This is a genomic window from Polaromonas sp. P1_F8, from assembly GCF_056405635.1.
In genome coordinates this window covers 619,140-675,643 of the sequence record NZ_JBFUBS010000001.1, presented here as the reverse complement: position 1 = coordinate 675,643, position 56,504 = coordinate 619,140, and the positions used below count along the sequence as shown (strand labels likewise).

Annotated in this window: 51 protein-coding genes and 1 pseudogene (2 of these 52 cut by a window edge); 27 read left to right on the top strand and 25 right to left on the bottom strand. The window is 62.1% G+C overall.

Annotation, left to right across the window (positions count from 1 at the left end):
- The 3 genes from carB to AC1D1J_RS03260 all read left to right on the top strand — a co-directional run.
- Positions 1-1,714, top strand: partial view of a carbamoyl-phosphate synthase large subunit gene (gene carB / locus AC1D1J_RS03270; RefSeq protein WP_477685610.1) — the 3' portion only. 1,517 nt of this gene lie to the left of the window's left edge; only the last 1,714 of its 3,231 coding nucleotides appear in the window; its start codon lies off the left edge, out of view; its stop codon occupies positions 1,712-1,714.
- A gap of 133 nt (positions 1,715-1,847) precedes the next feature.
- Positions 1,848-2,324, top strand: a complete 477-nt coding sequence (greA, locus tag AC1D1J_RS03265) for a transcription elongation factor GreA (RefSeq protein WP_477649842.1) — start codon at positions 1,848-1,850, stop codon at positions 2,322-2,324.
- A gap of 9 nt (positions 2,325-2,333) precedes the next feature.
- A complete protein-coding gene (locus AC1D1J_RS03260; protein ID WP_477693882.1) occupies positions 2,334-2,789 on the top strand; it encodes a DUF4149 domain-containing protein in 456 nt (151 codons plus the stop codon).
- Here AC1D1J_RS03260 and folD read toward each other — a convergent pair.
- The 3 genes from folD to AC1D1J_RS03245 form a co-directional block, all read right to left on the bottom strand.
- Positions 2,786-3,631, bottom strand: a complete 846-nt coding sequence (folD, locus tag AC1D1J_RS03255; RefSeq protein ID WP_477693881.1) for a bifunctional methylenetetrahydrofolate dehydrogenase/methenyltetrahydrofolate cyclohydrolase FolD — start codon at positions 3,629-3,631, stop codon at positions 2,786-2,788. The genes AC1D1J_RS03260 and folD overlap by 4 nt on opposite strands.
- Positions 3,632-3,714: 83 nt before the next feature.
- Positions 3,715-4,341, bottom strand: coding sequence for a response regulator transcription factor (locus AC1D1J_RS03250; protein WP_348047552.1), 627 nt, complete (start codon positions 4,339-4,341; stop codon positions 3,715-3,717).
- A 50-nt stretch (positions 4,342-4,391) separates the two neighbouring features.
- Entirely contained in the window at positions 4,392-6,959 is a 2,568-nt protein-coding gene (locus AC1D1J_RS03245; RefSeq protein ID WP_477693880.1) for a PAS domain S-box protein, read from the bottom strand.
- 353 nt (positions 6,960-7,312) lie between these two features.
- Here AC1D1J_RS03245 and aceE point away from each other — a divergent pair, with 353 nt between their 5' ends.
- The 5 genes from aceE (at position 7,313) to AC1D1J_RS03220 (ending at position 16,199) form a co-directional block, all read left to right on the top strand.
- Positions 7,313-10,036, top strand: a complete 2,724-nt coding sequence (gene aceE, locus AC1D1J_RS03240) for a pyruvate dehydrogenase (acetyl-transferring), homodimeric type (protein WP_477693879.1) — start codon at positions 7,313-7,315, stop codon at positions 10,034-10,036.
- 44 nt (positions 10,037-10,080) lie between these two features.
- Complete coding sequence (aceF, locus tag AC1D1J_RS03235; RefSeq protein WP_477693878.1) at positions 10,081-11,748, top strand: dihydrolipoyllysine-residue acetyltransferase; 1,668 nt, start codon at positions 10,081-10,083, stop codon at positions 11,746-11,748.
- Between the two features lie 13 nt (positions 11,749-11,761).
- Positions 11,762-12,352 (top strand): MFS transporter, encoded by a 591-nt coding sequence (locus AC1D1J_RS03230; protein WP_477693877.1) that lies wholly within the window; start codon positions 11,762-11,764, stop codon positions 12,350-12,352.
- Positions 12,349-14,217 (top strand): dihydrolipoyl dehydrogenase, encoded by a 1,869-nt coding sequence (gene lpdA, locus AC1D1J_RS03225; protein ID WP_477693876.1) that lies wholly within the window; start codon positions 12,349-12,351, stop codon positions 14,215-14,217. The genes AC1D1J_RS03230 and lpdA overlap by 4 nt, the downstream gene beginning before the upstream one ends.
- Positions 14,218-14,924: 707 nt before the next feature.
- Positions 14,925-16,199, top strand: coding sequence for a reverse transcriptase family protein (locus AC1D1J_RS03220; protein ID WP_477693875.1), 1,275 nt, complete (start codon positions 14,925-14,927; stop codon positions 16,197-16,199).
- 63 nt (positions 16,200-16,262) lie between these two features.
- On the opposite strand, the gene AC1D1J_RS03215 is transcribed toward AC1D1J_RS03220, so the two are convergent.
- From AC1D1J_RS03215 to AC1D1J_RS03160, 12 genes are all read right to left on the bottom strand, one after another.
- Entirely contained in the window at positions 16,263-17,057 is a 795-nt protein-coding gene (locus AC1D1J_RS03215) for a bestrophin-like domain (protein WP_477685620.1), read from the bottom strand.
- Between the two features lie 361 nt (positions 17,058-17,418).
- A complete protein-coding gene (locus AC1D1J_RS03210) occupies positions 17,419-18,330 on the bottom strand; it encodes a polysaccharide deacetylase family protein (RefSeq protein ID WP_477693874.1) in 912 nt (303 codons plus the stop codon).
- A gap of 7 nt (positions 18,331-18,337) precedes the next feature.
- Positions 18,338-18,703 carry a nuclear transport factor 2 family protein gene (locus AC1D1J_RS03205; protein WP_477685860.1) on the bottom strand — a complete coding sequence of 122 codons (366 nt, stop codon included), beginning with the start codon at positions 18,701-18,703 and terminating at the stop codon, positions 18,338-18,340.
- Between the two features lie 110 nt (positions 18,704-18,813).
- Positions 18,814-19,794: a Bug family tripartite tricarboxylate transporter substrate binding protein gene (locus AC1D1J_RS03200; protein ID WP_477685622.1), complete on the bottom strand. Its 981-nt coding sequence runs from the start codon at positions 19,792-19,794 to the stop codon at positions 18,814-18,816.
- A 337-nt stretch (positions 19,795-20,131) separates the two neighbouring features.
- Positions 20,132-20,908: a sulfur oxidation c-type cytochrome SoxA gene (soxA, locus tag AC1D1J_RS03195; protein WP_477693873.1), complete on the bottom strand. Its 777-nt coding sequence runs from the start codon at positions 20,906-20,908 to the stop codon at positions 20,132-20,134.
- Positions 20,905-21,228, bottom strand: coding sequence for a thiosulfate oxidation carrier complex protein SoxZ (gene soxZ, locus AC1D1J_RS03190; RefSeq protein ID WP_477685624.1), 324 nt, complete (start codon positions 21,226-21,228; stop codon positions 20,905-20,907). The genes soxA and soxZ overlap by 4 nt, the downstream gene beginning before the upstream one ends.
- Positions 21,228-21,701 (bottom strand): SoxY-related AACIE arm protein, encoded by a 474-nt coding sequence (locus tag AC1D1J_RS03185; protein ID WP_477685625.1) that lies wholly within the window; start codon positions 21,699-21,701, stop codon positions 21,228-21,230. Before AC1D1J_RS03185 ends, soxZ begins: the two co-directional genes overlap by 1 nt.
- 4 nt (positions 21,702-21,705) lie before the next feature.
- A complete protein-coding gene (gene soxX / locus AC1D1J_RS03180; RefSeq protein WP_477685626.1) occupies positions 21,706-22,152 on the bottom strand; it encodes a sulfur oxidation c-type cytochrome SoxX in 447 nt (148 codons plus the stop codon).
- Entirely contained in the window at positions 22,149-24,356 is a 2,208-nt protein-coding gene (locus AC1D1J_RS03175; RefSeq protein WP_477685627.1) for a xanthine dehydrogenase family protein molybdopterin-binding subunit, read from the bottom strand. The genes soxX and AC1D1J_RS03175 overlap by 4 nt, the downstream gene beginning before the upstream one ends.
- The gene (locus AC1D1J_RS03170; RefSeq protein ID WP_457280590.1) at positions 24,353-24,856 is read right to left on the bottom strand and encodes a (2Fe-2S)-binding protein; all 504 of its coding nucleotides are present in this window, start codon (positions 24,854-24,856) and stop codon (positions 24,353-24,355) included. The genes AC1D1J_RS03175 and AC1D1J_RS03170 overlap by 4 nt, the downstream gene beginning before the upstream one ends.
- A gap of 169 nt (positions 24,857-25,025) precedes the next feature.
- A complete protein-coding gene (locus AC1D1J_RS03165; protein ID WP_477693872.1) occupies positions 25,026-26,150 on the bottom strand; it encodes a winged helix DNA-binding domain-containing protein in 1,125 nt (374 codons plus the stop codon).
- Between the two features lie 2 nt (positions 26,151-26,152).
- Entirely contained in the window at positions 26,153-27,064 is a 912-nt protein-coding gene (locus AC1D1J_RS03160; RefSeq protein ID WP_477693871.1) for a glycosyltransferase family protein, read from the bottom strand.
- A gap of 532 nt (positions 27,065-27,596) precedes the next feature.
- Here AC1D1J_RS03160 and AC1D1J_RS03155 point away from each other — a divergent pair.
- Both AC1D1J_RS03155 and AC1D1J_RS03150 read left to right on the top strand, forming a co-directional pair.
- Complete coding sequence (locus AC1D1J_RS03155) at positions 27,597-29,300, top strand: ShlB/FhaC/HecB family hemolysin secretion/activation protein (RefSeq protein ID WP_477693870.1); 1,704 nt, start codon at positions 27,597-27,599, stop codon at positions 29,298-29,300.
- A gap of 110 nt (positions 29,301-29,410) precedes the next feature.
- Positions 29,411-34,423 carry a beta strand repeat-containing protein gene (locus AC1D1J_RS03150; RefSeq protein ID WP_477693869.1) on the top strand — a complete coding sequence of 1,671 codons (5,013 nt, stop codon included), beginning with the start codon at positions 29,411-29,413 and terminating at the stop codon, positions 34,421-34,423.
- A gap of 226 nt (positions 34,424-34,649) precedes the next feature.
- Here the strand turns inward: AC1D1J_RS03150 and AC1D1J_RS03145 are convergent.
- Positions 34,650-35,222 (bottom strand): annotated as a pseudogene (locus AC1D1J_RS03145) (C40 family peptidase); the annotation flags it as partial.
- A 239-nt stretch (positions 35,223-35,461) separates the two neighbouring features.
- Between AC1D1J_RS03145 and AC1D1J_RS03140 the strand changes: the two are divergent.
- Positions 35,462-36,622 carry a PQQ-dependent sugar dehydrogenase gene (locus AC1D1J_RS03140; RefSeq protein WP_477693868.1) on the top strand — a complete coding sequence of 387 codons (1,161 nt, stop codon included), beginning with the start codon at positions 35,462-35,464 and terminating at the stop codon, positions 36,620-36,622.
- A 12-nt stretch (positions 36,623-36,634) separates the two neighbouring features.
- Here AC1D1J_RS03140 and AC1D1J_RS03135 read toward each other — a convergent pair whose 3' ends face one another.
- Genes AC1D1J_RS03135 through AC1D1J_RS03125 form a run of 3 tightly spaced genes read right to left on the bottom strand, consistent with a single transcriptional unit; the run spans position 36,635 to position 38,214 of the window.
- Positions 36,635-37,111: a RidA family protein gene (locus AC1D1J_RS03135; protein ID WP_477693867.1), complete on the bottom strand. Its 477-nt coding sequence runs from the start codon at positions 37,109-37,111 to the stop codon at positions 36,635-36,637.
- A 50-nt stretch (positions 37,112-37,161) separates the two neighbouring features.
- A complete protein-coding gene (locus AC1D1J_RS03130) occupies positions 37,162-37,809 on the bottom strand; it encodes a LysE family translocator (protein WP_477685633.1) in 648 nt (215 codons plus the stop codon).
- 48 nt (positions 37,810-37,857) lie between these two features.
- On the bottom strand, positions 37,858-38,214 hold the full coding sequence (locus AC1D1J_RS03125) for a hypothetical protein (RefSeq protein ID WP_477693866.1): 357 nt from the start codon (positions 38,212-38,214) through the stop codon (positions 37,858-37,860).
- Positions 38,215-38,411: 197 nt separating this feature from the next.
- Between AC1D1J_RS03125 and AC1D1J_RS03120 the strand changes: the two genes are divergently transcribed.
- Positions 38,412-39,884, top strand: coding sequence for an aminotransferase-like domain-containing protein (locus AC1D1J_RS03120; RefSeq protein ID WP_477693865.1), 1,473 nt, complete (start codon positions 38,412-38,414; stop codon positions 39,882-39,884).
- Positions 39,885-39,975: 91 nt separating this feature from the next.
- Here the strand turns inward: AC1D1J_RS03120 and AC1D1J_RS03115 are convergent, their stop codons facing one another.
- On the bottom strand, positions 39,976-40,626 hold the full coding sequence (locus tag AC1D1J_RS03115; RefSeq protein WP_477693864.1) for a LysE family transporter: 651 nt from the start codon (positions 40,624-40,626) through the stop codon (positions 39,976-39,978).
- Between the two features lie 104 nt (positions 40,627-40,730).
- Between AC1D1J_RS03115 and AC1D1J_RS03110 the strand changes: the two genes are divergently transcribed.
- The 4 genes from AC1D1J_RS03110 to AC1D1J_RS03095 are packed head-to-tail and all read left to right on the top strand — an operon-like array spanning position 40,731 to position 43,617.
- Positions 40,731-41,537, top strand: coding sequence for an MlaE family ABC transporter permease (locus AC1D1J_RS03110; RefSeq protein ID WP_477685637.1), 807 nt, complete (start codon positions 40,731-40,733; stop codon positions 41,535-41,537).
- Between the two features lie 41 nt (positions 41,538-41,578).
- A complete protein-coding gene (locus tag AC1D1J_RS03105; RefSeq protein WP_477685638.1) occupies positions 41,579-42,604 on the top strand; it encodes an MlaD family protein in 1,026 nt (341 codons plus the stop codon).
- Positions 42,601-43,278 (top strand): hypothetical protein, encoded by a 678-nt coding sequence (locus AC1D1J_RS03100; RefSeq protein ID WP_477693863.1) that lies wholly within the window; start codon positions 42,601-42,603, stop codon positions 43,276-43,278. Before AC1D1J_RS03105 ends, AC1D1J_RS03100 begins: the two co-directional genes overlap by 4 nt.
- 33 nt (positions 43,279-43,311) lie before the next feature.
- Positions 43,312-43,617, top strand: a complete 306-nt coding sequence (locus AC1D1J_RS03095; RefSeq protein ID WP_477685640.1) for a hypothetical protein — start codon at positions 43,312-43,314, stop codon at positions 43,615-43,617.
- Positions 43,618-43,638: 21 nt separating this feature from the next.
- Here AC1D1J_RS03095 and AC1D1J_RS03090 read toward each other — a convergent pair whose 3' ends face one another.
- Positions 43,639-43,878, bottom strand: coding sequence for a hypothetical protein (locus AC1D1J_RS03090; RefSeq protein ID WP_477685641.1), 240 nt, complete (start codon positions 43,876-43,878; stop codon positions 43,639-43,641).
- A 220-nt stretch (positions 43,879-44,098) separates the two neighbouring features.
- Between AC1D1J_RS03090 and AC1D1J_RS03085 the strand changes: the two genes are divergently transcribed.
- On the top strand, positions 44,099-44,533 hold the full coding sequence (locus AC1D1J_RS03085; RefSeq protein ID WP_477693862.1) for a nuclear transport factor 2 family protein: 435 nt from the start codon (positions 44,099-44,101) through the stop codon (positions 44,531-44,533).
- Between the two features lie 18 nt (positions 44,534-44,551).
- Positions 44,552-45,010: a MerR family transcriptional regulator gene (locus AC1D1J_RS03080; RefSeq protein WP_477693861.1), complete on the top strand. Its 459-nt coding sequence runs from the start codon at positions 44,552-44,554 to the stop codon at positions 45,008-45,010.
- Here the strand turns inward: AC1D1J_RS03080 and AC1D1J_RS03075 are convergent.
- Positions 45,007-45,585, bottom strand: coding sequence for a TetR/AcrR family transcriptional regulator (locus AC1D1J_RS03075; protein ID WP_477693860.1), 579 nt, complete (start codon positions 45,583-45,585; stop codon positions 45,007-45,009). The genes AC1D1J_RS03080 and AC1D1J_RS03075 overlap by 4 nt on opposite strands.
- Positions 45,586-45,701: 116 nt before the next feature.
- Between AC1D1J_RS03075 and AC1D1J_RS03070 the strand changes: the two genes are divergently transcribed.
- From AC1D1J_RS03070 to AC1D1J_RS03060, 3 genes are all read left to right on the top strand, one after another.
- Positions 45,702-46,169, top strand: coding sequence for a nuclear transport factor 2 family protein (locus AC1D1J_RS03070; protein ID WP_477693859.1), 468 nt, complete (start codon positions 45,702-45,704; stop codon positions 46,167-46,169).
- Positions 46,170-46,290: 121 nt separating this feature from the next.
- Positions 46,291-46,809, top strand: coding sequence for a hypothetical protein (locus tag AC1D1J_RS03065; protein WP_477693858.1), 519 nt, complete (start codon positions 46,291-46,293; stop codon positions 46,807-46,809).
- Positions 46,806-48,062, top strand: coding sequence for an Hsp70 family protein (locus AC1D1J_RS03060; protein WP_477693857.1), 1,257 nt, complete (start codon positions 46,806-46,808; stop codon positions 48,060-48,062). Before AC1D1J_RS03065 ends, AC1D1J_RS03060 begins: the two co-directional genes overlap by 4 nt.
- Positions 48,063-48,091: 29 nt before the next feature.
- Here the strand turns inward: AC1D1J_RS03060 and AC1D1J_RS03055 are convergent, their stop codons facing one another.
- Positions 48,092-48,952 (bottom strand): LysR substrate-binding domain-containing protein, encoded by an 861-nt coding sequence (locus AC1D1J_RS03055; protein WP_477685647.1) that lies wholly within the window; start codon positions 48,950-48,952, stop codon positions 48,092-48,094.
- A gap of 120 nt (positions 48,953-49,072) precedes the next feature.
- Between AC1D1J_RS03055 and AC1D1J_RS03050 the strand changes: the two genes are divergently transcribed.
- The 4 genes from AC1D1J_RS03050 (at position 49,073) to AC1D1J_RS03035 (ending at position 53,258) form a co-directional block, all read left to right on the top strand.
- The gene (locus AC1D1J_RS03050) at positions 49,073-50,422 is read left to right on the top strand and encodes a class-II fumarase/aspartase family protein (RefSeq protein WP_477693856.1); all 1,350 of its coding nucleotides are present in this window, start codon (positions 49,073-49,075) and stop codon (positions 50,420-50,422) included.
- A gap of 18 nt (positions 50,423-50,440) precedes the next feature.
- A complete protein-coding gene (locus AC1D1J_RS03045; protein WP_477693855.1) occupies positions 50,441-51,415 on the top strand; it encodes a tripartite tricarboxylate transporter substrate-binding protein in 975 nt (324 codons plus the stop codon).
- Between the two features lie 175 nt (positions 51,416-51,590).
- On the top strand, positions 51,591-51,917 hold the full coding sequence (locus AC1D1J_RS03040) for a helix-turn-helix domain-containing protein (RefSeq protein ID WP_477693854.1): 327 nt from the start codon (positions 51,591-51,593) through the stop codon (positions 51,915-51,917).
- Between the two features lie 3 nt (positions 51,918-51,920).
- Positions 51,921-53,258: a type II toxin-antitoxin system HipA family toxin gene (locus AC1D1J_RS03035; protein WP_477693853.1), complete on the top strand. Its 1,338-nt coding sequence runs from the start codon at positions 51,921-51,923 to the stop codon at positions 53,256-53,258.
- Here the strand turns inward: AC1D1J_RS03035 and AC1D1J_RS03030 are convergent.
- Entirely contained in the window at positions 53,255-54,022 is a 768-nt protein-coding gene (locus tag AC1D1J_RS03030) for a glutathione peroxidase (protein WP_477693852.1), read from the bottom strand. The two genes, AC1D1J_RS03035 and AC1D1J_RS03030, sit on opposite strands and share 4 nt — an antisense overlap.
- 232 nt (positions 54,023-54,254) lie before the next feature.
- Between AC1D1J_RS03030 and AC1D1J_RS03025 the strand changes: the two genes are divergently transcribed.
- The gene (locus AC1D1J_RS03025; RefSeq protein ID WP_457280618.1) at positions 54,255-54,707 is read left to right on the top strand and encodes a DUF2721 domain-containing protein; all 453 of its coding nucleotides are present in this window, start codon (positions 54,255-54,257) and stop codon (positions 54,705-54,707) included.
- A 385-nt stretch (positions 54,708-55,092) separates the two neighbouring features.
- Positions 55,093-55,647: a hypothetical protein gene (locus AC1D1J_RS03020; RefSeq protein WP_477693851.1), complete on the top strand. Its 555-nt coding sequence runs from the start codon at positions 55,093-55,095 to the stop codon at positions 55,645-55,647.
- A gap of 21 nt (positions 55,648-55,668) precedes the next feature.
- On the opposite strand, the gene AC1D1J_RS03015 is transcribed toward AC1D1J_RS03020, so the two are convergent.
- Positions 55,669-56,504, bottom strand: partial view of a LysR family transcriptional regulator gene (locus AC1D1J_RS03015; protein ID WP_477694462.1) — the 3' portion only. It continues 112 nt past the right edge of the window; 836 of the gene's 948 nt are visible here — the last part of the coding sequence; its start codon lies beyond the right edge, outside the window; the stop codon is at positions 55,669-55,671.

Sequence of the window (56,504 nt, the reverse complement as noted above, 5' to 3'; positions counted from 1 at the left end):
GGCCATACGCGAAAAACGCCGCGCACTGGGTGTGCGCCCGGTCTACAAACGTGTGGACACCTGCGCCGCCGAGTTTGCAACCAATACGGCGTATATGTATTCGACCTATGAGGCCGAAGGCAGCGAGTGCGAAGCCGCGCCCACCGACAAGAAAAAAATCATGGTGCTGGGCGGCGGGCCGAATCGCATCGGACAGGGCATCGAGTTTGACTACTGCTGTGTGCATGCGGCGCTGGCCATGCGCGAAGACGGCTACGAGACCATCATGGTCAACTGCAACCCTGAAACCGTCTCGACCGACTACGACACGTCGGACCGCCTGTACTTCGAGCCGCTGACGCTCGAAGACGTGCTCGAAATTGTCGACAAGGAAAAGCCACTGGGCGTGATCGTCCAGTACGGCGGCCAGACACCTTTGAAGTTGGCGCTGGACCTCGAAGCCAACGGCGTGCCCATCATCGGCACTTCGCCCGACATGATCGACGCGGCAGAAGACCGCGAGCGCTTTCAGAAGCTGCTGCACGAGTTGAAGCTGCGCCAGCCGCCCAATGCCACGGCACGCACTGAACCTGAAGCGCTTGAAAAAGCTGCCGCACTGGGCTACCCGCTGGTTGTGCGCCCCAGTTATGTCCTGGGCGGCCGTGCCATGGAAATCGTGCATGAGCAGCGCGACCTCGAGCGTTATATGCGTGAGGCTGTCAAGGTCAGCCATGACTCGCCTGTGTTGCTTGATCGCTTCCTGAACGACGCCATCGAGTGCGACGTGGACTGCCTGCGAGACCCCGAAGGCCGCACTTTCATCGGCGGCGTGATGGAGCACATTGAACAAGCCGGCGTGCATAGCGGCGACTCCGCCTGCTCATTGCCACCGTACTCCCTGAGCGCTGAAACCGTCACCGAAATCAAGCGTCAGACCGCAGCCATGGCCGAGGCCCTGACGGTGGTCGGGTTGATGAACGTGCAGTTCGCGATCCAGAACATTGACGGCAAGGACGTGATCTACGTGCTGGAAGTCAACCCTCGCGCTTCACGTACCGTGCCTTTCGTCAGCAAGGCCACCGGCATCCAGCTGGCCAAGGTGGCGGCACGCTGCATGGTCGGCCAGTCACTCGCTTCCCAGGGCATCAAGGACGAAGTTACGCCGCCTTACTTCAGTGTCAAGGAGGCGGTGTTCCCCTTCGTCAAGTTCCCAGGCGTGGACACGATTCTCGGCCCCGAGATGAAATCCACCGGCGAAGTCATGGGCGTGGGCAAGACCTTCGGCGAAGCCTTCGTGAAGTCCCAGCTCGGCGCGGGCACCAAACTGCCGACCTCCGGCAAAGTGTTTCTCACCGTCAAGAACAATGACAAGCCGCGTGCCGTGGAAGTGGCGCGCAAGCTGGCGGCCCTGAAGTTTGAAATCGTGGCCACCAAAGGCACTGCGGCCGCCATTCAGGCCGCGGGTATCGCCTGCACCGTGGTCAACAAGGTCACCGAAGGCCGGCCACACGTGGTGGATATGATCAAGAACAACGAAATCGCCCTGGTCATCAACACGGTGGAAGAGCGGCGCAACGCGATCACCGATTCGCGCCAGATCCGCACCTCGGCGCTACTGGCCCGTGTGACGACCTACACCACCATTGCCGGCGCCGAAGCGGCCGTGGAGGGCATGAAGTACCTGGACAACCTGCCGGTTTATTCCGTGCAGGAGTTGCATGCGCAGCTAGGCTGACAGCCTGACGACCCGGGTTTTTTCCGGATTTCAGCAGGTCCGATTTGCATTAAACTTGTTTGATTGAAATTTTGGATTCAAGCGCCGCCGCCAGGTGACTGGTGGCGGTTTCGCTTTTGAGAGGAGCAAAAACATGGCAACCATTCCCATTACCAAGCGTGGCGCGGAAAGCCTCAAGGCCGAGCTGCACCAGCTGAAAACCGTTGACCGGCCCTGGGTCATCAATTCCATTTCCGAAGCGCGTGCCCAGGGTGACCTGAGCGAAAACGCCGAATACGACGCCGCCAAGGACCGTCAGGGCTTTATCGAAGGCCGTATTCAGGAAATCGAAGGCAAGCTTTCCGCCGCGCAGATCATCGACCCGTCCGAACTGGACGCCGGCGGCAAGGTCGTGTTCGGTTCCACGATCGAACTGGAAGATGAAGATACCGGCGACAAGGTGACTTATCAGATCGTGGGTGAAGACGAGGCCGACATCAAGGCGGGCCGGGTCAACATCAGCTCGCCGATTGCACGTGCGCTGATCGGTAAGGATGAAGGCGACACCGCTGAAGTTCAGGCGCCAGGCGGCATCAAGCGCTACGAAATCATCGCGGTGATGTACATCTAAAAATCACATATGAAGCAACGCTTCAATGTGATGGTGGCGGCTCTCTGGTGGGGCAGCCTGACTGGTTTGGGATGCGTGGTGGTTCCCATGCTGTTCGCCAATCTCGGCACGCCTGCTGTCGCCGGTGCCATGGCGGCCAAACTCTTTACCGCGCAAACCTGGCTGAGCACAGGGTGTGCCATGCTGTTGCTGCTGGTGTTGAACAAAAAAGATGATCTAGCTCTTGCACAGCAAGCGCGAGTAGCTATGAAATTTATAGTAACCGGCCTGTTGCTGACTCTGCTGGTGGAGTTTGGCATCGTGCCGCGCATCGTCAGCGCGCGAGCCGAGGGCGGCAACCTCAAGCTCTGGCACGGCTTGGGTACGGCGCTGTATGTTGTGCAGTGGCTGTGCGCCGGCCTGGTTCTTTGGCGCCTGTCGCGCACAGAACCCGCAGAGCCTGCCGCGGACTCCACAGCGATCTAGGCGCGCTCGGCGGCTTCCAGCGTATTGACCAGCAGCATGGTGATGGTCATGGGTCCAACACCGCCGGGCACCGGCGTGATATAGCCCGCCACTTCCTTCACGCCGTCAAAGTCCACGTCACCGCAGAGTTTGCCTTCATCGTTGCGGTTCATGCCCACGTCTATCACGACGGCGCCCGGTTTGACCATGTCGGCCGTCAGCACGTTGCGCTTGCCGACGGCCGCCACGATCACGTCGGCCTGCAGCGTCATGGCCTTGAGGTCTTTGGTTGCGCTGTGGCAGATGGTGACGGTGGCGTTCTTTTGTAGCAGCATCAGCGCCATGGGTTTGCCAACGATATTGCTTCGACCGATGACCACAGCATGCTTGCCTTTGAGGTCGTAGCCGATGCTTTCCAGCATCTTCATGCAGCCATAAGGTGTGCAGGGCCAGAAGCCCGGCTGGCCGACCATGAGCGCGCCGGCGCTGGCGACGTGAAACCCGTCAACGTCTTTCGCGGGCGAGATCGATTCGATGACTTTTTGCGCATCGATATGCGCCGGTAGCGGCAATTGCACCAGGATGCCGTGGATGGCCGGGTCGTTGTTGAGCGCTGCCACACGGGACAGCAGGTCAGCTTCACTCAGGGTGGCGGGGTATTGCTCGAGCACCGAATGCAGGCCGTTGTCTTCGCAGGCCTTGACCTTGTTGCGCACATAGACCTGGCTGGCGGGGTTTTCACCCACCAGCACCACGGCCAGGCCCGGTGTGATGCCGCGTGCGCGCAGGGCGGCAGCGCGTTGGGCGACGTCAGCGCGCAGTTGTTTGGAGAGAGCGTTTCCGTCGATCAGCTGGGCAGTCATTTTTATCGATTTTTCAAGTAAAAACGCCCGCAAATCCAATCATCACGGGCGCGAGCAGCTATCAAAAAGATAGCGGAAGTAGGTCAACCCTTGGGTGCGTTGGATCCGAGGGCTATTTTGAGCAGGTCGGCCACGGTATTGGCGTTGAGCTTTTCCATGATGTTGGCGCGGTGCGCTTCCACCGTCTTGATGCTGATGCCGAGGTCGTCGGCGATCTGCTTGTTCAGGCGGCCGGCCACGATGCGCTCAAGCACTTGCGCTTCGCGTGAGGTGAGCTTGGCGAGCAGGGCGTCGCGGCTGGCGGACTGCTGGTAGTCGCTGAAGGCTTCTTTGGCCTGCTCAAGCATGCGCTCGACCAGGTTGACCAGGGCTTCTTCCTGGAAGGGCTTCTGGATGAAATCCATGGCGCCTTTTTTCATGGTGTTGACCGCCATGGGTACGTCGCCATGGCCGGTAATGAACACGATGGGAAGCGGTGACTTGCGCTCGACCAGGCGGTCCTGCAGTTCCAGGCCCGTCATGCCGCCCATGCGGATGTCGACGATCAGGCAGGCGACTTCACGCGGGTCGTAACGGGAGAGGAATGTTTCGGCCGAGTCGTAGCAGCGGACCCGGTAGTCCTTGCCTTCCAGCAGCCACTGAAGCGAGTCGCGCACGCCCTCGTCATCATCAACGACGTAGACGGTACCTTTTTTGGGAATCAAGCTCATGCCAAACTTTCTTTCGTGAACTTCTCGAAAAGACGGTTCTTGAAGGGGTTTCAATGAACGCCGGTATCCTTGGTTGCTATGGTATCGCTAGCAGGCGCCGCCGGTGCCAGCAGGGGCGTCACGGGGATCCAGAAGGTAAACCGGCACCCCACCACTTCGTCCCCATTGTAGAGGTTCTGGGCCTCCATTCTTCCCTGGTGGGACTCGACAATGCTGCGGCAGAGTTTGAGGCCTATGCCCATGCCTTCCGCCTTGGTCGAATAGAAGGCTTCATACAGCCGGCCCATGACTTCAGGCGACAGGCCACGCCCCGTATCGAGCACCGAAAACTCCACCACGGCCTGGTCTTCAATCTGCTTGGGTACCACGCGCAATTCAACGCTGCGCCGCGCTGTCGGCAGGTGCGCCTGTTCAATCGATTCAGCCGCGTTTTTCATCAGGTTGATCAGCACCTGCTCGATCAGGATGGGGTCCACCATGATGTCGGGCAGGCGGGCTGCGATGTAGTGACTGAGCCGCACGTGATGGCGCCGCAGCTCGATGTCGGCCAGCTCCATCGCATTGCTCACGATGGTCGCCACGTCGGCGGAGCTGCGGTTGGGCTCGCTGCGTTTGACGAAGGAGCGTATGCGCTGGATGATCTGCCCGGCGCGGTGCGCCTGTTTGGCGGTTTTCTCCAGCGCCACCAGCAGGTCTTCGTTGCTGATCTGCTGGCCCTTGATGCGCGACACCATGCCGTTGCAATAATTGTTGATGGCCGTCAGCGGCTGGTTGAGTTCGTGCGCCACGCTGGAGGCCATTTCCCCCATGGTGATCAGGCGGCTCGCAGTCTGGGCCCGCTCGTTCTGCTGGGCTGCCTGCTCTTCGGCATGGCGCCGCGGCGTGATGTCGGTGGCAATCACCATCTGGGCCAGGCGGCCGTCCACCCACGTGAGGTAACGCGAGCGAACCTCCAGCCACTTGCTGAGTTCGGGCACATAAATTTCGGCGTTTTCCGTCTGCGCCGCCGTCAGCGTGTCGGTCGGCAGGCCCGCCAGGCCGTCGACCGCATCCAGCGCATCTTCGGTGGGTACGGCTGAAGGCACGCCGGCTTGCGCGATCAGGTTCAGGTGGCCGGAGACTTCACCGCCAAACCACGAGCGGTACAGCTTGTTGGCAAACAGCAGCTCTTCACTGCCCAGCGGCGCCACGGACACGGCCGCGTCCAGCCCCTCAAGTACCGTGGTGAAACGTTCGTAAGAAGCTGTGAGTTCTTCGCGGATGCGCTTGGGTTCGGTGATATCCGTCATGGACGTCATCCAGCCGGTTTGCTGGCCGCGCGGATCAATCAGCGGCGAGACATACATGCGTGCGTCAAAAATCTGGCCGTTCTTGCGCTTGACGCGCACCTCGAAACCACCGGGCGGGGTGCGGCCGTGCAGCTCGTCGTCCAACCGCTGCATCAGCGTGTCGATCTCGCCTTCCGGCCAATGCGGGAAGGGCGGCGTACGGCCCACCAGGTCGCCTTCAGTGAGGCCCGTCATCTGGCAAAACGCCGGGTTCACATAGGTGATGCGGCCCTGCAGGTCCAGCGCCCGCATGCCGGTCAGCATGGAGTTCTCCATCGCGCGGCGAAAGTTGGTTTCCGAAATCAAGGCTTGCTGGGCCTGCACACGGCGGCGCGTATGGCGCCAGGTGCCCAGCAGCATCCACACCGTCAGTGCGCTCAGGGCGCTGACCAGCCAGAAAAAGCCGCTGCCCACCACGCCCAGCGAGGCCCGATAGCCTTCCGCGCGAATCAAGAGGCCGTTGCCTACCGGTGAAACCGGTATTTCATATTCGGCGGCGGCGTCGGTCCAGGGCAAAAGCCGGGCCGCGGGGTTGCGGGGCGGCGGGAGGTTGCCCGCCAGCACCGTGTTTTTGTCGTCGATCAGCGTGACCGCGTACTTGGCCGTCACGTCCGTCGGTACGCCAAAGCGCAGCAGCCCGTCGATGGAGTATTCGCCCATGATGACGCCGGCAAATTTCCCCTGGTCATCGAGCGGCACCTGCAACTGCAGGGTAGGGGTGTTGTAGCCGCTGGCTTCCTTGGTCACCAGCGGGCGTGAATACACCGGTTGCCGCAGGTCTCTTGCCAGGTCGTAGGTGCCGTCTGTCTCACCGACCTTGAGCTGCTCGCCGGCGCCGCGCAACTGGCTGGCGTTGGCGCTGGGTGATACATAGGCCACCTTGATCCGCCGCCGGCTATCCACCCAGGTCACGGCCATGAGTTCAGGGTACTGGTTGACCAGGGATTCGGCCTGCGAGATGAATTCTTCCGTGTCCACTTCCTTGTTGGAAACGTCCCGCCCGATGCGCATGAGCTGCTCCTGGCGTTCCAGAAGGCGCAGGCGCAGGCGCTGCTGGGCGTATTCCACGTCGCGCTTGACGGCCTGCTGCTCGCGGTCGATTTCTTCGATGCGCAAGTAACCGAAGGCCGCAATCACGGCCGCCAGAAACAGCACCACGGCCAGCAGGGGCCCCAAGGTGATGAAACGGTCCTGGCGCGACGGCGACTGCTTGCGCCACCACCGCCTCCACAGGGCAAAGGTGGCGGAGTTCGCCGTGGTGTCAGCGGTGGCGGGGGCTTGCTGGGTCATAAGGAATGGTGCAGTTTAAGTGAGATGCCCCTCTGTGGTCAGGGTTGACCCTGATCTTTTAAGGTGAGGCTACAGGGCTGCGCTGCCGCATTGTTGGTTTCGGTAACGCAGCCAATATTTGCCAGGGGCATTTGCCATGGGTATCGATTTGCCCAAGGAGTATGAAATTTCTTAATGTGAAATCAATAAGCACTATTTGAAATTTAACAAATATTGTGAGAAACTAGACGCTTGAATCTAATTTGCGTTTAAAACACGCTTAGGCGCAATTGGACACAGGCTCCGCGCACAGCCCGACAAGAGGCTGTATTGCGGATTAACAAAGCTTTATCAGGCTACTCAGGAGACAAAAAATGGCTGCCATTCCGAACCAAGCGGGCGACAACTTGCGCACTGCCGCCAACGACGCGCTGGACAAGGACACCCAGGAAACCCGTGAATGGATGGACGCCCTGTCCGCCGTCATCGAAAGTGAAGGCCCCGAGCGCGCCCACTTCCTGCTCGAGCAACTCCTTGAGCACGCCCGCCAGAAAAGCATCGACATGCCTTTCTCGGCCAATACGGGCTATGTCAACACCATTGAAACCGACCACGAAGAGCGCTCTCCCGGCAACCTCGAGATCGAAGAGCGCCTGCGCGCCTACATGCGCTGGAACGCCATGGCCATGGTCGTCAAGGCCAACCGCCTGCATCCCGCCGACGGCGGCGACCTGGGCGGCCACATCGGCTCCTTTGCCTCGCTGGCCAGCCTGTTCGGTGCCGGTTTCAACCATTTCTGGCACGCCGAGAGTGAAAACCATGGCGGCGACTGCCTTTATATCCAGGGCCATGTGTCGCCAGGCGTCTATGCCCGTGCTTACCTTGAAGGCCGCCTGACCGAAGAGCAACTGCTCAACTTCCGCCAGGAAGTCGACGGCAAGGGCCTGTCCAGCTACCCGCATCCCAAGCTCATGCCCGAGTTCTGGCAGTTCCCCACCGTCTCCATGGGCCTCGGCCCACTGATGGCGATTTACCAGGCGCGTTTCCTCAAATACCTGCACGCCCGAGGCATTGCCAACACCGAAAACCGCAAGGTCTGGGTCTTCTGCGGCGACGGCGAGATGGATGAGGTCGAATCCATGGGCGCCATCGGCCTGGCTGCGCGCGAAAAGCTCGACAACCTCGTCTTTGTCATCAACTGCAACCTGCAGCGCCTGGATGGCCCGGTGCGCGGCAACGGCAAGATCATCCAGGAACTCGAAGGCGAGTTCCGCGGTGCCGGCTGGAACGTCATCAAACTTATCTGGGGCAGCAACTGGGATCCGCTGCTGGCGCGCGACAAGGACGGCGCACTTCGCAAGGTCATGATGGACACCGTTGACGGCGACTACCAGGCCATGAAAGCCAACGACGGCGCTTTCGTCCGCAAGCATTTCTTCGGCAAGGACCCGCGCACGCTCGAGATGGTCGCCAAGATGAGCGATGACGACATCTGGAACCTGCGCCGCGGCGGCCATGATTCGCAAAAGGTCTATGCGGCCTTCCACGCGGCCGTGAAGCACGAGGGCCAGCCTACCGTCCTGCTGATCAAGACGGTCAAAGGCTTCGGCATGGGCAAGATCGGCGAAGGCAAGAACAACGTCCACCAGACCAAAAAGCTGGCCGACGAAGACATCAAGGCTTTCCGCGACCGCTTCAACATCCCGATTCCCGACAGCCAGCTCGCCGACATCCCGTTTTACAAGCCGGCCGAAGACACCCCCGAGATGCGTTACCTGCACGAGCGCCGCAAGGCCCTGGGCGGCTACTTGCCGCACCGCCGCGTCAAGGCCGACGAGCAGTTCACCGTGCCGGCCCTGGAGACCTTCAAGTCGGTGATTGAACCCACGGCCGAAGGCCGCGAAATCTCGACCACGCAGGCGTATGTGCGCTTTCTCACGCAACTGCTGCGCGACCAGGCCCTGGGCCCACGCGTGGTGCCCATCCTGGTCGATGAAGCCCGCACCTTCGGCATGGAAGGCCTGTTCCGCCAGATCGGTATCTACAACCCTGACGGCCAGCAATACACGCCGGTCGACAAAGACCAGGTGATGTACTACAAGGAAGACAAGCAAGGCCAGATTCTGCAAGAGGGCATCAACGAAGCCGGCGGCATGAGCAGCTGGATCGCAGCCGCCACCTCGTACAGCACCAACAACCGGATCATGATCCCGTTCTATGTGTACTACTCGATGTTCGGCTTCCAGCGTGTCGGCGATCTGGCCTGGGCGGCCGGCGACATGCAGGCGCGCGGCTTCCTGCTGGGCGGTACCTCGGGCCGCACCACGCTGAATGGCGAAGGCCTGCAGCACGAAGACGGCCACAGCCACATCCTGGCCGGCACGATTCCCAACTGCATCAGCTACGACCCAACCTTTGCCCATGAAGTCGGCGTCATCCTGCACCATGGCCTCAAGCGCATGGTCGAGAAGCAGGACAACGTGTACTTCTACCTCACGCTGCTGAACGAAAACTATGCGATGCCCGGCCTCAAGCCCGGTACTGAAGAGCAGATCATCAAGGGCATGTACCTCTGCAAGGAAGGCGCCAAGCTCACGCCGCGCGTGCAGCTCCTGGGCTCCGGCACCATCCTGCGTGAATCCATTGCCGCGCAAGAGTTGCTTGAAAAAGAGTGGGGCGTTGCCGCCAACGTGTGGAGCTGCCCGAGCTTCAACGAACTGGCCCGCGACGGCCAGGACTGCGAACGCTGGAACCTGCTGCACCCGACCGACAAACAGCGTGTGCCGTTTGTCAGCCAGCAGCTTGAAAAGCACACCGGCCCAGTGGTCGCATCCACAGACTACATGAAGGCCTATGCCGAGCAGATCCGCTCCTTCGTGCCCAAGGGCCGTACCTACAAGGTGCTGGGCACCGACGGTTTTGGCCGCAGCGACTTCCGCAGCAAGCTGCGTGAGCACTTCGAGATCAACCGCCACTACATCGTCGTGGCGGCGCTCAAGGCGCTCAGCGAAGAGGGCACCGTGCCGGCGGCCAAGGTTGCCGAAGCCATCAAAAAGTACGGCATCAACGCCGACAAGATCAATCCGCTTTACGCTTGAGTTAAAACCCTGACGTAGCACCTGTAGCAACCGGAGACAAGAATATGGCAGTGGTAGACATTCAAGTTCCTGATATCGGGGATTTCGACGAAGTGACGGTGATTGAGCTGATGGTCAAGCCCGGCGATACCGTGAAGGCGGAGCAGTCGCTGATCACCGTGGAGTCCGACAAGGCCTCCATGGAAATCCCCTCCAGCCACGCGGGTGTGGTGAAGGAGCTCAAGGTCAAGCTCGACGACAAGGTCAAGCAGGGCTCCGTGGTCCTGACGCTGGAAGTGGCCGGCGCCGAAGCCGCCCCGGCTTCAACGACAAAACCGGCTGCAGCGCCCGTTGCGCCAGCGCAAGCAGCTAGCAAATCTGTAGCAGCGTCGGCGCCTGCGCCCGCTGCTGCCCCGGCCGCTTCCGGTCCGGTGGAAGTCCGTGTGCCCGATATCGGCGACTTCAAGGACGTGTCTGTCATTGAAGTCCTGGTCAAACCTGGCGACACCATCAAGGCCGAGCAGTCGCTGATCACCGTCGAGTCCGACAAAGCCTCGATGGAAATCCCGTCGTCTGCCGCCGGTGTGCTGAAAGAACTCAAGGTCAAGATGGGCGACGTCGTCAACATCGGCGACCTGCTGGCCATCCTGGAAGGTTCTGCGGCTGTGAGCGCATCGCCTGCGCCCGCGCCAGCCTCCGCTGCAGCGCCTGCCGCAGCATCTGCTGTTGCCCCTGCACCGGCAACGTCATCTGCTTCAGCGAGCCAGCCGGCCCACAACCCCACCACCGCGCCTCAAGGCAACCTGCCGCATGCATCGCCCTCGGTGCGAAAGTTTGCGCGCGAACTCGGTGTGCCACTGGCAGAAGTCAAGGGCAGCGGCCCCAAAGGCCGCATCACGCAAGACGACATCCAGGCCTTCACCAAGTCGGTGATGGACGGCAGCGTGCGCACCCAGGCGCAGGCCGCCAAAGCGCCCGCATCTTCGGGCGGCGGCGCAGGGCTCGATTTGCTGCCATGGCCCAAAGTCGACTTCACCAAGTTTGGCCCGGTCGAGCGCAAGGACCTGTCGCGCATCAAGAAGATCAGCGGCGCCAACCTGCTGCGCAACTACGTGATGATCCCGCACGTCACCAACCACGACGATGCCGACATCACCGAACTGGAAGCCTTCCGCGTTTCGACCAACAAGGAAAACGAAAAGGCGGGCCTCAAAGTCACCATGCTGGCTTTCCTGATCAAGGCCAGCGTTGCTGCCCTGAAGAAATACCCCGAATTCAATGCCTCGCTCGACGGCGACCAGATCGTCTACAAGCAGTATTACCACATCGGTTTTGCTGCCGACACGCCCAACGGGCTGGTCGTTCCCGTGCTGAAAGACGCCGACAAAAAAGGCGTGCTGCAGATCAGCCAGGAAATGGGCGAGCTGGCCAAGAAGGCGCGTGACGGTAAATTGACGCCAGCCGAAATGCAGGGCGCCAGCTTCACCATCTCTTCACTGGGCGGCATCGGCGGGCGTTACTTCACCCCCATCATCAACGCGCCGGAAGTCGCCATCCTCGGCGTCTCCAAGAGCCAGATGGAGCCTGTCTGGGACGGCAAGGCCTTCCAGCCGCGCCTGATGCTGCCGATGTCGTTGGCCTGGGATCACCGGGTGATCGACGGCGCAGGCGCTGCGCGCTTTAACGCTTACCTGGGCCAAATCCTCGCCGACTTCCGCCGCGTCCTCCTCTAAACGGGGCGGAACCATGACAACACTTGTAGTCGTCAAGAAGGCGGGGCAGGTTGCCATCGCCGCCGACACGCTGGTGACCTTCGGCGACACCAGCCTGGGCCACCGGTTTGAAGCCAACAGCAAGATCTTCAAGGTCGAAACGCCTGCCGGCCTGAGCTATGTGGGCATGGCCGGTACGGTGGCGCATTTTCCGGTGCTGCGCAAGGCCATGGCGGCCTTGCCCAAAGAACAGCTCAAGCTGGGCTCGCGCGACGAGGTGTTCGACACCTTCGTCAAGCTGCATCCCATGCTGAAGGAAACGTTCTTCCTGCAGACCAAGGAAGACGACAACGATCCCTACGAGTCCAGCCAGTTCACGGTGGTCATTGCCAATGCCAGCGGTATTTACGGCCTCTACAGCTACCGTGAAGTCTTTGAGTTCAAGGAATTCTGGGGTATCGGCTCAGGCCGCAGCTTTGCGCTCGGCGCCATGCATGCCGCCTGGGACAAGGCCAAGACTGCACGCGAAGTGGCCATGGCCGGCCTGAATGCGGGTTGCGAGTTCGACAAGAACTCCGCCGGACCCGTCGACATATTCACCCTTAAATTGAAAGCCTCCAAATGAGTGCATCCCCTGTGATCGACATCAAGGTACCGGACATCGGCGACTTCGACGAAGTGTCCGTCATTGAAGTGCTGGTCAAGGCCGGCGACACCATCAAGGCCGAACAGAGCCTGATCACCGTTGAAAGTGACAAGGCCTCGATGGAAATCCCGTCTTCGTCGGCCGGCGTGGTCAAGGAGATCAAGGTCAAGGTGGGCGACAAGGTCAAGCAAGGCTCCGTCGTGCTGACGCTGGAAAGCACCGGTGCTGCCGCTGCGCCCGCCGCAGATGCGGCGCAAAAACAGGCTGCAGCGCCCGCAGCACCTGCGCAAGCAGCTCCTAAAACTGTAGCAGGCCCTGTCGCAGCAGCAGCCCCGGTTGCCGCAAGCTTCACCGGATCGGCCGACCTGGACTGCGACGTGCTGGTGCTGGGCGCCGGCCCCGGCGGCTATTCCGCCGCTTTCCGTGCCGCCGATCTGGGCCTGAAGGTTGTGCTGGTGGAGCGTTACGCCACGCTGGGCGGTGTCTGCCTGAATGTCGGCTGCATTCCTTCCAAGGCCTTGCTGCATGTGGCCGCCGTGATGGACGAGGTCAAGCATTTCGACAGCCTGGGCGTGAGTTTTGGCGAACCCAAGCTCGACATCAACAAATTACGCACCCACAAGGAAAAGGTCGTCGGCAAGCTCACCGGCGGGCTGACGGCCATGGCCAAGATGCGCAAGGTCACCGTCGTGCGTGGCCTGGGCCAGTTCGTCGGCGCCCATCACCTGCAGGTCGAAGAAACCAGCGGCGCCGAAGGCCAGGAAAAAACCGGCAAGAAGCAGACCATTGCGTTCAAGAACTGCATCATCGCCGCGGGCTCCCAGGCGGTGCGTCTGCCTTTCATGCCAAACGATCCCCGCGTGGTGGACAGCACCGGCGCGCTGGCGCTCAAAGAGGTACCGAAACGCATGCTGATCCTGGGCGGCGGAATTATCGGCCTCGAAATGGGCACGGTGTATTCCACCCTGGGGGCACGCCTGGACGTGGTCGAAATGATGGACGGCCTGATGCAGGGCGCCGACCGCGACCTCGTCAAGGTCTGGCAAAAGATGAACGCGCCGCGTTTTGACAACATCATGCTCAAAACCAAAACGGTGGGCGCCAAGGCAACCAAGGCAGGCATCGAAGTCACGTTTGAGTCCGCGGAAGCAGGCGGCAGCGCCCCGGCCCCGCAGACCTATGACCTGGTGTTGCAGGCCGTGGGCCGGACACCCAATGGCAAGAAACTGGCTGCCGAAAAAGCCGGAATCACGGTCTCCGACCGCGGCTTCATTCCGGTTGATATCCAGATGCGCACCAACGTGCCGCACATCTTCGCCATCGGTGACATCGTGGGCCAGCCCATGCTGGCGCACAAGGCCGTGCACGAAGCGCACGTGGCTGCTGAAGTCATTGCCGGTGAACTGCAGGGCAACAAGGAACTGGCCAGCGCCGCCTTCAACGCTCGCGTGATCCCCAGCGTGGCTTATACCGACCCCGAGGTGGCCTGGGTGGGCCTCACTGAAGACCAGGCCAAGGCCGAAGGCATCAAGGTCAAAAAGGGCCTTTTCCCCTGGACGGCTTCCGGACGCGCCATCGCCAATGGCCGCGACGAAGGCTTCACCAAGCTGCTGTTTGACGACAGCCCTGAGGCGCACGGCCACGGCAAGATCCTGGGCGGCGGCATTGTCGGCACGCATGCCGGCGACATGATCGGCGAGATTGCACTGGCCATCGAGATGGGTGCAGACGCCGTTGATATCGGAAAGACCATCCATCCGCACCCGACGCTGGGCGAAAGCATCGGCATGGCGGCGGAAGTGGCGCACGGCAGCTGCACGGATTTGCCGCCAGCGCGCAAGTGACGCTGAATAGTTGCCAGAGGCGCTACTAAGTCAGTAGCCGGCCGCGCAGACACCGCAAGGGTTGCGCGGCTTTTTTATGGGTTGAGTTTGAACGCAGTCCTGAGAGAGCCTTGCGCAACCCAAGGCCGACGTGTAGCTGGAGCCTTGCATGCGCTGGGGCTGCGCGTGACCTATCTTCAGGTAAAAAGTGCCTCTGGCCCTTATCGGGCGAGCGCAAGCAGCTATTGAATTGATAGCGTGTTGCATCCTCTTGGTTGGCATATTCTTTTGATGTGTGCGGCAGCGTAGGCCGTACATCAAAAGCATTCCCTGTTGTTTTGGCACCTTCACAGCGCGGGACAACACCTCGTTGCCGAGGGCAAGCCATTAGAATTTCGACGACGCCAGCATTCCAAGTGTTGCGAGCGGGACGCGATTCGTTGCTGCCTGTCCGCACCATGGGGTACCCCCATGGTTGTTTTGTACTTTGCGATTTCGGCGCGTGAGCGGACTGCGCATTCTGCGCACCCAGCTCACGCAGGACCTGCTGGTTGGAATGCCGGCGTCAACCCAATTCCATGCGCGAAGCCAGCTTCCGACATTTGATTGCACGCGGCCTGGCTCGCGCACTGCTCGCCGACGCGGACAAGGCGGGCGGCACCACCTTGGGCGCCCTTCAGGCCAGGGCAGCATCAGCCCTCGGGCAACGCCCCGCCTGGCTTCGGGAGTTGCTTGAGCCGCTGACTCTGCTTTCGACCATCACCTGGCAAAAATTTGACGTCACTTCGCTGGCGCGGCGGCTGGAGGCATCCCATGCCTTTGACTTGGCCTTTGGGGAGGAGGGTGACGACGACGAAGACGCAGAGCCCAATGACTCCAGCGCGCCGCAAGCCTCGCAGCCGGGTGATGACCGCGATGATCCCGAACCGGAAAGGCCGCCACGAATTCGCCGATTAATCCTGCGACCGGCGGTGATGCGGCCCCGGCCGTTGGGGCTGGAGGCGTGCACCTTGCCCGACATTGCAACGAATGCGGATCTTGCATGCTGGCTACAACTCCCCCCCGAAAAGCTGCGCTGGCTGGCTCCGGCGACGCCGGCAGTTGTTGAGCACTATCGCTACAGCCTGCAGCCCAAGCAGACGGGTGGCCTTCGGTTGCTGGAGACGCCCAAAGCAGAGCTCAAGCGGGTGCAGCGCCACATCCTGCATACGCTGCTGAGCCAGGTGCCTGTGCACGAGGCCGCACACGGCTTCACCGCTGGCCGTTCAGTTAAAACCCATGCGGCAACCCATGTTGGCCAAGCTGTGGTGATTCGTTTTGACTTGCGCGATTTTTTTGGAAGTGTGGGGGCGGCCCAGGTCAATGCCGTCTGGCGCACGCTGGGTTACCCCGAAGGTGTGGCGCGAAGCCTCACCGCGCTCTGCACACACCGTACGGCCGCGATGGTCGTTGAGCGCTTGCGCGACGATGGCGGACTTGACTGGATAGGGGCCAAGCGCCTTGGCTCTGCACATTTGCCGCAAGGCGCGCCCACCTCACCGGCGCTGGCTAATCTCTGCGCTTTCAATCTCGATTTGCGGCTTGAGGGACTGGCCTGGGTATTCGGCGCGAGCTATACGCGCTACGCCGATGACCTGGTATTTTCAGGTCCCGAGTCGCTGCGACGGAAGTTTCGCGCCCTGCACGCCTGGGTCGCAGAGATCGTCCGCGATGAAGGCTTTACCCTGCATCCGGACAAGACGCGTTGCCTGCCCCGGCATCAACGCCAGTGCGTGACCGGGGTCGTGGTCAACGTTAGACCGAATGTGCCACGTGATGATTTCGATCGGCTTAAAGCGTGTTTGCATCAAAGCGTGCTGCATGGGCCAGCATCACAAAACAAAGACCGGCTTGCCGACTTTCGATCACACCTGTTGGGCCGGATCGGTTGGGTCGGGCAATTCAGCCTGGCGCGGCAGGCGAGACTCATGCGCCTGTTTGAGCAGATCAACTGGTCGACCTGAAGGCCGCGAGGGCCGCGGAAGCGGCGCACCGCAGTTGTACGAATTTGCCGCCGGCGCGCGGCGCTAGCGCGGGGACGGCATGAGCCGTTCCTGAACCAGCTTCAGGGCGTCCGGCGAGACGCTCTCTTCGCCGCGGAAGGGGTGGTCCATCGCGGCGATGAAAAACAGCATCAAGCCGACAAAACTCGCCAGGATGCCCGACAGCACAAGGTGTAGTGCCAGCCGGTCCATGGAAAACAGCCACAGCAGCGAAAAGTTCAGCGCCGCTCCCAGGCACACCACCCACCACAGCACACCCGAGAGGGAGGTGCTGACGCTTTGCAGGCGCGCATACCGGGCCTCCAGAAAGCTGTTGAATTGCCGCAGTGTTTCGGCATGCAGGATTTCCTGGGTCCGGCTGGCGGGGGTAAATGACAGCAGCTTTTGATGAAGGTCTGAAACGCGCGTGGTGCCGCCAGCATGCAGCCGTCCTTGCCGCTGCTCGGGCCAGGCTTCGACGATCAGAAAGCGTACGTAGTCCCTCATCTGGCCTTCCAGGGTGGCGCGCGCAGGCTCCGGATAGTTCGACAAATCACGGTACAGCGCCGCAATGGCGGTGGCCTCCTTGCCCACGGCTTTTTCTGCATCCGCGAAGTTCTGGTAGGTGGCAACCGCGATCAGGCCCAGCATCAGCCCGTAGAACACCCCATAAGCCGAAAGAAAGTAGCTGACAAATTCATTGGCGTCCGGCTGCGGGCCCACCCACTTGCGCATCAGCGGCCGCAGCAAAAGCAGGCCACCCCACGTGTAGGCCAGGCAGACGGCGCAAAAAAGCAGCGCCAGCATCCAGTGGGGTATGTCGTAGATCCAGTAGAACATGGTACCTTGCCTCCTCTTTGTGTGCCGAACTCCACTCCGATGCGGATGATAACCACGGTTGCATGTCGGAAGCTTTCGGCCCGGCGGTCCCGGCAAATGCGGGGCAGTGCTGCGGCAGGGATTGAATACCTGAAAAATGTTGAAGTGAAAGTTGGCTGAAAGTCCTGTAAATACTGAGCAAGCAGCGATCAATTTAATAGCTAACTCGCTTTACGTGAACCTCAGGGCGTACACCGGGCGACTCCAGCGCTGTGCCTTTCGCGTGGACATTCAGCTCAAGTTCCACCAGCTCCTGCGCGTAATAAGCAAAAGCCTCTGCCCGCGCTCCGGCACGCACACGAGCGCCTCTTTCAGGGGCCGCTCACGCGGCCATCTGTACGGCGTGCCGGAAGATATCGCCCGGCGTGCTCATCCAGACCTGGCCCCGGTCACGTGCGGCGGCGACATGCTGAAGCGCGCGCCGCAGGTGGCGCAGGCGGTAAGGCTGGCCGACGATGTAGGGGTGCAGTGCAATGCCCATCACCAGTGGTGCTGAACTGCTGGCCTGCGATTGCTCCAGCATCTCATCAAGCTGATCGATGATCATCTGCGCAAAGTCTTTGCCGTCCATCTGACGCGCAATGATCATCGGGATGTCATTGAGTTCCTGCGGGTAAGGCACAGCCCACAAAGCCTTTCCGCTGCGGGTGCGCATTGGCAGCGGCTGGTCGTCGTGGCACCAGTTCAGGGTGTAGCCGTAGCCGCTTTCAGCGAGCAGGTCAGGGGTATGCAGGCTTTCCGAAATCCACGGTGAAAGCCACCCGGCGGGGGACTGGCCGCTCTCCTGTTGCATGCGCGTGCGGCACTGCACCAGCAAGCTGCTTTCGTCCGCTTCACTCATGGCGGCCTGGCGTTCGGCGTTGGTGTGGCCATGGCCGACCAGTTCATCGCCGCGCGCTACGCAGGCAGCCACCAGCTCGGGGCAGTGGTCATACAGTGCGGTGTTGATCAGGGCGGCCGCCGGCAGGCCCAGGCTGTCAAACAGCTCGAGGCAGCGCCAGCTGCCCACGCGGTTTCCGTACTCGCGCCAGCTGTAGTTCAGGACATCCGGCTGCGGGCTGGCCGGGCCGATGGTGGCACCCATGCCCTCGCCGAAGGCAAAGTGCTCGATGTTGAAACCCAGGTAGACAGCCAGACCAGCGCCGTTGGGCCAACGATAAGGTTTGCGCTGGTTGATCGCCTGGTAGTCAAAGCGATTGTGCGTCGGCAGGGCGCCGCTGTAGCTTGCCGCCATCAGCTGATCACAGCACAGCCAGGCCTGCCCGCACCAGCAGCCATTCGGCGCTGTCGTTCCACACGTCCATGTGTGTGATCAGCCCGCTTTTGACGACATAGCGGTCCACATAGCGGTTGCCTTCAAAAGGCGTTCCGTCAGGCCATTCTCCGTACAGGGTTCCCAGGCTGTAGACCACCGCTTCGTCGGGGGCGGAGCCGTTAGAGCCCGCGGCAACCGTTTCGGTGCGCTCAATCCTTTTTTTCACCCATTTGTAGCGCGATGCATTGAATTTGGTGCACTCAGCGGGGGCGCTCATGGCCCGGCCGCCGGTGAAAAGAATCTTCATGCCGGGTGCCGTGAACCGGCTGGCGGCCACCGGGTCAGGAAGCATGATGAGCCGGAGAAACTCATTGACCACATCGGCAGCGCTTGCCGTGCCGCTGGAAAAGGCGTGGGTGCAGTTCACTCAGGGTGCTCCTGCGGCTGTCGTTGCCGGAAAAATCATGTTATCACCTCGACGTTGGCCAGCTTGGCCACGCTGCGCCAGGTGTCGATCTGCGAATTGATCAACTGAACGAACTCGGTGCCGACCACCGCATTTTTGCGTGGCAGGGTCTGGATTTCTTCCAGTCTGGCTGCGATGTCCGGTTTGGCGAGAATTTCAGGGATCAGTGCCGTCAGCCGCGCAAGAATGGGCCCAGGCAGGCCTTTGGGCGCTGACAATCCCAGCCACTGGGACCCCGTCAGCTTGGGGAAGCCGAGCTCGGCAAAAGTCGGAATGTTGGGAAGCGCCTGCAGGCGGCTGGGGGTAGAGACAGCCAGCGCGCGCAGGGACCCCGCCTTGAGTTGCGCCACGTTAGTGGTGATGGGATCGAGCAGACTGTCGATCTGCCCGCCCAGCAGATCCTGCATGGCCGGCGCGCTGCCTTGGTAGGGGATGTGGTCGTGTTGGGGTGCCTTGCCTTCAATCTTGAGCATTTCGCCAAACAGGTGATTGGCAGAACCGATGCCCGATGAGCCATAACGCACAGGCCGGGTCCTGGCGGCCGTCAGGTATTGCTCCAGGGTCTGGAAGGGCGACTGCGCCCGCACCAGCAACACCATGGGCGCTTCAACCAGCATGCCCATGTGAGAAAAATCATTCACCGGGTCAAAGGGCATGACTTTGCGGGTGGCTGTGGCATAGATGTGCACCGACGCATGGCTGACCAGTAAGGTGTAGCCGTCGGCGGGCTGCTTGGACACATAGTCGGTGCCGATCAGGCCGCCCGCACCCGCGCGGTTTTCCACTACGACGGTCTGGCCCAGCGCCTGTGACAGGTGCGGCGCCATCATGCGGGACACGGTATCAACCAGACCGCCCGGTGGGAATTGCGCGACCAGTCTGATCGGCCCACGCGAAGGCCAGGCGCTTTGGGCGCTTGTCCATGCTGGAGCGGTCAGGGCAGAGATGCCGGCGGCCAGGACGTGACGACGTTTCATGGAGTGCTCCTGAAGGGCTGAAGGCTGCATTGGCAACCATCAACAGGATTGAAAGCGGGGAAGCGGCTGATGACATCTGGCGATCAGCAACTTGTGTGCCAATTCGACTGTTCAGGCATTCGCGCTTTGGAGCCGGGTTTTCTTTGTGCCCCGACGCTGGCACCAGGAGGTGCCTCCCGGCCCGGTCGTGTGACGGCATAAGCCTCATGGGACGGAAAGCCGGCACTGACCCGAACGGAACGGGCCCGGTTTTGAGATGATAAAAAGCGCAGCAGCCCTTCGCCGGATTGCTCAATATGCTATGTAATTGATAGCATCCGCAGTACTGCCGCTCAAATCACGGCCGCACACCGGGCGACTCCAGTGCCATGCCTTTCGCGCGGACATTCAGGTACAGCTCAAGCTCCACGAGTTCCTGCGCACCATACGCAAAAGGCTCGGCGCGCACGCCGCTCATGCAGCCACGCAGGCGGCGCTGCAGCGAGCCCATGGCCTGCCACTCGAGCCTGTACACCGGATAAGCCGTTGGATGTGCCTCTGGAATTACGCTGCTGGCCAGCCGCCTGCCGGCCAACCCGTCATGGCATTGCGCGCACGAAAGATTCAGCTGGCCCATGCGCTGCGTGAAAAGCTGCTGCCCGCGCTGGCGGAAAGGCTCAAGCCGGGCATCCTGGGACGGCGATATTGGCAGACCGCGCGACTGCAGCGCGACATAGCTCTCCAGGCTCAGCAGCTCCTGGCTTTCGGGGCGCAGCGGGGTAGCCTGCTGGTGCTGCTGGCGGCACTGGTTGATGCGTTGGCCCAGGGTGATGGGACGGCCCAGCTTGCTGTCAAACGCGGGGTAGCGCGCTGCCACGCCGCGCATGCTGTCCGGCGCTGCCGCGTGGCAGCTCGCACAGGCTTTTCCGCTGACACCTGTTGGCTGCTTCCACAGCGCTTCGCCGTCCTTGACCCACAACATGCCGGGATTGAGCGCATCGTCTTTCTGCATGGCTTGTGTGGATGCGCCCATATAGTCAAAGCCCGAGCGACGAGTGTCTTTGCCTGGAGCTGTCTGCGCGCTGGCATTGCTGATCAGCAGACCCAACAGCATGCCTTGCAAAATCCGCATCATGGCGAGACGGTCAGGTTGATGCTTTCAGTCTGTGCAAAACCGTTGTCGCCCTCCCAGCGAAGCACCAGCGTGCCGCTGTCGGTGGCCACAGTGTGGAAGGCGAGGTAGGGGTTGGCCGAGACGGCCGAAAACAGCTCGGCGCTAAAAACCAGCTCGCCGTTGTATCGGCAGCTGAAGGTCTGGATGATGTTGCGCGGCAGGACCTTGCCGTCCTCGCCGGCGCGAAAACCGGTTTCCATCGGGTGGCCTATGGTCGCGCGTATCTCGATGACTTCACCGCGTCTGGCGGTAGTTGGGGCATTGATGAGTGTGCGTGCCATCAGGGATCGCCTTCAATACAAGCCGCCAGGGTCACGATGACATTGACGGTGTGCGACCAGTAGCTGCCGTCGCTCATCTGCGCGACGGCCACAAGCTGTTGTGAGGTGGCCAGGCGTATGCGCGTGGTCACGGCGGCCTTGCCGGCGCGTGGCCCCAGCGTGAAGCGGGCTACATCGCGCTGGGGGTTTTTCTCGTTGAAGACGGCAATGCTTTTCACATGGTCGGCCGCCGTCATTGGGCTGTCCACCGTGACGGTGATGGGCACCACATTGCCGTTGTCGACCAGCTCGGCGATGTCAAGCTTGACTTTGCCCGCTCGTACCGGAGCGCTTAGGGTATAGGTCGCCACCGCTACCGCCAGCTCACCGGTCTGCGCCGCTGCGGGACGCAAAACGACGCTCAGGCCCATGCTGGCCGCGCCCGCCAGAATCTGGCGCCGATTAAAAGAAATAAAACGGCCTGCTGTGGTCATGAGTTCACTTCAGTGTGAGCAGAAAGGCCACCACGTCTTCAATTTGCTGGGCGTTCATGATGGGCTTGCCCTGCCAGGCCGTACCCACGCGCACCAGGCTGTCGTTGCGGTAGTAGGCGGGCATGATGCTGGCCGGGTTCAGGCGCTGCGCGTCGGTAATGCGCAGGCGCAGCTGCCCTTCGCTCCAGCGTGCGCCCGCGCCCGCCAGGTCGGGCGCCAGGTTGCCCTGGAAGCGCTCTTCGGGAATGGGCCCGGTGTGGCAGAGCAGGCACAGGCCGTGTTGACGGCTCGCGACGATGGCGCGGCCGCGTGCCGGGTCGCCGGGCGTGACCGTCAGTGCCTGGGGTATCGCGTCGCCAACAACCTGCAGCGGCGGGACGGATTGTTGCGCGAAACTGGTCCAGGGTGCCAGCATCATCACCCCGCCGGCGATGGCGCCACGCCAGTTCATGCCTTTTTGAGGTCGTGATTCTTCAGCGGCAGGTCGCGTATGCGTTTGCCCGTCGCCGCGAACACGGCGTTGAGCACTGCAGGCGCGGCGACCGCGATCGTCGGTTCACCGACGCCGCCCCAGAAGCCGCCCGAGGCAACGATGATGGTCTCCACCGCAGGCATGTGCTGCATCTGCACGACGGGGTAGGTGCTGAAGTTGTCCTGCTCCATGCGCCCGTCTTTTTGTGTGCATTCGCCGAACAGCGCCGCCGACAGGCCATAGGCAAAGGAGCCCTCGACCTGCGCCTCGATCTGCTGCGGATTGACCGCATAGCCTGGGTCGGTGGCGGCCACGATGCGGTGGACCTTGAGCACGCCGTCGCTGCTTACTGACACCTCGGCGCAGGCCGCCACGTAGCTGCCGAAACCCATGGTTTGTGCCAGGCCGCGGTAAACCTTCTGGCCGGCTATATCGGGCGGCGGCACGTTCCACTTGACGCGCTCGGCCACGGCATTGAGCACCGCCAGGTGCTTGGGGTGGTTCGTCATCAGCTTGCGCCGCAGGGCCAGCGGGTCCTGCTTGGTGGCAACCGCGATTTCATCGATGAAGGATTCGAGGTAAATCGTGTTCTGGTTCAGGTTTACGCCGCGCCAGAAGCCGGGCGGCACGCTGGGATTGCGCATCGCGTGGTCGATCAGCAGGTTGGGGAAGCTGTAGCCAATGGAGGCTTCAGGCCCCGGCGCGTTGAGGCCCTGGAACTGCACCGGGTCGAGCCCGTTGCGCACGTTTTGCGGCGCCACGCCGGCCAGGATGGATTGGCCCGAGATGCGCATGTGCAACGCGGTGACGTTGCCCTGCGCGTCCAGCCCGGCCTGCAGCTTGCACTGCGTGACCGGGTGGTAGCGGCCATGCAGCATGTCTTCCTCGCGCGACCACAGCAGCTTGACCGGCACGCCAGGCATCTGTTTGGCAATGTCCACGGCCTGGCGTACCCAGTCGTGCACCGCGCCGCGCCGCCCGAAGCCGCCTCCCAGGTGAATTTTGTAGACCTCGCATTTGCCGGCCGGAAGGCCTGCCGCTTCAGAGGTGGCCGCCAGAGCCGCTTCACCGTTTTGCGTGGGCGTCCAGACTTCACAGCGCTCGGGCGTCCAGCGTGCCGTCGCATTCATGGGCTCCATGGTCGCGTGGTTCTGGTGCGGGTAGGAATACACCGCCTCGATGCGCCTGACCGCCGACGCCAGCGCGGCTTTGGCGTCGCCGTTCTGGTTGCCAACGGCCGCGTCGGGCGCGTCCAGTCCGGCCTTGAGCATCTGGGCCACGCCGGCGCTGGAGTTCGAAGCGTTGGGGCCGTTGTCCCATTCGATGGGCAGCGCGTCGAGTGCGGTCTTGGCGCGCCACCAGGTGTCGGCCACGACGGCCACCGCGCTGTCTCCGACCGCCAGCACCTTCTTCACGCCGGGGCGCTTTTCAACCGCGGCGGCATTGAAGCTCTTGACCTTGCCGCCGAACACCGGGCAGTCCTTGATGGCCGCGTTGAGCATGCCGGGCAGTTTCAGGTCCGCGCCGTACACCTGCTTGCCGGTGACCTTGTCCAGCGTGTCCAGCCGCGCCAGGCGTTTGCCCACGAGCTTCCAGTCTTTCGGGTCCTTCAGCTTGACCTCGGCGGGCGGCGCCACTTTGGCTGCCGCGATCGCCACTTTCCCATAGGTGGTTTTGCGGCCCGATGGCGTGTGGGTGATCACGCTATTGGCGGCGGTACATTCGGCCGCCGGCACCTTCCATTCGTCGGCTGCGGCCTGCACCAGCATCATGCGGGCGGTGGCGCCGCCTTTGCGCACGTAGTCGTGCGATTCGCGGATGCCGCGGCTGCCGCCGGTGGAGAAGTTGCCCCAGGCCCGGTTGCGTGCCAGGTTCTGGCCGGGTGTCGGGTATTCGGTGGTGACCTTGGCCCAGTTGCATTCCAGCTCTTCGGCCACGAGTTGGGCAAGGCCGGTCAGGCTGCCCTGTCCCATTTCAGAGCGTGCGATACGGATGACCACCGTGTCGTCGGGGCGCACCACAACCCAGGCGTTGATCTCCGGCGAGGCTGCGCCTTGGGCAGCCGCCGTGCCGGCGAACGGAATGTGGAAACCTACGATGAGGCCGGCCGAGGCACCCGAGGCCAGGAAGCGGCGGCGCGAGAGACGCAGAGAGTTTGCGGAGGGCAGGGGGGTGGCGCTCATGTCGTGCTCCCGTCGGTGTGTTGAATGGCGAGCGCCGCGCTTTTGGTGTTACCGCCCGCGGCAACAACCTTGATGGCGGCGCGGATGCGGTTGTAGGTGCCGCAGCGGCAGATGTTGGTCATCGCCTCATTGATGTCGGCATCGGTCGGGTTCGGTTTGGCCTTGAGCAGCGCCGCCGCCGTCATCACCATGCCGCACTGGCAATAGCCGCACTGCGGAACGTCCAGCGCAACCCAGGCCTTTTGTATGGGGTGCGAGCCGTCCGGCGACAAACCTTCAATGGTTACGATTTTTTCGGTCGCACTCACCGTCGAGACGGGCCGCACGCAGCTGCGTGTAGGCACGCCGTCGATGTGCACGGTGCAGGCGCCGCAAGCCGCGATACCGCAGCCGTATTTGGTGCCGGTGAGCCCAAGTTGTTCGCGGATGACCCACAGCAGCGGTGTGTCGTCCTCCACTTCAAACTCACGCACAGTACCGTTGACGTTCAGTTTTGCCATGGATGCGCTCCTCAATATTTGAAGGAAGGATGGGCCGGATGACTGGAAGCGATAGTAGCGCCGGTGCCGGGCGAATGCACCTGTGACCGCTATACCTGAGTAATGTGCTGACTTGAAACGGTCGACAAAGTTCAGCCGGGTAAACCCTTGTGATGGCCGGCAAGTTGTCTTAGTGCACTTCCGCGAGCGGCAGCCCCATGAAGGCCGAGTAGCGCTGCGCGGCCAGGCGCAACGCGCCGGCGCTGCCGCGCGGCAGCGGTGCGAAGGGCATTGTGCTGATACTGAGCGCGCCTTTTTTTACCTGCGCCTGCCAGGTGCCGGCCACGCGCCCACCGAGCAGCAGCGCCGGGCGGAACAGGCCATTGGGCGTCATGAGCTTGCCAGTATGTTCGCTGTCGATGATGGCTTTGCGGTCCGTGTAGCCCAGCACGTATTCGTCGAAGCCGGCGAGCAATTGAAGCGCGGGCCTGCCGGCTGGCGGTAAAGGCGTGCGTTTGGACCACCACACGGTGTCTCCCTCAAACAGCGCCTGTGCCAGGCCGGTTTCGGCCATCTCCAGCGCCGCCCTGGCTTCGCCGGCGGCCAGCCCTGACCACCAGGAAAAATCGGCCAGCGTGGCGGGGCCATGGCTGGCAAAGTAGCGCTGCGCCAGTTGTTTGAGTGCGTCCTCGCGAGGCAACTCCTTGCCGGCTTCGAGTCCGGGAGGCAGCCATTCATCGAGCAGTGTGTAGGTGGCCTGCTTGCCGCGCGGGTCGCCCAGGCAAATCAGTCCGACCTGGGCCGCGCGGTACAGGATGCGCCCTCCGCGATGGCCTTCAGTGTTGACGCGATGCTGCGCGAGCGTTGCAAAAAGTTCCAGGCGTGTGAGCTGCTGGCCGCCTTCCAGGCACTGCCGGATGGTCGGAAGGATTTTGCGGAAGGCTGCCTCATCCAGCTGGACCTCACGATAGGCTGCCGCGGTGCGGGTCAGCAGAGCCGGCGCGGCCAGGGCCAGCAGCCAGCGCAGGTCGGCGGCCGTCACCAGGTGCAGCGTGCCGCGCAGGACCCAGCTGCGGACCACCTTGCGTTGGGACAGCGCCTGCTCAATCGACGCATCAGTGATGGCCGCAGCGGCTGCGAAGCGCGAGCCAACTGCCCATCGGGCGTGGGCATATTCCTGTGCCTGCACAGCACCAAACCACTGCACGGCCTGATCGGCGTGTTTGAAATTTGAGGCCTTAGGCGGGGCGGTTGCAACAAGGCGCTGGCTGGCCTGCCGCAGCGCGAGCAGTTCCTGCCGCGAGATCTCCGCCATGCTCAGGCAACGTTTTCAAGCATGGCGAGCATGCGACTTTGCCAGGCTGCGGGAGAAAACCGTTCACGCAGCAGTTGCTGCGACGCCTGCACCATGGCCTGGCGGCGGGGTACGTCTGCCAGCAGGTCGGCGCATGCCAGGGGCATGTCCTTGAGGTCTGCCATGACCAGGTGAACACCCGGCTCGATGCCGAAATCTTCGCCACCTTCAAAGATGTCGGAAACGACGGCCGTGCCGGCCGCCCAGCTTTCGAATGTCCGGAACTGGTCGAAGTAAGTGTGTTCCGGGTCGGCATGGATGTTCAGGTTGATGCGCGCACCGGCGCGGCAGGCGTCGCGCGCGGCGCCCCACAGGCCGCTCCAGACGAATTCGGCCTTCAGGGTGGGCGCCGTGCCGGCGAAGTATTGCTCGGCATCCCGCCGCCGGGGCGTGTCGCCGCCCAGCATGATGATGTCGCGGGTTCTCTGCGCTTCGGGAAGGGGCGTTCGCACATGTTTGCCGGCCACCATATAGGGCAGCTGGCAAGTGGCAAGTGCCGGGAAATGCTGTGCGAGGTAGCGTGCTATGGAGGAATCCATCGCCAGCACAGCGTGCAAGCCGGGTGCGATGGCGTCGAAAAGACCGGTCTTGTACCGATGTACGGTAGCCAGTGCATTCTTTGTCAATGGATCAAACATCCACAGCACGTGCTTGCCGTTGCGCGGCAGGCCCTGCACGGAAAAACGGGGCAGTGCATAAATTCCGGCAATCAGCAGGTTGACGTCGCAGTGGCCGACATCGGGCAACGGCGCGTCGGTGCTGGTGCCCAGGTCAATGAACTCCACGTCATGGCCTGCCTTCACCAAAACGTCCATCCACAAGCGCGAAGCGTTGCCAAACAAGGTGTCGATGTCGGTGTAGATGTGGATTTTCAACGCGTCTTCCTGCGGCTTCTTTGTGTTGCTCTTCAGCTTATAGCGCAAGGCGCCGAGGTGGCCAGGGCCGAGCGGGCGTTGGCGATCCGCAAACAGACCCAGGAGTCATTGCCGCTGTGATCTGTTGTCATCGCCGTTCGACGGTCCGAATGGCGGTGCTTGTCGTTCCGGCAATGCCATCCGTGCGCCGTATCGGGGACCCGCAGCAAAACTTTACACAACGCACCTGGATTTCCTGGGGAATTCTTCGCCGGCAAGAAAGATTTTCAGTAAGCCAAAGGTAACTGAATGTATGTCTTTCTGGCTCTAAATGTAACCAATAGGGCCGCGTAATGTGGGCAGAAAAGCCATGTTGGTAAAAATTGGGGCGAAATGATTACATAAGACCGTTGGTAATTAATCACTTTTTCTCCCTTGTATCAGGTTTCACAATTGGTTACCGTGAATTAGTTCACAAAAAATACTACCGGCAAGTGTCGAATCACAACACCTGCAGGCACTTCGGAAACCTTGATTTTCAACGGGGCTGGCGATGAAGCGTATCGATCATGTGGGCGTGCATAGCGTGTGGACTGGTGCTTTCTCTGTGCTCATGGTCATTTCGACAACTGCGCTGGCGCAGCAACCGCCATCTACCGTCGACCCTGGCCGGGTTCGCGAACGTTTCGATTTCCAGCCGGAGCCTGGCACCTCACCGGTACCTCCGGAAATCAGGACCGAGCCAACAGGGCCTTTGCCTGAATCGCTCAGGGCCATTAAGGTCACGCTCAGGCGCATTGATATTGAAGCCCGCACCGTGCTGCCCGGCGGCGTTCTTCAGGCGCACGCAGACAGCTACACCGGACGCGAGGTTAGCGGCAGCGAGATTCTGCAACTTGCGTCCTCGCTTACCGCGATGTACCGCAATGCAGGCTACATCCTGTCGCTGGTGGTGGTGCCGCCGCAGTCTCTTGCCGACGGTACGCTCACCCTGCGTGTGGTTGAGGGCTACATCGACAAGGTGAACATTCAGGCGGGGGACGATGTCAGTGCCCATGTGAAGGAGCAACTCGCAGCCATCGGCGAGAAGATCAGGGCGTCACGGCCCATTCAGGGCCCCGTGCTTGAGCGGTATCTGTTGATCGCCAATGATTTTCCGGGGATCGAGTTGCGCAGCGTACTTACGCCATCGCAAACGCCGGCAGCGGCCGACCTCACCCTGATTGCGCAGGTGAAAACCTTCGAGGGTTTTGCGACCGTGGACAACTACGGTTCCAGGTACCTGGGGCCAGATCAGCTCACGATTGGGCTGGTCGGCAACCAGCTCCTGGGTGTGAACGATCAGTGGCGGGTGATTGGCGTGGGTACGGGTAATTCCGAAATGGCCTACGCCCAGCTGTCTTATAGCCAGGTGGTAGGTGCCAACGGGCTCAAGTTGTCGGCGGCGGTGTCAAGGGCCCGTACCCAGCCGGGCGACATCCTCAAGCCGTTTGATGTGCGCGGCAGCGCCGACGCTTTTTCCCTCTCCATGAGTTACCCATGGCTAAGGACACGCAACGAAAGCCTGATTGCACGCGCTACCTACGACCACTCCGACGTGCACACCGATATTTTGGGTACGCGGGTGATCGAGGACCGGATACGGGCATTGCGCCTTGGTTTGAGCTGGCGCTTGCTGGACAGCCTTGATGGGCAAAATAATCTGGAGCTTGACTTCAGCCAGGGACTGGGCGGAACTGAAGAGTCTGACCTGCTTAAAAGCCGGGCGGGTGCGAAGGGCGTTTTCAACAAGCTGGTTTTTGACTATGAACGCACCCAGTTCTTTAACTCCAACTTGAGCCTGGTGATCGGTGTGGGTGGGCAGTGGGCCAACACGCCGCTTCTTTCTTCCGAACAGTACGCCCTTGGTGGCCGTCGTTATGGGCGTGCCTATGAGCCCGCTGAGCTGGTAGGCGAACGCGCTCTTGCCTTCCGTATCGAGCAGCGTTATGCCGGGGCCATCAACTCGCCAGGCTTCAGGTCTTACCAGTTGTTCGGCTTTTACGACATTGGCAAGGTATGGAAACTGGGACCGCCAACGCCCGGCTTGCCCAGCAGCCAGAGCCTGGCTTCGGCTGGCCTGGGCATACGGCTTTTCATGCAGAAAAACACGGTGGCGAGCCTGGAGGCGGCATTTCCCCTGACCAAAACCATAGCGAGTGACGCAGGCAATCCCAGGGACGTCAGGCTTCTGGGTTCCTTGCTGGTTCGGTTCTGAGTCTTTTTTTGTTTAACGGCTTTTTCCTGAATTGAGGTGACTCCATGAAAACGGTTTTTCGGCCCCATAAGTCCCCTGTGCTTAACCGAACGCAAAAATCCAGAGCCTTCATGCTGAAGGCCTTGCCGTCGGCACTGATGCTGGTTTTTGCGCAGCCTGGCTGGACGCAGGCCACCATTAATACTGGCGCGCTGGCCGGTTTGCCGGTCAACGGCAATGTGACCGCAGGAGGTGCGGGCGGTGCTATGGAAGCGCTGAATAACGGTACCCAACTTACCATCACGCAAACCACCAATCGAGCCGTCATTCGCTGGGATTCGTTCAATATCAGTGCCGACAATACTGTTCGATTTGTCCAGCCGAGTGCGACCGCGGCCGTCCTGAATCGTGTGTCCGGTTCGGCCAATCCTTCGGAAATATTTGGCACGCTTACTGCCAACGGCATCGTGATGCTGATGAATCCCAACGGCATTGCGTTCAAGCCAGGTTCCTCCGTTAATGTCGGCTCCCTTATCGCCACCACGGGGGTGATCGATGAGAACCATTTCCTCAACAGTGGCAACGGAAACGGAAACGGAAACGGAAACGGGAATGGAAACGGAAACGGAAACGGGCCGATCCAGGTTCGCATTACGCCAGGTACGGGGAGCGGCATTACCAATGAAGGCACTATCACCGCGGCCGATGGGGGCCTGATCGCTCTTGTGGCACCGTCGGTGGTCAACAAGAAGCCCGCTGTTGGGCCGGGCGGGATCATCACTGCGGTCAACGGGGTCAACGGGACCATCGCCTTGCTCGGCACCGACGCAGCCACCATTTCACTGAACAACGGGCTGTACGAGTTCGCGTTGCCCCCTGGCGCAACGGGAGTTGCTGTGTCGAACCTGGCCGGCGCCAGCTTGAACGCCGCGAATATCCACCTCGGCGTAGGGGATGCAGCCAACCTGTTGTCGGGTGTGATTAACCTCGAGGGCGTGCAACAGGCGACCAATGCCATCACCGTTGATGGTCATACCGTGGAACTCAAGTCGGCGTTGCAGGCGACTAACGTCGTAAGCGGCAATTCCAATATTGTGAATGTTTACAGCGGAGCGCGCATTCAGGACGCCGTCAAGATCGCCAAAACCGGCACACCGGGTGATGGCGCGACTGTCAATGTGCAAGGCGGCTCGTATAACGAACAGGTGGCCCTCAACAAAGCCAACATCACCCTCAATGGCCGGAACGGCGCCACGCTCAACGTGGCAGAGGGGCAAACCGGGGTGGACATCACCGCCAATGGCGTAACACTTGACGGCATGCAGATCACGGGTCCGAACAGCCAGAACTATGCTGCCATCAACTGGACCGGCCTGAGTACAACCGGGGTCAAGGTCGCTTCTGGCGTGACCGACGCGACCATACGCAACAACACGATAAAAAATATCCGAAGCGGGATTCAGGTCACCAACGCCTCAGCCACCATCACTGGGAACACCATCGAAAACACCAAAGGTGCCATTCTTGTTCGTTCGAACAATGTGACCATGTCGGGCAACTCCAGAGGGACGTTGGGCAATGAGTGGGACATTGTTTTCCTGGACGGCGTCGCCAGCGGGTCTTATTTTGGTTCTCCACTTAACAGAGAAGCGCAGTATGGCGCCGGCATGATGGCCATGTCTGCGGCCAATGGCGACATGCACATTCTTGATCGCCGCTACGGCCTCAATGGGCTCCTGGGTTCAACGCCGCAGTTTGCCAACCGCTCGCATGTCACCGTTCGTTCGGGGGAGAGTTTCACCGCCGCAGACGACTTCAATCTCGGCAATGGCCTTGGCAATGATCGGCAGCCGCTGGGCACCATAAGCGACGGCATCAAGGCGGTCGTTTCTGGCGGGGTTGTTGACGTGAAAGCCGGTACCTACGCCGAGAGTCTGAGCATCACAAAGGCACTGACCCTGCACGGAGCGGGCGCAGGGCAATCCGTCATCACACCGGCGGCCGGTGACGCTGTCACAGTGAACGGCAATATTGGTACGTCGTCGGAAGTACTCATCGACGGCTTCACTTTCCGCAGTGCACCGGGTTCAGGCGTGCGGGTGGCAAATAACACGGTCCTTCGCAAACTGACCGTCCAGAACAGCGATTTTCTTCATAACGGGAAATTCGGCTTCTTCGCCGACGGCTCGGCGACGGCAGGTATTCCAGGGCTTCAGAATGTTTCGCTTCTCAATAGCACGTTCACAGGCAATGGCGCGCCCTACACAAGCGCGACCTCGCTAGGCATGGGCGACATCAACTTCAACTATTACAACGGTAACGCAACGCTGAAGGATCTGCGAATAACCGGCGAGACCGAATTCGTTGGGATCCAGTTCCGCGGTTACCACGATAACGTTGCGAGTGGAGGTGTTCATGATGCCGGCAGACTTGAGTTCGATAACGTCACCATTGAAGGAAGCTTCCGCCGCCCGAGCGGCAGTGCCGGAAGCTGGAATCCGCAAGGCCCGGGTGATGCGGTTCACCTGCTTGAGTACGGGTCAGTTGCCAACGTATCGTTCAACAATGTGGTCATCAATCCGTCGGTGGGCCACGGCATGTTTCTGGAAGGGCTGGGCTCAACACTGGACATCGGCAATACCCGCTTTGGCGCGCCCGACAGCGTGATCTCCGGCACAGGCAGTTCGACGCGGTCGTGGAATATCTATGCAGGCGCCAATGACCGGAACAACGTGAAGACAAATGTCAATGCATCAAGTGCCAGTTTCACCGGGGCCGCCAATGGCTTTGCCATCGAAGATCGCGTTCACCATGCGCTTGACGTCGCGGGACTTGGTGTCGTCAGCTGGGACGCAGGCAATGTTTATGTCACCCAGGCCAGCGGCAGCATTCAGCGCGGGGTGGATGCCGTGGTTGCCGGCGGCACGGTGAATGTGGCCGGGGGCACCTACGTGCAACCCACCACGCTCAATGTCGACCGCAGCCTGACGCTGTCCGGCTCGGGTCAAGGGGCGACCACGATTGACGCACACGACGTCAGTGGTTACGGCATCAACGTGACCGCCGACAACGTGTCACTCAAAGACTTCACGCTCTATGGCCCGAGCGCCAACGTGGCCGGATCCTACGGTATCAAGGTGGCACCCGTCGGAGACGCATCAGCCCGGCTACGCAACTTCTCGATCAGCAACGTCACCAGCCGGGGCGCGGGCAGGGCCGAGTTGGACCTTAACGGTGTTGACGGCGCGTTGATAGACCGTGTGACGGCCGACGGTGCGCCTGTGGGCAACAACAACGGCACAACGGAGGGTGCCGGCATACAGCTGACCGACAGCGCCAACGTGACGGTCAGCAACTCGACCACCCGCAACAACAACTGGGGCGGTCTGGCGCTCTACCAGGCCAACCATTATTACAACCAGCAGGTGAACAACATCACGGTGGCGAACAGCAACAGTTTCACCGAACGCAATCCGGTGTACATGCAGAATGAATCAGCGAACCCCAACTTCGGTGCGCTCAACATCGCGGGCTTTGACTTTGCTGTACGCAATGCCGGCACGGTAGACAACAACCAGTACACCTGGCTGCAGGCTTCCCAGCAGAACGCCCTGGACTACGCCGTCAATCTGGGTAGTGCGGGTTCCAGCTACGTTCAGGGCTGGAACGGCGCGCAGGCCACGCAGGACTTCCATGTGGGCATCGGCAACCTGCTGGGCGGCGGGACACAGGCGCTGTCCATCGGGACGGCCATGGGCAATGCGGCAACCGGCGCCAATATCCGCGTGGGCGCCGGCACCTATGCCGAGAATGTAGTGGTAAACAATCCCTACAACCTGTACTTCGGCGGCAGCACGGTGCACAGTCTGGCGCTCAACGCTGGCGCAAGCGGCTCCGGCATCAGCGGTATGGTGACGGCCACCGGTGTGGTCGCAGAAGACGGCGTGAGTGGCTTCCTGTTCAATGCCGGGATACCCGATCCGGGGGCGCCCAATGCCAGACCACCGGTCCGCCTGCTGGGCGACACAACGCTGGTCACACTGGGCTCCGACATCACGCTGAACGGCGATATCCAAAACGCCGGCGCCACGGCCAGCGCGCTGAGCCTGGTCGCCGGATCGGGCGCCAACCGCGGCAATGTGCACATGCTGTCGGGTGGTACCGAGGCGAATGCACTCGGCCAGCTTGAGGTGGTCTCCAACCGATACAGCCTGGAGAGCACGCTCTGGGTCAAGGGCTATGGCATCAACGCCCTGGGCAATGTCGCGCTGAGCAACCACACCTTGCGCGGCCAGGACGCCAGCGTCACCAACACGCTGAACGCCGGCGGCGACGTGAGCGGCTCCACCATCAGTCAGGGTGCCGTCCAGGTCACCAGCGGCGGCGATGTCTCGGCTAACGTGACGGCCAGCGAAGTGGCGGTGGCCGCCGTAGGCGACGTAAGCGGCACCACCACCAGCCAGGGCAATGTGCAGATCAGCAGTAGCACCGGTGACATCAGCGGCAACATCACCGGCAACAACGTGGTGGTGCAGGCTCAGGGCGACGTGAGCGGCACCACCACCAGCCAGGGCAATGTGCAGATCAGCAGCAGTGCCGGCGACGTCAGCGGCAACATCTCCGGCACCAATGTGGTGGTGCAGGCGCAGGGCGACGTGAATGTCGTGGTCACTGCCAGCAATTCGGCATCGCTGGCTGGCGACACCGTGGTGGCCAACGTGGTCGCGCCCATCATGGCCGTGGAGGCCGTCACCGAGGCGAAGATTTCCGGCACATCCGCCCAGGTGAGCATTGATTCGCCAAAAGGCAGCGTCAGTGGAGACTTCGGGCAGGTGACCAATTCGGGCGGCGGCCTGGTCAATGTCAACGGCAAACCGCAGGGCAACCAGCAGCTCTCGTCCAATGCCGAAAATAACCGCGTGATTCCGGCCGGCAACAACGCCGCTGACAACGCCGGGGCCGGGGCTGACGGCGCAGGGGTAGCAGATACGCCGACGCTTCAGCTGGCGCTGGCCGGTGAAGGTCAGACCTCTCCGGTTTCGAGCACCCCTGCTAAAGCGGGTGACGCCCTCGACAACGGTCAGGCCGTGGAACTGGACATGTCGCCAGGCAATGGGAAAGAGAAGGGGAAAGAGAAGGATTGAGGGCTGGCCGGTGAATTGCCGGGCTGGGTGCAGGGCCTGAGCTTGACCTGAAGATTGGCGTCGATGCGACGCCTGCGCCTTTGATTCCGGTTTAATTCCGGTACTGTTCCTGTTGCATCATCAGCTCAGCCTGCCGCGCAACCGACACCTGCGGGGTTGCCGCCTGAGCGGGCGGCTTGTCCGGCGCAGTAGCTTGCGGCTGCTGTGGGCGGGCGGGCAACGCAGCGGCGCGTGGCGTGGTCTCTTGCGCCACCCCATTGGATGGCTGCACGCGACGGGCGCCGTCAAAGCGGCGCTGCCAGTAGCTCACACCCATGCTTTCGACACGTACTTCAGCGCCGGGCTTGGGGGAGTGGATGAACTTGCCGTCGCCGATATAGATGCCGACATGGCTGAAGGCGCGCTTCATCGTGTTGAAAAACACCAGGTCGCCGGGCTGCAATTCGGTCTTGTCGATGCGCTGGGTGGCGGCGGCTTGCTGTTCGGCGCGGCGGGGCAGCAGTAGCCCGACGCTTTGTTCGTAAATGGCGCGTACAAAGCCGCTGCAGTCAAACCCGGTTTCAACGGTGTTGCCGCCACGTTTGTAGGGCACGCCCAGGAAGCCCATGGCGTTGACGACCAGCTCGGAAGCCTTGTTGGCGACGTTGTGGCGGACGTTGTCAATCTGGGTCAGCAGGCCCTTGTCGGCGAGCAGTTTGTCCATGTCGTTGTCGCCGCCTGAATTGCCGGGTGCCGCATGTGCGCCGGCTGCCAGCAGGGCGGCAGAGGCTATGACGAGGGCAGGGGCAATCATTCGCATGGCGCCAAGCATACTTGACGGATTAGTCCTACGTCAACTCATGTTGTTTCTTGATAACGTTGACAAGCCATTGATTTGTAACGAATTTGTAGGGGATTACCCGATTTATTACCCCCGTATGCCATGTTTTACACCGCCTTGGCCCCCACTTGAACATGATCAAAAGGCGGTTTTCCCGGTCAAATGGGCGTGAATGGGCCGATCAATGTGCTTTTGTGGGCTTTTTTTCAAGGTGAAATATGGCTTTAAACCAATACCAACGGGCGCAAGCAGCTATATTCTTGATAGCGTCCAGTGCGCTGTTCCAGCCCGCCCAAGCTCAAAGCGTCCGCCCTGAAACCGTGGCGGCCGGCCTGGAGAACCCCTGGGGCGTGGCTTTTTTGCCGGGCGAGCGTTTTCTGGTCACGGAGCGCCCCGGCCGCCTGCGAGTCGTCGGGCCAGGCGGCAAGCTGGGCGCGCCGGTGGCGGGCCTGCCGGAGATTGCCGCCAGCGGGCAGGGCGGCTTGCTGGACGTGCTGGTTGACAGCGACTTTGCCCGCAACCGGACGCTGTATTTCTGCTTTTCAGAGCCCGCCGCCACCGGCAACGGCAACAGTACGGCGCTGGCGCGCGCCACCCTGAGTGCCGACGACACCCGGCTGGAAAACCTCAAAATCATCTTCAGCCAGAAGCCCAAGGTGGCCAGCACGGCGCATTTCGGCTGCCGCATCGTGGAAAGCCGCGCGGCACCGAACGGCGCGCCTGATGGCAAGCTCTTCCTCACGCTGGGTGAGCGCTTCAGCCGCAAGGAAGACGCCCAGAAGCTGGACAACCACCATGGCAAGATTGTCCGCATCAACAAAGATGGCTCGGTTCCCCAGGACAACCCTTTTGTCGGCAAGGCGGGGGCTTTGCCTGAAATCTGGAGCTACGGCCACCGCAACGCCCAGGGCGCGACGCTGGCGCCCGACGGCACCTTCTGGATGCATGAGCACGGGCCGCAGGGCGGCGACGAAATCAACCTGCCCAGGGCCGGGGCCAACTACGGCTGGCCCGTGATTACCTACGGCGAAAACTACGGCGGCGGAAAAATCGGCGAAGGCCTGACCGAAAAGGCCGGCATGCAACAGCCGCTGCATTACTGGGTGCCGTCCATCGCGCCTTCCGGCATGGCGTTCCTGACCAGCGAGCGTTACGGCAAGTCCTGGCGCGGCAACCTGTTTGTGGGTTCGCTCAAGTTCGGCTACCTGGACCGGATCGAACTGGCGTCGCCGTTCGCCGGCAAGGTGGTGCGCGAAAGCAAGCTGCTGTCTGACGCCGGGGAGCGCATCCGCGATGTGCGCCAGGGGCCGGACGGGCTGCTTTACGTGCTGACCGACAGCAACAACGGAAAGCTGATACGCCTGCTGCCCGGTGGCTGAACCCAGGCAGGCCTAGCCGGCTACCGCAATGAGATCGATCTCGACCGACGCACTCTTGGGCAGCTGAACAACGCCCACCGACGTACGGGTGTGGGCCCCGGCCGGACCCAGCACTGCATACAGCACGTCAGACGCGGCATCGGCGACTTCGCTTTGCTGGGTGAAATCCTGCGCTGACTGCACAAACACCGTGATGCGCAGAATGTGTTTTACGCGGTCCAGGCTGCCAAGGCTTTGCCGCAGCAGCGCCAGCGCGCGCATGGCGCAGATTTTTGCCGCCAGCTGGGCTTGCAGAACAGACGTTTCCGAGCCTACGCGGCCGGTCACGACCACGGTACTGCCGACACGCGGAATCTGCCCGCTCACAAAGACCTGGTCGCCGTGCTGCACGACAGGCACGTAATTGCCGCCTATCTTGATCTCACCGTCAAAGCTGTAGCCGAGTTCGGCCTGCACTGCGGCGAACCGGGTGTCGCGTGAATCTTCCATGGACAGGAATTCCTCTTTATGTAGTTGGATGGAGCGTAATGCGGGGTGTTTCAGGCAGGGCTCTTCAGCCGTAGCAGGCTCAAACCCAGCAGGCCAAACGCACCGCCACAGAGACGGTTGAAAATGCGGGCCCGGCGGGGCGTACCAAACCATTGGTGGGTGTGTTTGGCCAGCAGCACATAGGTGAAATGGGAGACCAGCACGCACGCAGCGAAGGCGCTGGTCAGTGCGAAAAATTGCGGCAGCATCGGCGCCTCCGGGTGGATGAACTGGGGGAACAGCGCGGTGAAGAACAGGATGCTTTTGGGATTGGTCACCGCCACCAGCAGGCCTTGCCGGAACAGTGCGGCATTGCTTTTTCCGGCCGGTGTCCCGGCGTGCGTCCCGTTTGGCAAGGGCGTGTCGAACATCGAGGTCTTGCTGGTCCATTGCCGCCAGCCCAGGTACATGAGGTAGACGGCGCCCACGGCCTTGAGCACAGCAAACAGCCAGGCCGAGGTGTGCAGCAAGGTGCCCAGGCCCGCCATGGCCGCGGTGGAGACGGCGAACACGCCGAGCACATTGCCGGTAGAGCTCCACATCGTCTTGCGCGGCCCCCAGGCCACGGCGTTGGAAACCGCCAGCAAAATGCCGGGCCCGGGGCTGAGCGCGGTGACAAGTGAGATGGTGATGAAGAGCAGCCAGGCGGAAGTGGTCATGGTGAGATCAATTAAAAAAATGATGAGGCGATTTATTTCCGGCGGCGGCTATGCCGCCTCGGCGCCACGCAGCCAGCCGCGCACGGCTTTCATCATTCCTGCAAAGTACCTCAAAAGCGCGCTTCCCGTCTGGCCGGGGGCTTTTGCCGGGGCTTGGCTCAGCACGCATGCCGCGCCCCCGTGCTGGGCGGTCACCGTGATCCATCCAGTCTGGGCGACGGTATGCGACTGTCCCGCCTCCAGCGGCATGCTGTCGCGAAAGACCTGCTCGCCAAGCCAGCGCGGGGTGCCGGTCACCAACAGCGTGCCCGAGGTGCTGATCAGGGCGCTTCCCGCTTTGGTGTGAAAAAACAGGGACTCACCGGCGTCCAGTTGAAGGTGGCGAGGGGCAAAGTGCTCTTTCATGGCGGCTCCATTCATGGGTTGGTGAACTGGAAAAATGGGGAAGGTGACATCAAGGTTAAAGAGACCGGCACTTTCCCGACAGAGCCAGGCAAGTCCTTTCTGTATCGGTACAGATGACTATTTATTCATCTGTTATGGTCTGATTTCGCCCCATCTGTGGCTGTGTCCCGGCTTCCCCTTCACGGATCATTCGGTTTATGGACATGCAACCCTCGCCATCCCTGTCGCAACCGCTCTATCTACAGCTCTCCAGCCATTACCGCCAGGCGATCCAGTCCGGCGTTTTGATGCCGGGGCAGCGCATGCCGTCGGTGAGGGCGCTGACGCGGCTGCACCAGGTCAGCCTGTCGACCGCGGTAGAGGCTTGCCACACGCTGGAAGACGAAGGCCTGCTGGAGGCGCGGCCGCGTTCGGGCTACTTTGTGCTCAAGCGTCGCCGGATGGATATCCAGCCGCCCAGCGAGCCGGAATGCGGTCACAGGCTGGATCCGGCGCAGTACGTCGGCATCCATGACCGGGTGTCCGACTTCGTCGCCAAATGCGATGTCTACCCGCTGGTCACCAACCTGGCTGGCACCTATGGCTCGCCTGAGATGTACCCCGCCGAGGCCCTGAAAAACGCCGCCACGCGTGCGTTGCGCAAGCACCCGCAGCTGCTGGTGAACCCGCCCGACTTTCTCAACGATTCACCGCTCAACGCCGTGCTGGCCAAGCGGGCGCTGGAGGCCGGCATGCGGCTGTCGGCAGAAGACATCCTGGTCACGCACGGCTGCATTGAATCGCTGAACGTTGCCTTGCGTGCGGTGGCGCGGCCGGGCGACACCGTGGCCGTCGAGTCACCGACGTACCACGGTTTGCTGCAGATCCTCGAAAGCCTGGGCCTGCGCGCGCTGGAGATTCCCACCAGCCCGAAGCTGGGCATTTCCGTGGAGGCGCTGGACCTGGCCTTCCAGACACACGGCCGCATACGCGCCGTGGTGGTGATCCCCAATTTCCACAACCCGCTCGGCAGCGTCATGCCCGACAGTGAAAAGGAAAAGCTGGTCGCGCTGTGCGAGCGCCAGCAGGTGGCACTGATTGAAGACGACACCTATGGCGCATTGGGGCCTGACGACATCCCGCTGAAGGCGGCCAAGGCCTGGGACCGCAGCGGCTCGGTGATTTACTGTGCGTCGCTGCGCAAGACCCTGTCGCCCGGGCTGCGCCTGGGCTGGGTTGCCGGCGGGCGTTGGCAGGCGCGCATCAAGATGCTCAAGTACGCGCAAAGCCGCGCCAACGACATGCTGGGCCAGCTGGCCGTGGCCGAGTTCATGGCCTCCAGCGCCTATGACCGCCACCTGGCCCGGCTGCGCCGCATGCTCAATGTGCAGCGCGAGCAGATGGCCGAAGCGATTGCGGCGCACTTTCCTGCCGGAACCCGGCTGTCGGTGCCCCATGGCAGCATGATGCTGTGGGTGGAGCTGCCGGCGGGCACGTCTGCACAGGCGGTGTTTGACACCGCCATCCGGCAGGGCATACGGGTGGCGCCCGGCTCCATGTTTTCCAACTCGAACCGCTTTGACCACTTCCTGCGCATCAGTTGCGGCTCACCGTTTTCCAGCGAGACCGACAGCGCCCTGCGCAAGCTGGCGGGCATTGTGTCGGCGCAGGCTGTGGACCGTCCGATCTAAGGGAAGGGTCGCTGCTATTTTGAGGGTTTTTGGGCTTCGACCCTTTATCAACGGGCGCAAGCAGCTATTGTTTTAATAGCAATCTGCAGGCCTAATGCGCCGCAGCGTGGCTGCGTTTGACGAAAAACAGGCCCGCACCCACTGCCATCAGCATGCCGCCGAACAGCCGGTTTTGCAGCCGCACCGCGCGCGCATTCCTGAACAGCTTTTGCAGGCGGCTGGCTGCAAACGCATAGCCGTGCATCACCACGGTGTCGACCGCCACGGTCGTGAGCGCCATCACCAGCAGCTGCGGCCACAGCGGCCGGGCGGGGCTGATGAACTGCGGCAGCACCGCGACCATGAAGAGGATGCCTTTGGGGTTGGTGACGTTGGTCAGCAGGCCGGTCAGGAAGCGCCTGCGCGCTGAAATGCCGTTCGCATCGGCTGCCGGGCCGGCTTCTTCCGCCGCGATGCCGTTCGATGACCGCCACTGCGACCAGCCGATGTAGATCAGGTAGAGCGCGCCCAGCACTTTCACGATGCTGAAGGCCAGCTCGGACGCCACCAGCAGCGAACCCACCCCCGCCCCGGCCACCAGCAAGATCACCACCAGCCCGAGCTGCAGGCCCGCGATGGTGGCACGCGTGCGCCGCATGCCGTAGCTCAGGCCATGGCTCATGGCCAGCACCGCGCCCGAGCCGGGTGAGAGCGCGATCAGGATGGAGGCGAGGAAGTAGGCGGTCCAGGTGTCGATGGCCATGATGAAGCGGTGGTGAAAAGGGGGAGAGAGGAGAGGGCGCCCGCACCGGGCGAAAGCCTGCCATCCTACATGGACAGGCAATAGCCCGCGGGTATCATGGCCCAATGGCTTCAACAGCATCATCCTGGCAAGGCCGCCTCTCGCAAACACGCCGCACCGCCCAGCACTGGCTGATCGAATGGTGGCGTCTGGTGAAATTGGGCGCGATCATCCTGGTGCTGACCCTCTCGCCTTCCAGCTACAGCCCGCAAAGCCGCACGGTACTTTCCCGCCACATCTACATCAACACGGCGCCCATCCTGCTGGGCTTTACCTTGCTGTGCGCGCTGGTCACCGTGGTGCTCACGCGCATCGTACTGGTCACCGCGCTGAGCTACGGCTTGTCGCAGTACGCGTTGCAGGTCGTGATCCGGGTGCTGGTGCTGGAGCTGATTCCGCTGACGGCAGCGCTTTTTGTGGCGTTGCGCTGCACCATCCCCGACGGCGCCGAACTCACCGCCATGCAGGCCAGCGGTGAACTGGACGAGATGCGCCAGCGCGGCATCGAGCCGGTGCGGCGCGAAGTGCTGCCGCGCGTGGTGGCGGGCATGTTCTCCGGCATCACGCTGGCTGCGCTCAGCTGCGTGGTGGCACTGGTGGTGGCCTATATGGCGACCTACGGCTTTGCCTTGTCGGGCCTGGCGGCCTACACCCGGCTCTTCGGCCAGGTCTTCAGCCCTTCCGTCACGCTGATCTTTGTGCTCAAAACCCTGTTCTTCTGCCTGGCCGTGTCGTTGATCCCCATGGCCTCGGCGCTTTACGGCATGGGCGAAGCCAGCGTGCGCACCAGCGCCGAGATGCGCGGCCTCGTGCGCATGTTCGCCGTGATTTTGCTGATTGAAGTGGCTTCGCTGGTGGGCAACTACTATTGATCTCCTCAAAAAATACCAAAAACAATACCAAATAACAATCCATGAGCTCACCCCACGACCCTTCATCTCCGGAGCACGGCCGGCCGGACCCGCTCCAGCCGGCGCGCGAGGCAGAGTCTTCGCCGGCGGAGATCGCCAGCCTGGAGTTCAAGGCCCGGCTGCTGCTGCTCTTCATGCTGCTGTTGGTGGTGGGCTCGGCCCTTTATGTGATGTATGCGCGCGGGGCGTTTGAGTCCACGCAAAGCCTGGTACTCATTGCGGAGGATTCCGAAGGCGTGGTGGTCGGCATGGACCTGACTTTCTCGGGTTTCCCGATAGGCCGCGTCAAGCGCATCGAGCTGGCCAGCGACGGCAAGGCCCGCATATTGGTGGATGTGGCCGCGAAGGATGCCCACTGGCTGCGTACCACCAGCGTCTTCACGCTGGTGCGCGGCCTCGTCGGTGGCACCAACATCCGCGCCTACACCGGCCTGCTGAACGACCCGCCGCTGCCCGACGGCGCGGAACGCACGGTGCTGCTGGGCGATGCGGCCGGCGAAGTGCCCAAAGTGATTGCTGCCGCCAAGGACCTGATTGAAAACCTCAACACCCTCACGGGTAGCGGGGGTGCGGTGGGCACCAGCCTGGCCAACCTGCAGACGCTGACGGAGCGGCTTAACGGGCCGGGCGGCGCGTTGACGGTGTTGCTGGGCAGCGAGGCAGAGGCCAAAAAGTTTGCCGCCACGCTGGAGCGCACCAACTCGCTGCTCACCAAACTCGACGGGCTGGCCGCCAAAACCGATACCCAGGTGTTCGGCGACAAGGGACTGATGCCCGAAACCCGGGCCACCGTGGTTCAGCTCAACGCCATGCTGGGCGAGGCCCGCACCAGCCTCAAGAAAGTGGATGCATTGCTGCAGGACGCCCAGGCCGTCACCCGCAACGCCAAAGATGCCACTGACGACCTGGGCGCGCTGCGCGCCGACGTGGAAGCCAGCCTGCGCAAGGTCGAAGGCCTCATCAACGAAATCAGCCGCAAATGGCCTTTCGCCAAAGACGCCCGCGACGCGGAGATGAAGTTGCCATGAAGAACATCTTTACGTATGCCGCACTGACTTCGGCTTTGCTGCTGGCCGCCTGTGCCGGCGGTCCGCAACCGCCCGACTGGCAACTCGAGGCCAAAGGCTCAATGGACCGCTCTGTGGCCGCCTACATGGAAGGCAACAGCCGCGTCGAGATGGCCGAACTCGGGCGCGCCCGCACCCAGCTGACACGCTCCGGCCGGGCCGAGCTGTTAGCTACCGCCGAGCTGCTGCACTGCGCCACCCGGGTGGCCAGCCTGGTGCTTGATGAGCCGTGCACCGGCTTTGAGAAACTGCGCGAGGACGCCACCGACGCCCAGCGCGCCTACGCTGATTACCTCAAGGGTCAGGTGCAGCCGCAGGGCATCGCCTTGCTGCCTGAGGCGCAGCGCCGCGCCGCGGCTGGTGACGCCGGCGCTGTGACGGCCATTGCCGACCCCTTGTCAAAGCTGGTGGCTGCCGGCGTGATGCTGCAGGCCGGTAAGGCCAGTCCTGCCGTGATCACCCAGGCGATTGATACGGCGTCTGTGCAAGGCTGGCGCCGGCCGCTGCTGGCCTGGCTGGGCGTTCAGCTGCGCCGGGCAGAGCAGGGCGGCGACACCCAGGAAGCGGCAAAGCTGCGGCGCCGCATCGAGCTGACGCAGGGCATGCCTGTACCGGTGAAGCCGCAAACACCCTGATCCTTGTCCCGTTTTGCCTTGAGAGAAACAACCGTGAGCTACCGCCTCAGGCTTTACGCCTATGAAGACGCCTCTGCAGAAGAGCTGCAGGCCGCCGAGCAACGCTTCAGGACGGCGCTGGAAGCCGAGCTGGGAGACGAAAGCCTGGTCTGGCCGGTGTACGCGGCCTATATGAAACTGGTGGCGACTTACGGCGAAGCGCCGGCCGAAGATGTCCTGTCAAGCGACGAGCTGGAAATCTTCAACCAATGGCAGGCGGCCGAGCTGGCCGCCGTGACGGCCGCGCTGGGCCCCAACCGCTACATGGGCGATGCGCAGTTTGAAATCCGCCCCGCCTGAAAGGGAACGGACCTGAAGCGTTCAGGGCGAGCGGCTCAGCCGCGGCGAGGCCAGCGCCTGCAACTGGTCTGAAATGGCGGTGTCAACGCCCTTAAGTTGTTTGAGCAGCTGCGCTTTTTCCAGCGCGGCGTGCAATTGCTGCAAGTCCTTGCTGCTGGTGGTGGCCTTGATCTGGGCCAGCGCCGCCGGGGTGTTGCCGGTTTTCAGTACAGCCAGCATCTTGCTGACCCATTCACTTGTTGCGGGCTTTTTGGGGTTCATGCGCCATTGTAGGTTTGCTATTAAAAGCATAGCTGCTTGCGCCCGTCCTTATTGCGCCAGAAGCCGATTTGATGGTGAATTTTGCGGCACCCTGCCTCCAGGACTTGACCTTGAGTGCACTCCAGGTATTCCAATCCTTTCAGGGTCCTGGCAATGTTGCCGGCCTGTATCGACCATCCACTTCGCAGTCCATGCGAAGAAGCCGTCAAGGAGTTTCATCATGAGTTCAGCATCCACCAACAACATCACAGCCGCCAACCGCCAGCGCATGCAGGAGGTCATGGCCGAACTGGACAAAGGCAACGGCCAGGCATTTGTCGACGCCATGGCAGATGATTTTTGCTGGACCCTTGAGGGCAGCACGCCCTGGTCGCGCACCTACCGCGGCAAGCAGGCGGTCGTCACCGAGCTGCTGCGGCCGCTGTTTGCCCAGTTCGCCACGCCTTATGTCAGCACGACGCAACGCGTGATGGCCGACGGCGACATGGTCGTCATCGAGTTCCGCGGGCAAGTTACCACCCATGCCGGCAAGGCCTACAACAACCGCTATTGCTATGTTTGCCGCATGGAAGGCGGGCAAATGAAAGAGCTGACGGAGTACTTCGACACCGCCCTGGTGAGCGCTGCGCTGGAGGCCCCCGCGCTTGCCGCCTGAGCCGTTATACAGTCGGGCATGGCTGAAAGTTTTCTGATCGGGCAGCTTGCCGCACGCACCGGCCGCAGCGTGCACACCATACGCTGGTATGAGGCGCAGGGCCTGATCCCGGGCGTGACGCGCGACGCCGGCGGCCGACGCGTCTACGGTGAGCTGCATATCAGCTGGCTGGAGCTGATGGACCGCCTGCGGCGCACCGGCATGTCGATTGCCGAGATGCAGGAGTACACAGCGCTGGTCAAGCAGGGCAGCAGCACCCTCACGCAGCGGCAGGCGCTGCTGGCCGCGCACCGCGAACAGGTCAGGGACATGATTGCCGAATGGCAGCTGGCGCTCAAGCTCCTGGACAGTAAGATCGACTTTTACGGCGAGTGGGTGGCGTCGGGCAAACGCCCGGCCGTGAAGGCGGTTGAGCGTGCGGGCGTTGCGCTTGCGTCGCGGCCCAAAGAAAAATCGCGCCGGCCTGGAAAAACCTAGCGGCTGCCCGTTTTTCCGGCCGGGCTGTCCAGCCCGCCCAGCAATAGGCGCAGGCCTGCCAGCGCCGCATCGGCGCCGTCCATCTGCGCCCGCACGATGGCGCCGTCCACTGCCAGAGCCGCAGCCCGCGCCGCCTCGGTTTGGCCCGCGCCGTATGGCAGCAAATCGGCAATGACCTGCTGCATGTCCTGCTTGTGCCGGCGTGCAATGTCTGCCACGCCAGGCAGGGTGCCGCCCACTTCCGCCACGGCATTGATGAAAGCGCAACCGCGAAACGCCGGGTCGGCAAACCACTCGGCCATGGCCTGCACCAGCGGCGCCAGCCCACCGCCGGGTTGCGCGCCATGGCGGCCCAGCGCGTCGACAAACCAGCCCATCCAGCGTTCATGCCGGTAGTCCAGGAAGATGCGGATCAATTCGTCCTTGCTGGGAAAGTGCCGGTAGAAGGTGAGCTTGGCCACGCCCGACTCGGCAATGATGCGGTCGATGCCGGTGGCGCGCAGGCCGTCGCGGTAGAAAAGTTCGTGTGCCGTGACGAGGATTCGCTCGCGTGCGGGGAGGGTAGAGACGTCCATGGCGCATTGTAGACGTCATGTAGACAGGTTTGTCTACATGTGACAGAATTTCGCCCAAGTAGACAAATCTGTCTACATCTGGTTTTGCGCAATTATTTCAACCCCAGGAGATCCCCATGGAATCACGGCCGCCGCTTCCCCCCTTTACCCTTGAAACCGCCGTGCAGAAAGTCCGCGCCGCCGAAGACGGCTGGAACACGCGTGAGCCGGAGCGCGTGTCGATGGCCTACACACCGCAAAGCAAATGGCGCAACCGCGCCGAGTTCGTCACGGGCCGCGAGGAGATCGCCGGGCTGCTGTCGCGCAAATGGGTGCGCGAGCTGGACTACCGCCTCATCAAGGAGCTCTGGGCCTTTGGCGGCAACCGCATCGCGGTGCGCTTTGCCTATGAGTGGCATGACGACGCCGGCAACTGGTTTCGCTCCTATGGCAATGAGAACTGGGAGTTCGACGACAACGGCCTGATGGCCGTGCGCCACGCCAGCATCAACGACCTGCCCATCAAGCCCGCCGACCGCAAGTTTCATTGGCCGCTCGGGCGCCGGCCCGACGATCACCCCAGCCTCAGCGACCTTGGCCTGTGACGAGGTTCTGCGAGAGCTGTAAAATCCGGTCCCCCATGCGCACCGTGTTGTTTGAAGGCGGTGCGTGACCTGAATTTGCCCCCGGCTCCTTGCCGGGGCGCCCCACCCGAGTGACCGCGTTTTGACTGACTCCCGCACCCCGGCCGACCTGGCCGATGAATCCCCCAACGACACCCAACCCGTCCAGGAGCCCAGGCTCTGGTGCGGTGACGGTTGGACAGCCAAGGTCATCAAGAACGAAGACGACGACGGCTGGGCTGTCGCCATGATCAAGGACGGCGAGCCCGAGCCTGCACTGGTGGGGCCGTGGACCATGGGGCGCGACAAGAAGAACCCCAAGCCGCTGGATGGCCCGGCCTTCAGCACACTGGTCAAAACTGCTTCCGAATTTGTGCGCCGGCATGAGCAGCAGCTGCATGCCACGCTGCACCAGAGCATCACCGTGACGGCCAACGCGGCGCGTGTCACCGTCTCGCTCGACATCGTTCCTGACGAAGACAACCCACACGGCCTGCTTAGCGCCACCGATGAAGCGGGTGAGCATCTCGCGCAAGTGCGCGTGGCACCCTCCTTCAAGCTCAACCGCACCAGCGCCGTGGCGTGGGCCGAAAGCGGCTTCGCCAGGCCGGCAGGGCGGTGAGCGCACCCCGCGCCTGTGGGATCGACTTCGGCACCTCCAACTCCACGGCGGGCTGGAGCCGGCCGGGGTTTCCCGCATTGCTGGCGCTTGAAGGCGGCAAACCCACGCTGCCGTCGGTGGTGTTTTTTCATGCCGAGGACGAGCATGTGAGCTACGGCCGCGCGGCGCTGGCCGACTACCTGGCCGGCTATGAAGGCCGCCTGATGCGTTCGCTCAAAAGCCTGCTCGGCACGTCGATGATCGATGACCACACCGAGGTCGCCGGCCGTGCGTTGCCGTTTCGTGTGCTGTTGGCACAGTTCATCGGTGAGCTCAAGCACCGCGCTGAAAAAGCCGCAGACCAGCCCTTCAACCAGGCCGTGCTGGGTCGCCCGGTGTTTTTTGTCGACGACGATGCTGCCGCGGACAAGAAAGCCGAAAACACGTTGGCCGAGATCGCACATGCAGTGGGTCTCAAAGACATTGCCTTTCAGTACGAGCCGATTGCGGCGGCGTTCGACTACGAATCGCAGATCAGGCGCGAAGAGCTTGTGCTGGTGGTCGACATCGGCGGCGGCACCTCGGACTTCGCGCTGGTGCGCCTGTCCCCCGAGCGCGCCCGCAAGGCCGACAGGCGCGATGATATTTTGGCCAGCGGCGGCGTGCACATAGGCGGCACGGACTTCGACAAATACCTGAGCCTTGCCAGCGTGATGCCCACGCTGGGCCTGGGCAGTTTGCTTCACAGCGGGTTGCAGGTGCCGTCGGCCCAGTACTTCAATCTGGCGACCTGGCACACCATCAACCAGGCCTACAGCAAGAAGTCGTGGACGCAGATCAGCGATATCCGGCGTGGCGCAATCGAGAAAGACAAACTGGACCGCCTGCAAAACCTGGTGCGCGAACGGGCAGGGCACTGGCTGGCCATGCAAGTGGAAGCGGCCAAGATCGCGCTGTCGGATGCGCCAGAAACCGTCATGGATCTGGGGCGCATTGCCCCGGGCGAGACGCTCACCTTGCACCGGCCCGATTTCGACGCGGCCATCAATGAGCTGGTCGGCACTGTGGCGCGTACCGTGATGGGGCTGGTCAAGGACGCGGTTGTCAACGCCGACGACATTGACACCGTGTTTTTCACCGGCGGCTCCAGCGGGGTGCCTTTGCTGCGCGAACAGATCTCGGCAATGCTGCCGCAGGCGCGCAGCGTGGAGGGCGACCGCTTCGGGAGCATCGGCGTCGGGCTGGCGCTGGATGCAGCGCGCAAGTTTGGTTAGAGGCTGTGTTCTGATGCCGTGCGCTTGGCTTACAGCAGGTTCATGAATTGCTGCAAGGCTTCGCCGGGGTGCTCGTCGCGCCGGCGGATAAAAAGTGTTTTGACGGCGTATTTCTTGCCCGTCGATGGATGGCACCGTAAGGCGGACCTGTTGGCGGCGTTTTCGACAACGGACCGCGGGAGCAGCGAGATGCCGACCTCCGCGGCAACACAGCCCAGGATGCCTTCCAGTGTGCCCATTTCAAGCCGGGTGTACCTGGGCCAGCCGCGCTCGCTCAGAAGCTGTTCGAACCGCTGGCGATAAGAGCAGCCGGTCTTGAACATGATCGCCGCCGCGCCGTTTTCCAGGCGCCTGCCGAGCTCACTGGGGCGCACCCAGCTGGCAGACGAGACGAGCACCAGTTCTTCTTCAAACGCGACCAGGCTGACCAGCGCATGGTTGTTGAGCGGGCCGGCGATGAACGCGCCATCCAGGCGCCGCGTGAGCACGGCCTCGATCAGTGTCGCGGTCGGGCCGGTTTCCAGCGAGATGGCCACCTGCGGAAGCACGCGGCGGTATGCGGCGAGCAGCGACGGCAGCCGGACCGCAGCGGTGGTCTCCATCGAGCCGATTGTCAGGACGGCGGGAGCGTCTTCCTCCCCTTTGGCCGCAGCCTGCGCTTCATCCATCAGCGCCACGATGCGATTGGCATAGGGCAGCAGCCGCTGGCCCGCACGCGTCAGTTCCATGCCCCGGCTGTGGCGCTTGAAAAGCGCCAGGCCCAACTCCGATTCCAGCATCCGGATGCGTTGGGTGATATTGGATTGCACGGTGTGCAGCGTTTGCGCGGCAGAAGTAATGCCGCCCTGGCTGGCGACGGCGGCAAACGTTTTCAGGCCCAGAACATTCATGGTCAACCCATCGCTAAAAGAGAACGGAGGGATCTCAACAAATCGTTTTTACAGAAATATCATATTGGATACAGTTAGTTTCACCTAGCAACATCTGTGGCAACGCAAAGGGCCTGACGAATGAACCAGCTCTTCAGTGATTTGCATGACGGCGGGGCCATCGCTGGCATCTTTTCAGAGCGGAATTTTGTCGACCGCTGCCTTCGTTTCGAGCGTGAACTTGCCGTCGTGCAGGCTGAACTGGGTGTCATTCCCCAGGATGCGGCGGATGAAATCTGTCGCGTTGCCCACGTCGAAAACATCGATTTTGCGCAACTCAAGCAGAAGACGCGCCTGGTCGGCCTGCCCATGGTGGGGCTGGTGAGCCAGGTGGTCAACCTGTGCCGCGGTGACCTGGGCCAGTATGTGCACTATGGCGCAACGACCCAGGACGTGATGGATTGCGCACTGGCGCTCCAGATGCAGGAAGCGTTTGCACTGATCGGCGATTCGCTGGCACAGCTTTCGGGGGCGTTGGGTGCGCTGGCTGTGACCCATCAGCGCAGCATCCAGGCCGGACGGACCAATCAGCAGCATGCGTTGCCCGTCACGTTCGGCTTCAAGGCTGCGGTCTGGAATTCCGGCGTGCTGCGGCAGATGGACAGGCTTGCAGAGGCTGTGCCGCGCGTGGCCACCGGGCAACTGGGTGGCGCTGTGGGCACGCTTGCTTCATTCTCCGGCGCGGGGCATGAAACACGCCGGCGCCTGATGCAAAAGCTGGGGTTGAACGAACCGGATATTGCGTGGCATTGCATGCGTGACGGCCCGGCCGAGGCGGTGCTTCTTTTGTCGCAGATCGCTGCGACCCTCGGAAAGATCGGCCGGGACCTGCTGATGCTTTCCAGCACGGAAGTCGGTGAGGTGGCTTTTGCCGCCGGCAGGGGCGCCAGCAGCACCATGCCGCAGAAAAACAATCCGGTCGCGGCGTCGTCCGTCGTCGCCCTTTCGAGGATGCTGTTTCACACGGCTCCGATGATGCTGGACGCGGCGCTCGTGGAGAACGAAAGGTCGCTGGACGCCTGGTATGTCGAGCTGCATGCAGTGCCGCTGTGCTTTTCCCTGATGGGTGCTCTTCTGGCGCAGGCCACGACCATGCTGGACGAGCTGGTGGTGGACTCCGCCAGGATGGCGCGCAACGTTGCCCTCACAGACGGGGCAATCGTCACCGAGACCGTGCAGATGGCGCTGGCCAGGCGCATCGGCCTGAACCGTGCGCATGAACTGGTTGCCCGTGCCTGCCAGAAGTCCAGGGTGGAGGGCGTATCGATAGCGGCTGCCCTGGTGGGCTTGCAGTGCGGGCTGGACGAAGCCGCAGTGAATGCGCTGCTTGATGTGAACGAACACCTGTCTTTTGGTGCGCTCGAGGTGGACGCATCGCGCAGGCCGCCGCCTGCCGCCGGGGGCCTGGCAACGCAATCCGTATCCGTTTAACCAACCCGAGGGGGATTTATGACCAGAGCCATCTGCATTGCCTTCATGCTCGCCTTCTGCGCTGCGTCTGCGTGCGCTCAGGAGGCCTATCCCACCAAACCGGTCACCCTCATCGTGCCCTTTGCAGCCGGGGGGCCCATGGACAAGCTGGCCAGGGAGCTTGCCGTGCCGATGCAGGCCCAGCTGCGCCAGCCTGTGGTTGTCCAGAATCTGTCCGGCGCTGGCGGCAACCTCGGGACGGTCATCGCAATGCGGGCACCAGCCGATGGCCACACGCTGCTGATGGGGCACATCGGCATGGCGACTTCACCGGCGCTCTACCGGAACCTGGGCTTCAAGCCGGATGTGGATTTCGCGCCGCTGGGAGTGGTGGTCGACACGCCGCTCGTGCTGGCCGCGCGGCCGCAGGTACCTGCGGACTCCGTGGTGAGCCTCATCCGGTGGATGGCCCGGCAGCCGCAGGTGAGGCTCGCGCACGCCGGTGTGGGCTCGTCATCGCACCTGTGCGGCTTGCTGCTCCAGTCTTCATTGAAAGTCAGCATTACGACCGTGCCCTACCGCGGCAGTGCGCCCGCAGTGGCAGACCTGCTTGGCGGGCATGTGGACATGATCTGTGACCCCACCCCTACGACGGTCGGCCATATCCAGGCCGGCAAGCTCAAGGCAATTGCCGTGACCTCCGCCAAACCCCTTACCGGCACGTCGCTCGCCGCAGTTCCGACCATGGCACGGTTCGGCATTTCGGGTGTCGAGCTCAGCATCTGGTTTGCCCTTTACGCGCCGAAGGACACGCCGCCGCACATCCAGCAGCGGCTCAACGATGTGCTGCGGGTGGCCATGAAAACACCTGCCTTCAGGCAGGCGCAAATTGCATCAGGCATACAGATCGTGGAGGATGACCGTGCCACGCTGGCCGGGCACCGCAGCTTTCTGGGCAACGAAATTGCCCGGTGGGGGCCCATCATCAAGGCGGCCGGTGTTTATGCCGACTAGCTGCGGATGCTGTCCCCTGCATGTGGCGGCGCTACAGGAATTAAAAGAAGAAGTCAGCTCTCGATAAACGATATTTAACTATTGTTTTTGTATAAAACGCTAGTTTGGTATTGATTGATATGGTTTGATTGGATAAAATACTATCGTTTTAACAAGAAACGATATTTATCTATCTATGAAAACATTGTCTGAAGTTGCTGCCAGCCTGGAAGGCCAGCGCCAGCGCCTGGGGCTGGATTACCAGGCCGTTGCCGAAAGCACGGGGCTGACGCCTTTGTCGGTGCGCAGCGTCCTGCAGGGCAAGACCGCGCCACGCGTGACCACGCTGATGGCCATTGCCGACCAGCTTGGGCTGGAGGTGCTGCTGCTGCCCAAGGTGGTGGCTGCAGGGCTGCAGGCGCAAGCCCCCGAGGGGCCGGCGCCGGCGTTGTCGCGGGTGGACCGCATCGTGGCCGAAACTTCCCAGCTCGCTGCGGCAAACATCAAGAACGTCAGGCCCTGATCCATGAACGTTCTGGCGCTTGATATTTATATCGGCACCTTGCGTGCCGGCCTGCTGTTCCAGTACGGCACGGGCAGTAGCGCGCTCACACGTTTCATTCCAGACGAGGTTTTTTGGTCCAACCCCGATTCGCCGGTGTTCTCCTGGGCCGCTACCGACGACGACCCGCAGCGCCGGGGGATTTTCTGGCGCAGTTATGTGAACACCCCGTTCTTCAATGCCGAAGGCGGGCGCTTGCCGGCATTCTTTCAGAACCTGCTGCCCGAAGGGCCGTTGCGCCGCCATCTGGAACAGCTGCGCGGCTGCGGGCCCAACGACCATTTCGACATGCTGGCCGCCTGCGGCACGGACCTGCCGGGCAATGTGTATGCCTATCCCGCGCACCTTGATGCCGATGCGCTGGCCGCCGTGGTAACGCAGCACAACGACGCGCTTGAGATGTCCGTCACGGCTGATCCCTTGCCCGACGCGACATCGCTGTCGGGCGTACAGCCCAAGCTGGCGCTGGTGCAGCAGCCGGGGCGTTATGTGGCGCGCACCCGTGACGCGCAGGGCACCCACATCATCGCCAAGCTGCCCACGGCTGAATTTGCCCTGTTGCCCGAAGTAGAAGAGCTTTCCCTGCGGCTGGCACGGGCAGCCGGCGTGAACGTGTGTGAGGCCTGGCTGGCGCCCATGGACGAGATCGTCGCCGAGCAACCGTTTGTGCTCGGCGAAAGCCGGCATTTTCTGGCCGTCAAGCGCTTTGACCGCGGCCCTGAAGGCCACATTCATTGCGAAGACTTTGCGCAGATCCTGCGCATCCAGCCGGAAGAAAAATACACGCATCCCGCCGCAACCTACGCCGCCATGACCCGGACTTTGCGCGAAGGCATGAGCCTGGATGCGCACCTTGGCGAGGGCGCTGCAGAAGAACTGATCCGCCGCGTGATGGTCAATGAAATGCTCGGCAACTATGACGCCCACGTCAAAAACTTTGGCGTGGTCTACCGTGACGGCCGCACGCCCGAGTTGTCTCCGGCCTACGACGTGGTGGCCTACGCGGCCTACCTGGGCGGCAGGGGCCACGCGCTGCGCTTTGTGCCCGGTGGTGAAAAGCAGGCCAGGCTGACCGCCAAAACGCTGCGCAGTTTTTGCAACGCCACGGGCATGTTTGAAACGCGCGTGCGCGGCGTGCTCAATGAAGCAGTGGGAAAAGCGTGTGAGTCATGGCCGCAGATGATTGCCGCCAGTTCGCTGCTCGAACGGCAAAAGCAGAACCTGCTCAAGCACTTTGACGCCTGCGAAGCGGTGGTCAGCTGGCGCGCCCGGCGCAGGGCAAAAAGCGCTGCGGCCGGCTAGCTGAGAAACTGGCGCGGTTCAGACTGTGGCCGGGACTTTTCCAACCAGGCTTGCAGGTCTTCCGACCCGCCGATTTTTTTCCCGCCTGCGAATACTTGTGGCGCCGTTCCCGCGCCTGCAACCGCTTGCAGCGTGCTGGTGGTGATGCCCTGGCCCAGGGTGATCTCCTCGTAGCTAAGGCCTGCTTCGTCCAGCATGGCCCGGGCTTTTGCGCAAAACGGGCAGCCCGGCTTGCTGAAGAGGGTGACGGGTTCGGGCGCTACCGCGTTCGGGGCGACGTACCTGAGCATGGTGTCGGCGTCGGACACCTCAAACGGGTCACCTTCCTTTTCAGGTTCAATGAACATTTTCTCGACCACGCCGTCCCGCACCAGCATGGAATAACGCCAGGAGCGCTTGCCGAAGCCGAGATCGCTTTTGTCGACCAGCATGCCCATACCTTTGGAGAAGTCGCCATTGCCGTCCGGGATCAGGGTGATATTGCCGGCCTCCTGCGCCTTGCCCCAATCGTTCATCACAAAGGCGTCATTGACCGAGAAGCAGACCACGTCGTCAATGCCGTTGGCCTTGAAGGTGTTGGCCAGCGCATTAAAGCGCGGCAAGTGGGTGGAAGAGCAGGTGGGCGTGTAGGCGCCGGGGAGCGAAAAAACCACGACGTTTTTTCCGGCAAACAGGTCGGTGCTTTTCACATCAACCCATTGGTCGTTCTGGCGTGTCTTGAAGGTGACGTCAGGGACGCGCTGTCCCTCGTTATTGGGGAGCATGGAAAATCCTTTGGTGGAAATAATTCGGTGCAGTGCCGCGATGGCGGTCGCAGGGAAAAAAGGCAACGCGGGCACTGCCTTGGAGTTCATTGTGGGGACGACCGCACGCCGCGAGCTGTCGGACAGCGACGACATCCGTGTAGGGCATCGTCCGCAAAGGCAGGCGACCGGCAGGCCTGCTGGCCTGATGTTTGCATGACAATACCCATTTCATGAACCCCCGGAGCCCCGCATGAACTTTGCGCCCGACCTTGCGACGGTCACCCACGGTATTCAACTGGCAGTGGCGCCGGTGTTTTTGCTCACCGCTGTTTCGGGAATGATCGCCGCCGTCGCCGGGCGGCTGGCGCGCATCATCGACCGCGCGCGTTTCCTGGAGAACCGGCTGGAGACCGGCGGCGTGGAAGAGGCCCGCGCGCACCGCATGTATGCCGAACTGCGCGAGTTGCGCCAGCGCGGCTGGCTGGTCAACATCTGCATCGCCTTTCTGACCTTTTGCGCCATGCTGATCGGCACTACCATCATCCTGCTGTTTTTGGGTGAGACGAGTGAGTTGCCGACCCTGCGCATTGCCACTGTCTGTTTTTTGTCGGGCGTGGTGTGCTTTCTTCTCGCGCTGGTTTGCTTCCTGGCTGAAACGCTGCTGGCCACACGCCTGCTCAAGTTTGCCGAACCGAAAAAGTAGCGCGGTGGTTTGAGGTAATTGTTTTGCAGGTCTTAAATGCCTGCAGGCCAATTGGAACGGGCGCGAGAAGCTATGAAAAATATAGCACTCGGGTTTTTTCTCCTGTCGTAATTGTGACCGGCAGAAAACGCCAGACCTCCAGATACGTGACAACGTATGACTGTGAAACAGCTTGTTTCCTTACATCCCCATGCTGTGTTTTGCCGCCAGAATTGTGCAGCTTTGCGTGTGCCGGCATGCCCGTAAGGATGGACATGCCCGCAGAGTGCAACGCGGCGTGAAAGCCCTGTCAACGGCAACCGCAGGCCGCCGTTGAAAAAGGGACGCTGCGCACTTGCTGCCTGTGTCCGGCGAGCCCTGAACCGAAAACCACTGGAGAACCACGATGACAACAATACACACACCGAAAACAGGTTTGCGCCTGTCCAGCCGCAGCTTGGCACTTTTGATGGCAGGTGCACTGATGTGCTCCACAAGCTTTGCCGAGAAACCCGAATGGGCTGGCGGCGGCAAGAACAAGGACAAGGGCGGCAAGCACAGCCAGGTGGAGCAGTCAGACCAGGACGACCACGGCGGCAAAAAAGACAAGAAATCCAAAGGCAAGAAACACGAAGACGTCAGGGTCGGCGGCTATTTTGTTCCCGAGCAGCGTGTGGTGCTCCAGGACTACTACGGCAAACAATTCAAGTCCGGTCATTGCCCACCGGGCCTTGCCAAGAAAAACAACGGCTGCATGCCCCCCGGCCAGGCCAAAAAGTACGCCATCGGGCAACCGCTGCCGGCCGGCGTGGTCTATTACCCGGTGCCTGCATCGGTGGTGGTGCGCCTAGGCCCTCCGCCCTCAGGCCACAAGTATGTGCGTGTCGCCACCGACATCCTGTTGATTGCGCTGGGTACCAGCATGGTTGTGGATGCCGTCCAGGATCTGGGCTCGCTCTAAGCCCTAAAAAGTCCTAAAGCCCTAAGGCTTTCCGGGTTTGCGGCGCATCGGCTGCTGCGGCCCCGGCTGCCACGCTTTCATGCGTTCCATGACCAGGTCGTGCAGTGCCTGCGCCGCCACTGAAAGGCTGCCTTCCTGCCGGCGCACGGCATAAATTTTTCGTGACAGGCCAGGCGTGGCCAGCGGCCGCGTCAGCAGGTTCTTTCGCTCAAAGTGAAAGAGCGTGAGCGCCGGCACCACGCTGATGCCGATGCCTGCCTCAATCATGCCGGTCACCGTCGCCAGCTGGTCCACTTCCAGCACCGTATGGGTCTGCAACGGGTGCAGCGCTGCGTCCAGCGCCTGTCTCACGCTGCTATTGCGCGACATATGGATAAACGGGTAGGCCGCCAGTTTCTTCAGCGTCAATACTTTTTCTGTGGCCAGGGGATGGTCCGTGCGGCAGACCAGGTGAAAACGGTCGGTGCACAGCAGCTGCGTGGTCAGGCCCGCGTGCGTGGCGCCTGTTGAGGCAAGCGCGAAGTCGGCCTTGCCGCTGCGCACCAGCTCAATGCAGGCGTCCGACAGCAGGTCGCTGAGGTTCAGCTCAATGCCGGGCCAGGCCTGCCCGAACTCCGCAAAAATGGAAGGCAGCCAGCCCGCCGCGAGTGAGGGCAGGGCCGCCACATGCACACGCCCCTTGCGGCGCTCGACGTGGTCGCTCATCTCGCCCACCGCGGCGCTGAAGTCACCCAGCAATTGCCGCGCCGGCGCTTCAAACAATCTGCCTTCCGCTGTCAGCTGCACGCTGCGCGTGTCGCGGTCAAACAGCCGGGTGTTCAGCTCCGTTTCCAGCGTCTGGATCAGCGCGCTGAACG

Coding starts and splice junctions, on each gene's coding strand:
- greA (WP_477649842.1), top strand. CDS start 1,848: ATGGCAACCATTCCCATTACCAAGCGTGGCGCGGAAAGCCTCAAGGCC.
- AC1D1J_RS03260 (WP_477693882.1), top strand. CDS start 2,334: ATGAAGCAACGCTTCAATGTGATGGTGGCGGCTCTCTGGTGGGGCAGC.
- folD (WP_477693881.1), bottom strand. CDS start 3,631: ATGACTGCCCAGCTGATCGACGGAAACGCTCTCTCCAAACAACTGCGC.
- AC1D1J_RS03250 (WP_348047552.1), bottom strand. CDS start 4,341: ATGAGCTTGATTCCCAAAAAAGGTACCGTCTACGTCGTTGATGATGAC.
- AC1D1J_RS03245 (WP_477693880.1), bottom strand. CDS start 6,959: ATGACCCAGCAAGCCCCCGCCACCGCTGACACCACGGCGAACTCCGCC.
- aceE (WP_477693879.1), top strand. CDS start 7,313: ATGGCTGCCATTCCGAACCAAGCGGGCGACAACTTGCGCACTGCCGCC.
- aceF (WP_477693878.1), top strand. CDS start 10,081: ATGGCAGTGGTAGACATTCAAGTTCCTGATATCGGGGATTTCGACGAA.
- AC1D1J_RS03230 (WP_477693877.1), top strand. CDS start 11,762: ATGACAACACTTGTAGTCGTCAAGAAGGCGGGGCAGGTTGCCATCGCC.
- lpdA (WP_477693876.1), top strand. CDS start 12,349: ATGAGTGCATCCCCTGTGATCGACATCAAGGTACCGGACATCGGCGAC.
- AC1D1J_RS03215 (WP_477685620.1), bottom strand. CDS start 17,057: ATGTTCTACTGGATCTACGACATACCCCACTGGATGCTGGCGCTGCTT.
- AC1D1J_RS03210 (WP_477693874.1), bottom strand. CDS start 18,330: ATGGCGGCAAGCTACAGCGGCGCCCTGCCGACGCACAATCGCTTTGAC.
- AC1D1J_RS03205 (WP_477685860.1), bottom strand. CDS start 18,703: ATGCTTCCTGACCCGGTGGCCGCCAGCCGGTTCACGGCACCCGGCATG.
- AC1D1J_RS03200 (WP_477685622.1), bottom strand. CDS start 19,794: ATGAAACGTCGTCACGTCCTGGCCGCCGGCATCTCTGCCCTGACCGCT.
- soxA (WP_477693873.1), bottom strand. CDS start 20,908: ATGATGCGGATTTTGCAAGGCATGCTGTTGGGTCTGCTGATCAGCAAT.
- soxZ (WP_477685624.1), bottom strand. CDS start 21,228: ATGGCACGCACACTCATCAATGCCCCAACTACCGCCAGACGCGGTGAA.
- AC1D1J_RS03185 (WP_477685625.1), bottom strand. CDS start 21,701: ATGACCACAGCAGGCCGTTTTATTTCTTTTAATCGGCGCCAGATTCTG.
- soxX (WP_477685626.1), bottom strand. CDS start 22,152: ATGAACTGGCGTGGCGCCATCGCCGGCGGGGTGATGATGCTGGCACCC.
- AC1D1J_RS03175 (WP_477685627.1), bottom strand. CDS start 24,356: ATGAGCGCCACCCCCCTGCCCTCCGCAAACTCTCTGCGTCTCTCGCGC.
- AC1D1J_RS03170 (WP_457280590.1), bottom strand. CDS start 24,856: ATGGCAAAACTGAACGTCAACGGTACTGTGCGTGAGTTTGAAGTGGAG.
- AC1D1J_RS03165 (WP_477693872.1), bottom strand. CDS start 26,150: ATGGCGGAGATCTCGCGGCAGGAACTGCTCGCGCTGCGGCAGGCCAGC.
- AC1D1J_RS03155 (WP_477693870.1), top strand. CDS start 27,597: ATGAAGCGTATCGATCATGTGGGCGTGCATAGCGTGTGGACTGGTGCT.
- AC1D1J_RS03150 (WP_477693869.1), top strand. CDS start 29,411: ATGCTGAAGGCCTTGCCGTCGGCACTGATGCTGGTTTTTGCGCAGCCT.
- AC1D1J_RS03140 (WP_477693868.1), top strand. CDS start 35,462: ATGGCTTTAAACCAATACCAACGGGCGCAAGCAGCTATATTCTTGATA.
- AC1D1J_RS03135 (WP_477693867.1), bottom strand. CDS start 37,111: ATGGAAGATTCACGCGACACCCGGTTCGCCGCAGTGCAGGCCGAACTC.
- AC1D1J_RS03130 (WP_477685633.1), bottom strand. CDS start 37,809: ATGACCACTTCCGCCTGGCTGCTCTTCATCACCATCTCACTTGTCACC.
- AC1D1J_RS03125 (WP_477693866.1), bottom strand. CDS start 38,214: ATGAAAGAGCACTTTGCCCCTCGCCACCTTCAACTGGACGCCGGTGAG.
- AC1D1J_RS03120 (WP_477693865.1), top strand. CDS start 38,412: ATGGACATGCAACCCTCGCCATCCCTGTCGCAACCGCTCTATCTACAG.
- AC1D1J_RS03115 (WP_477693864.1), bottom strand. CDS start 40,626: ATGGCCATCGACACCTGGACCGCCTACTTCCTCGCCTCCATCCTGATC.
- AC1D1J_RS03110 (WP_477685637.1), top strand. CDS start 40,731: ATGGCTTCAACAGCATCATCCTGGCAAGGCCGCCTCTCGCAAACACGC.
- AC1D1J_RS03105 (WP_477685638.1), top strand. CDS start 41,579: ATGAGCTCACCCCACGACCCTTCATCTCCGGAGCACGGCCGGCCGGAC.
- AC1D1J_RS03100 (WP_477693863.1), top strand. CDS start 42,601: ATGAAGAACATCTTTACGTATGCCGCACTGACTTCGGCTTTGCTGCTG.
- AC1D1J_RS03090 (WP_477685641.1), bottom strand. CDS start 43,878: ATGAACCCCAAAAAGCCCGCAACAAGTGAATGGGTCAGCAAGATGCTG.
- AC1D1J_RS03085 (WP_477693862.1), top strand. CDS start 44,099: ATGAGTTCAGCATCCACCAACAACATCACAGCCGCCAACCGCCAGCGC.
- AC1D1J_RS03080 (WP_477693861.1), top strand. CDS start 44,552: ATGGCTGAAAGTTTTCTGATCGGGCAGCTTGCCGCACGCACCGGCCGC.
- AC1D1J_RS03075 (WP_477693860.1), bottom strand. CDS start 45,585: ATGGACGTCTCTACCCTCCCCGCACGCGAGCGAATCCTCGTCACGGCA.
- AC1D1J_RS03070 (WP_477693859.1), top strand. CDS start 45,702: ATGGAATCACGGCCGCCGCTTCCCCCCTTTACCCTTGAAACCGCCGTG.
- AC1D1J_RS03055 (WP_477685647.1), bottom strand. CDS start 48,952: ATGAATGTTCTGGGCCTGAAAACGTTTGCCGCCGTCGCCAGCCAGGGC.
- AC1D1J_RS03050 (WP_477693856.1), top strand. CDS start 49,073: ATGAACCAGCTCTTCAGTGATTTGCATGACGGCGGGGCCATCGCTGGC.
- AC1D1J_RS03045 (WP_477693855.1), top strand. CDS start 50,441: ATGACCAGAGCCATCTGCATTGCCTTCATGCTCGCCTTCTGCGCTGCG.
- AC1D1J_RS03040 (WP_477693854.1), top strand. CDS start 51,591: ATGAAAACATTGTCTGAAGTTGCTGCCAGCCTGGAAGGCCAGCGCCAG.
- AC1D1J_RS03035 (WP_477693853.1), top strand. CDS start 51,921: ATGAACGTTCTGGCGCTTGATATTTATATCGGCACCTTGCGTGCCGGC.
- AC1D1J_RS03030 (WP_477693852.1), bottom strand. CDS start 54,022: ATGCTCCCCAATAACGAGGGACAGCGCGTCCCTGACGTCACCTTCAAG.
- AC1D1J_RS03025 (WP_457280618.1), top strand. CDS start 54,255: ATGAACTTTGCGCCCGACCTTGCGACGGTCACCCACGGTATTCAACTG.
- AC1D1J_RS03020 (WP_477693851.1), top strand. CDS start 55,093: ATGACAACAATACACACACCGAAAACAGGTTTGCGCCTGTCCAGCCGC.